Origin of the sequence: Leptospira kirschneri serovar Cynopteri str. 3522 CT, assembly GCF_000243695.2 — a bacterium.
Taxonomy (GTDB): Bacteria; Spirochaetota; Leptospiria; order Leptospirales; family Leptospiraceae; genus Leptospira; species Leptospira kirschneri.
On sequence record NZ_AHMN02000004.1, the window covers coordinates 749,729 to 807,399 of the forward strand.

Annotated in this window: 55 protein-coding genes, 2 tRNA genes and 1 pseudogene (2 of these 58 running past the window's edge); 21 read left to right on the plus strand and 37 right to left on the minus strand. The window is 36.5% G+C overall.

Features of this window, described 5'->3' with window-relative positions; translation table 11 throughout:
- The 4 genes in view from clpA to LEP1GSC049_RS220930 are tightly spaced (at most 33 nt apart) and all read right to left on the minus strand, a layout consistent with a single transcriptional unit that may run on beyond the window.
- Positions 1–1,699, minus strand: the 5' portion of a protein-coding gene (gene clpA, locus LEP1GSC049_RS220945) for an ATP-dependent Clp protease ATP-binding subunit ClpA (RefSeq protein WP_004751716.1). It extends 542 nt beyond the left edge of the window; only the first 1,699 of its 2,241 coding nucleotides appear in the window; the start codon lies at positions 1,697–1,699; its stop codon lies off the left edge, out of view.
- Complete coding sequence (gene clpS / locus LEP1GSC049_RS220940) at positions 1,696–2,028, minus strand: ATP-dependent Clp protease adapter ClpS (RefSeq protein ID WP_004751993.1); 333 nt, start codon at positions 2,026–2,028, stop codon at positions 1,696–1,698. Before clpS ends, clpA begins: the two co-directional genes overlap by 4 nt.
- Entirely contained in the window at positions 2,025–3,245 is a 1,221-nt protein-coding gene (locus LEP1GSC049_RS220935; RefSeq protein ID WP_004763198.1) for a GNAT family N-acetyltransferase, read from the minus strand. Before LEP1GSC049_RS220935 ends, clpS begins: the two co-directional genes overlap by 4 nt.
- Before the next feature lie 33 nt (positions 3,246–3,278).
- Positions 3,279–3,833 (minus strand): RNA polymerase sigma factor, encoded by a 555-nt coding sequence (locus LEP1GSC049_RS220930; RefSeq protein WP_004752292.1) that lies wholly within the window; start codon positions 3,831–3,833, stop codon positions 3,279–3,281.
- Between the two features lie 154 nt (positions 3,834–3,987).
- Here LEP1GSC049_RS220930 and LEP1GSC049_RS220925 point away from each other — a divergent pair, with 154 nt between their 5' ends.
- Positions 3,988–4,620 carry an NrsF family protein gene (locus LEP1GSC049_RS220925; protein WP_004752150.1) on the plus strand — a complete coding sequence of 211 codons (633 nt, stop codon included), beginning with the start codon at positions 3,988–3,990 and terminating at the stop codon, positions 4,618–4,620.
- 324 nt (positions 4,621–4,944) lie between these two features.
- On the opposite strand, the gene LEP1GSC049_RS220920 is transcribed toward LEP1GSC049_RS220925, so the two are convergent.
- The 10 genes and pseudogenes from LEP1GSC049_RS220920 to LEP1GSC049_RS220880 all read right to left on the minus strand — a co-directional run bounded on the left by LEP1GSC049_RS220920 (position 4,945) and on the right by LEP1GSC049_RS220880 (position 14,501).
- Positions 4,945–6,840 (minus strand): AAA domain-containing protein, encoded by a 1,896-nt coding sequence (locus LEP1GSC049_RS220920; protein WP_016560408.1) that lies wholly within the window; start codon positions 6,838–6,840, stop codon positions 4,945–4,947.
- Positions 6,837–7,838 (minus strand): PLP-dependent cysteine synthase family protein, encoded by a 1,002-nt coding sequence (locus LEP1GSC049_RS220915; protein ID WP_004751910.1) that lies wholly within the window; start codon positions 7,836–7,838, stop codon positions 6,837–6,839. Before LEP1GSC049_RS220915 ends, LEP1GSC049_RS220920 begins: the two co-directional genes overlap by 4 nt.
- 16 nt (positions 7,839–7,854) lie before the next feature.
- Positions 7,855–8,475 (minus strand): 3-isopropylmalate dehydratase small subunit, encoded by a 621-nt coding sequence (gene leuD / locus LEP1GSC049_RS220910; protein WP_016560454.1) that lies wholly within the window; start codon positions 8,473–8,475, stop codon positions 7,855–7,857.
- Positions 8,476–8,494: 19 nt separating this feature from the next.
- Positions 8,495–9,892: a 3-isopropylmalate dehydratase large subunit gene (gene leuC / locus LEP1GSC049_RS220905; protein ID WP_004763151.1), complete on the minus strand. Its 1,398-nt coding sequence runs from the start codon at positions 9,890–9,892 to the stop codon at positions 8,495–8,497.
- Positions 9,889–10,083 (minus strand): hypothetical protein, encoded by a 195-nt coding sequence (locus LEP1GSC049_RS220900; RefSeq protein ID WP_004752597.1) that lies wholly within the window; start codon positions 10,081–10,083, stop codon positions 9,889–9,891. The genes leuC and LEP1GSC049_RS220900 overlap by 4 nt, the downstream gene beginning before the upstream one ends.
- Positions 10,049–11,484: pseudogene (locus LEP1GSC049_RS02000000224490) on the minus strand (FHA domain-containing protein). The gene LEP1GSC049_RS220900 and the pseudogene LEP1GSC049_RS02000000224490 overlap by 35 nt, the downstream one beginning before the upstream one ends.
- Positions 11,485–11,507: 23 nt before the next feature.
- Positions 11,508–12,269: an ATP-binding cassette domain-containing protein gene (locus tag LEP1GSC049_RS220895; protein WP_004752322.1), complete on the minus strand. Its 762-nt coding sequence runs from the start codon at positions 12,267–12,269 to the stop codon at positions 11,508–11,510.
- 7 nt (positions 12,270–12,276) lie between these two features.
- The gene (gene gmhA / locus LEP1GSC049_RS220890; RefSeq protein ID WP_004752075.1) at positions 12,277–12,864 is read right to left on the minus strand and encodes a D-sedoheptulose 7-phosphate isomerase; all 588 of its coding nucleotides are present in this window, start codon (positions 12,862–12,864) and stop codon (positions 12,277–12,279) included.
- 1 nt (position 12,865) lies between these two features.
- Positions 12,866–13,642 carry an LBBP_01157 family protein gene (locus LEP1GSC049_RS220885; protein ID WP_004758819.1) on the minus strand — a complete coding sequence of 259 codons (777 nt, stop codon included), beginning with the start codon at positions 13,640–13,642 and terminating at the stop codon, positions 12,866–12,868.
- Positions 13,629–14,501, minus strand: a complete 873-nt coding sequence (locus LEP1GSC049_RS220880) for a glycosyltransferase family 2 protein (RefSeq protein ID WP_004752339.1) — start codon at positions 14,499–14,501, stop codon at positions 13,629–13,631. The genes LEP1GSC049_RS220885 and LEP1GSC049_RS220880 overlap by 14 nt, the downstream gene beginning before the upstream one ends.
- Positions 14,502–14,598: 97 nt before the next feature.
- Between LEP1GSC049_RS220880 and LEP1GSC049_RS220875 the strand changes: the two genes are divergently transcribed.
- Positions 14,599–16,986 (plus strand): O-antigen ligase family protein, encoded by a 2,388-nt coding sequence (locus tag LEP1GSC049_RS220875; RefSeq protein WP_016560432.1) that lies wholly within the window; start codon positions 14,599–14,601, stop codon positions 16,984–16,986.
- Between the two features lie 929 nt (positions 16,987–17,915).
- On the opposite strand, the gene LEP1GSC049_RS220870 is transcribed toward LEP1GSC049_RS220875, so the two are convergent.
- Positions 17,916–18,001, minus strand: a tRNA-Leu gene (locus LEP1GSC049_RS220870).
- 19 nt (positions 18,002–18,020) lie between these two features.
- Positions 18,021–18,091 (minus strand) — tRNA-Cys (locus LEP1GSC049_RS220865).
- 51 nt (positions 18,092–18,142) lie between these two features.
- On the opposite strand from LEP1GSC049_RS220865, the gene LEP1GSC049_RS220860 reads away from it, so the two are divergent.
- The gene (locus LEP1GSC049_RS220860) at positions 18,143–18,586 is read left to right on the plus strand and encodes a DUF4505 family protein (protein ID WP_004751775.1); all 444 of its coding nucleotides are present in this window, start codon (positions 18,143–18,145) and stop codon (positions 18,584–18,586) included.
- Positions 18,587–18,873: 287 nt separating this feature from the next.
- Here the strand turns inward: LEP1GSC049_RS220860 and LEP1GSC049_RS2000000228180 are convergent, their stop codons facing one another.
- Entirely contained in the window at positions 18,874–19,302 is a 429-nt protein-coding gene (locus LEP1GSC049_RS2000000228180; protein ID WP_029780981.1) for a hypothetical protein, read from the minus strand.
- 605 nt (positions 19,303–19,907) lie between these two features.
- Entirely contained in the window at positions 19,908–21,719 is a 1,812-nt protein-coding gene (guaA, locus tag LEP1GSC049_RS220855) for a glutamine-hydrolyzing GMP synthase (RefSeq protein ID WP_004751929.1), read from the minus strand.
- Here guaA and queF point away from each other — a divergent pair.
- Together queF and LEP1GSC049_RS0205005 are read left to right on the plus strand one after the other, a co-directional pair.
- On the plus strand, positions 21,708–22,211 hold the full coding sequence (queF, locus tag LEP1GSC049_RS220850; RefSeq protein WP_004762097.1) for a preQ(1) synthase: 504 nt from the start codon (positions 21,708–21,710) through the stop codon (positions 22,209–22,211). The genes guaA and queF overlap by 12 nt on opposite strands.
- 17 nt (positions 22,212–22,228) lie before the next feature.
- Positions 22,229–22,519, plus strand: coding sequence for a SemiSWEET transporter (locus tag LEP1GSC049_RS0205005; protein ID WP_016750385.1), 291 nt, complete (start codon positions 22,229–22,231; stop codon positions 22,517–22,519).
- A 960-nt stretch (positions 22,520–23,479) separates the two neighbouring features.
- On the opposite strand, the gene lsa33 is transcribed toward LEP1GSC049_RS0205005, so the two are convergent.
- Entirely contained in the window at positions 23,480–24,409 is a 930-nt protein-coding gene (gene lsa33 / locus LEP1GSC049_RS220845; RefSeq protein WP_004758688.1) for a surface adhesin Lsa33, read from the minus strand.
- A 222-nt stretch (positions 24,410–24,631) separates the two neighbouring features.
- On the opposite strand from lsa33, the gene LEP1GSC049_RS220840 reads away from it, so the two are divergent.
- Positions 24,632–24,853 carry a ferredoxin gene (locus LEP1GSC049_RS220840; protein WP_004460119.1) on the plus strand — a complete coding sequence of 74 codons (222 nt, stop codon included), beginning with the start codon at positions 24,632–24,634 and terminating at the stop codon, positions 24,851–24,853.
- 274 nt (positions 24,854–25,127) lie between these two features.
- On the opposite strand, the gene fliM is transcribed toward LEP1GSC049_RS220840, so the two are convergent.
- The 6 genes from fliM to LEP1GSC049_RS220810 all read right to left on the minus strand — a co-directional run bounded on the left by fliM (position 25,128) and on the right by LEP1GSC049_RS220810 (position 31,068).
- The gene (fliM, locus tag LEP1GSC049_RS220835; RefSeq protein ID WP_000136083.1) at positions 25,128–26,153 is read right to left on the minus strand and encodes a flagellar motor switch protein FliM; all 1,026 of its coding nucleotides are present in this window, start codon (positions 26,151–26,153) and stop codon (positions 25,128–25,130) included.
- Positions 26,150–27,127, minus strand: a complete 978-nt coding sequence (locus LEP1GSC049_RS220830) for a hypothetical protein (protein ID WP_004752354.1) — start codon at positions 27,125–27,127, stop codon at positions 26,150–26,152. The genes fliM and LEP1GSC049_RS220830 overlap by 4 nt, the downstream gene beginning before the upstream one ends.
- A gap of 563 nt (positions 27,128–27,690) precedes the next feature.
- Entirely contained in the window at positions 27,691–28,314 is a 624-nt protein-coding gene (locus tag LEP1GSC049_RS220825) for a hypothetical protein (RefSeq protein WP_004752391.1), read from the minus strand.
- Entirely contained in the window at positions 28,311–29,189 is an 879-nt protein-coding gene (locus LEP1GSC049_RS220820; RefSeq protein WP_004751912.1) for a peptidylprolyl isomerase, read from the minus strand. Before LEP1GSC049_RS220820 ends, LEP1GSC049_RS220825 begins: the two co-directional genes overlap by 4 nt.
- Entirely contained in the window at positions 29,186–30,598 is a 1,413-nt protein-coding gene (gene argH / locus LEP1GSC049_RS220815) for an argininosuccinate lyase (protein ID WP_004767728.1), read from the minus strand. The genes LEP1GSC049_RS220820 and argH overlap by 4 nt, the downstream gene beginning before the upstream one ends.
- A 26-nt stretch (positions 30,599–30,624) precedes the next feature.
- A complete protein-coding gene (locus LEP1GSC049_RS220810) occupies positions 30,625–31,068 on the minus strand; it encodes a heme-binding domain-containing protein (RefSeq protein WP_004752132.1) in 444 nt (147 codons plus the stop codon).
- A gap of 109 nt (positions 31,069–31,177) precedes the next feature.
- Between LEP1GSC049_RS220810 and LEP1GSC049_RS220805 the strand changes: the two genes are divergently transcribed.
- From LEP1GSC049_RS220805 to LEP1GSC049_RS220795, 3 genes are read left to right on the plus strand one after another with little or no spacing between them, the layout of a single operon-like run.
- Positions 31,178–31,642, plus strand: coding sequence for an NfeD family protein (locus tag LEP1GSC049_RS220805; RefSeq protein ID WP_004752501.1), 465 nt, complete (start codon positions 31,178–31,180; stop codon positions 31,640–31,642).
- 32 nt (positions 31,643–31,674) lie between these two features.
- Positions 31,675–32,622: an SPFH domain-containing protein gene (locus tag LEP1GSC049_RS220800; RefSeq protein WP_004758692.1), complete on the plus strand. Its 948-nt coding sequence runs from the start codon at positions 31,675–31,677 to the stop codon at positions 32,620–32,622.
- Position 32,623: 1 nt separating this feature from the next.
- Positions 32,624–33,556: an SPFH domain-containing protein gene (locus LEP1GSC049_RS220795; RefSeq protein WP_004752746.1), complete on the plus strand. Its 933-nt coding sequence runs from the start codon at positions 32,624–32,626 to the stop codon at positions 33,554–33,556.
- 329 nt (positions 33,557–33,885) lie between these two features.
- On the opposite strand, the gene fliN is transcribed toward LEP1GSC049_RS220795, so the two are convergent.
- A complete protein-coding gene (gene fliN, locus LEP1GSC049_RS220790) occupies positions 33,886–34,410 on the minus strand; it encodes a flagellar motor switch protein FliN (protein ID WP_004758876.1) in 525 nt (174 codons plus the stop codon).
- Positions 34,411–34,506: 96 nt separating this feature from the next.
- Here fliN and LEP1GSC049_RS220785 point away from each other — a divergent pair, with 96 nt between their 5' ends.
- The 4 genes from LEP1GSC049_RS220785 (at position 34,507) to LEP1GSC049_RS220770 (ending at position 37,987) form a co-directional block, all read left to right on the plus strand.
- A complete protein-coding gene (locus LEP1GSC049_RS220785) occupies positions 34,507–35,793 on the plus strand; it encodes an AAA family ATPase (RefSeq protein ID WP_004760659.1) in 1,287 nt (428 codons plus the stop codon).
- Positions 35,794–35,923: 130 nt separating this feature from the next.
- Positions 35,924–36,754 (plus strand): flagellar-coiling protein FcpB, encoded by an 831-nt coding sequence (gene fcpB / locus LEP1GSC049_RS220780; RefSeq protein WP_004752387.1) that lies wholly within the window; start codon positions 35,924–35,926, stop codon positions 36,752–36,754.
- A 60-nt stretch (positions 36,755–36,814) separates the two neighbouring features.
- The gene (locus LEP1GSC049_RS220775; protein WP_004752027.1) at positions 36,815–37,201 is read left to right on the plus strand and encodes a hypothetical protein; all 387 of its coding nucleotides are present in this window, start codon (positions 36,815–36,817) and stop codon (positions 37,199–37,201) included.
- Positions 37,202–37,213: 12 nt separating this feature from the next.
- Positions 37,214–37,987, plus strand: a complete 774-nt coding sequence (locus tag LEP1GSC049_RS220770) for a 16S rRNA (uracil(1498)-N(3))-methyltransferase (protein WP_004751927.1) — start codon at positions 37,214–37,216, stop codon at positions 37,985–37,987.
- On the opposite strand, the gene impL63 is transcribed toward LEP1GSC049_RS220770, so the two are convergent.
- Complete coding sequence (gene impL63 / locus LEP1GSC049_RS220765) at positions 37,984–39,627, minus strand: cytoplasmic membrane protein ImpL63 (protein WP_016560503.1); 1,644 nt, start codon at positions 39,625–39,627, stop codon at positions 37,984–37,986. The genes LEP1GSC049_RS220770 and impL63 overlap by 4 nt on opposite strands.
- A 298-nt stretch (positions 39,628–39,925) precedes the next feature.
- On the opposite strand from impL63, the gene LEP1GSC049_RS220760 reads away from it, so the two are divergent.
- The 3 genes from LEP1GSC049_RS220760 to metW all read left to right on the plus strand — a co-directional run bounded on the left by LEP1GSC049_RS220760 (position 39,926) and on the right by metW (position 43,201).
- Positions 39,926–41,230: an O-acetylhomoserine aminocarboxypropyltransferase/cysteine synthase family protein gene (locus LEP1GSC049_RS220760; RefSeq protein WP_016560458.1), complete on the plus strand. Its 1,305-nt coding sequence runs from the start codon at positions 39,926–39,928 to the stop codon at positions 41,228–41,230.
- A 249-nt stretch (positions 41,231–41,479) separates the two neighbouring features.
- Positions 41,480–42,580: a homoserine O-acetyltransferase MetX gene (gene metX / locus LEP1GSC049_RS220755; RefSeq protein WP_004752079.1), complete on the plus strand. Its 1,101-nt coding sequence runs from the start codon at positions 41,480–41,482 to the stop codon at positions 42,578–42,580.
- A 3-nt stretch (positions 42,581–42,583) separates the two neighbouring features.
- Positions 42,584–43,201, plus strand: coding sequence for a methionine biosynthesis protein MetW (gene metW / locus LEP1GSC049_RS220750; RefSeq protein ID WP_004752437.1), 618 nt, complete (start codon positions 42,584–42,586; stop codon positions 43,199–43,201).
- Between the two features lie 4 nt (positions 43,202–43,205).
- Here metW and LEP1GSC049_RS220745 read toward each other — a convergent pair whose 3' ends face one another.
- Positions 43,206–44,261, minus strand: coding sequence for a D-alanine--D-alanine ligase (locus tag LEP1GSC049_RS220745; protein ID WP_004751983.1), 1,056 nt, complete (start codon positions 44,259–44,261; stop codon positions 43,206–43,208).
- On the opposite strand from LEP1GSC049_RS220745, the gene LEP1GSC049_RS220740 reads away from it, so the two are divergent.
- From LEP1GSC049_RS220740 to LEP1GSC049_RS220720, 5 genes are all read left to right on the plus strand, one after another.
- The gene (locus LEP1GSC049_RS220740; RefSeq protein WP_016750273.1) at positions 44,217–45,683 is read left to right on the plus strand and encodes a hypothetical protein; all 1,467 of its coding nucleotides are present in this window, start codon (positions 44,217–44,219) and stop codon (positions 45,681–45,683) included. The genes LEP1GSC049_RS220745 and LEP1GSC049_RS220740 overlap by 45 nt on opposite strands.
- Positions 45,680–46,459, plus strand: a complete 780-nt coding sequence (locus LEP1GSC049_RS220735) for an MlaE family ABC transporter permease (protein WP_004770739.1) — start codon at positions 45,680–45,682, stop codon at positions 46,457–46,459. Before LEP1GSC049_RS220740 ends, LEP1GSC049_RS220735 begins: the two co-directional genes overlap by 4 nt.
- A 1-nt stretch (position 46,460) precedes the next feature.
- Positions 46,461–47,228, plus strand: coding sequence for an ABC transporter ATP-binding protein (locus LEP1GSC049_RS220730; RefSeq protein ID WP_004752581.1), 768 nt, complete (start codon positions 46,461–46,463; stop codon positions 47,226–47,228).
- A gap of 29 nt (positions 47,229–47,257) precedes the next feature.
- Positions 47,258–47,998: a mammalian cell entry protein Mce gene (gene mce, locus LEP1GSC049_RS220725; protein ID WP_004752299.1), complete on the plus strand. Its 741-nt coding sequence runs from the start codon at positions 47,258–47,260 to the stop codon at positions 47,996–47,998.
- 103 nt (positions 47,999–48,101) lie between these two features.
- On the plus strand, positions 48,102–48,992 hold the full coding sequence (locus LEP1GSC049_RS220720) for an NAD(P)-dependent oxidoreductase (protein ID WP_080591230.1): 891 nt from the start codon (positions 48,102–48,104) through the stop codon (positions 48,990–48,992).
- Here the strand turns inward: LEP1GSC049_RS220720 and LEP1GSC049_RS220715 are convergent.
- The 9 genes from LEP1GSC049_RS220715 to rsmH all read right to left on the minus strand — a co-directional run.
- A complete protein-coding gene (locus LEP1GSC049_RS220715; protein ID WP_004752435.1) occupies positions 48,952–49,500 on the minus strand; it encodes a GDYXXLXY domain-containing protein in 549 nt (182 codons plus the stop codon). The two genes, LEP1GSC049_RS220720 and LEP1GSC049_RS220715, sit on opposite strands and share 41 nt — an antisense overlap.
- A complete protein-coding gene (locus LEP1GSC049_RS220710) occupies positions 49,497–50,681 on the minus strand; it encodes a DUF2157 domain-containing protein (RefSeq protein ID WP_004767787.1) in 1,185 nt (394 codons plus the stop codon). Before LEP1GSC049_RS220710 ends, LEP1GSC049_RS220715 begins: the two co-directional genes overlap by 4 nt.
- Before the next feature lie 99 nt (positions 50,682–50,780).
- Complete coding sequence (gene murC / locus LEP1GSC049_RS220705; RefSeq protein WP_004758708.1) at positions 50,781–52,247, minus strand: UDP-N-acetylmuramate--L-alanine ligase; 1,467 nt, start codon at positions 52,245–52,247, stop codon at positions 50,781–50,783.
- A 2-nt stretch (positions 52,248–52,249) separates the two neighbouring features.
- Positions 52,250–53,326, minus strand: coding sequence for a UDP-N-acetylglucosamine--N-acetylmuramyl-(pentapeptide) pyrophosphoryl-undecaprenol N-acetylglucosamine transferase (locus LEP1GSC049_RS220700; protein WP_004751765.1), 1,077 nt, complete (start codon positions 53,324–53,326; stop codon positions 52,250–52,252).
- A complete protein-coding gene (locus LEP1GSC049_RS220695) occupies positions 53,323–54,477 on the minus strand; it encodes an FtsW/RodA/SpoVE family cell cycle protein (protein WP_016560508.1) in 1,155 nt (384 codons plus the stop codon). Before LEP1GSC049_RS220695 ends, LEP1GSC049_RS220700 begins: the two co-directional genes overlap by 4 nt.
- Positions 54,474–55,580, minus strand: coding sequence for a phospho-N-acetylmuramoyl-pentapeptide-transferase (gene mraY / locus LEP1GSC049_RS220690; protein WP_004752710.1), 1,107 nt, complete (start codon positions 55,578–55,580; stop codon positions 54,474–54,476). The genes LEP1GSC049_RS220695 and mraY overlap by 4 nt, the downstream gene beginning before the upstream one ends.
- Before the next feature lie 55 nt (positions 55,581–55,635).
- Positions 55,636–57,156 carry a UDP-N-acetylmuramoyl-L-alanyl-D-glutamate--2,6-diaminopimelate ligase gene (locus tag LEP1GSC049_RS220685; RefSeq protein ID WP_025178552.1) on the minus strand — a complete coding sequence of 507 codons (1,521 nt, stop codon included), beginning with the start codon at positions 57,154–57,156 and terminating at the stop codon, positions 55,636–55,638.
- Positions 57,125–57,478 (minus strand): hypothetical protein, encoded by a 354-nt coding sequence (locus tag LEP1GSC049_RS220680; protein WP_004766268.1) that lies wholly within the window; start codon positions 57,476–57,478, stop codon positions 57,125–57,127. The genes LEP1GSC049_RS220685 and LEP1GSC049_RS220680 overlap by 32 nt, the downstream gene beginning before the upstream one ends.
- 6 nt (positions 57,479–57,484) lie before the next feature.
- Positions 57,485–57,671: the final stretch of a 16S rRNA (cytosine(1402)-N(4))-methyltransferase RsmH gene (rsmH, locus tag LEP1GSC049_RS220675; RefSeq protein ID WP_004751949.1), read on the minus strand. 770 nt of this gene lie beyond the right edge of the window; only the last 187 of its 957 coding nucleotides appear in the window; its start codon lies off the right edge, out of view — the gene reads right to left on this strand; its stop codon occupies positions 57,485–57,487.

Genomic DNA, 57,671 nt, shown 5'->3' on the forward strand with positions numbered 1-57,671 from the left:
CATGAGCTTTTTCGATTTCGTCTAGAAGCAAAACACAATGAGGATTTCTATAAACTGCGTCTGTAAGTTGTCCTCCTTGTTCAAAACCGACATAACCGGGAGGAGAACCGATCAAACGGGAAACCGTATGTTTCTCCATATACTCGCTCATATCAAAACGAATTAGTTCCACTCCTAAGATTTCGGCGAGTTTACGAGTCAGTTCCGTTTTACCTACACCAGTCGGACCAGCAAATAAAAAAGAACCAACCGGTTTTCCAGGTTCGGAAAGTCCGCTTCTAGAAAGTCGAATTGACTGAACGAGTTGGTCAATCGCCGAGTCTTGTCCGTAAATCTTGGCTTTTAATTCTTCATCTAAATTTTTAAGTTTTTCCCGATCATCCGCTTTAACAGTGACCGAAGGAACCTTTGCAATTTTAGAAACTAAATCTTCAATTTCTCGAACCGTAACCGTTTTTTTACCACTTTCTCTAAGACGAACCCTGGCGCCAGCCTCGTCCAAAAGATCGATCGCCTTATCTGGAAGTTTACGATCTAAAATATACCTCGCCGATAACTCAGCGGCTTGTTCCACTGCAGAAGACGAATATTTAACCTTATGAAAACTTTCGTATTTTTCTAAAAGGCCTTTTAAAATTTCTATCGTTTCCGAAATAGAAGGTTCTCCTACTTCTACTTTTTGAAACCTTCTGGAAAGTGCATGATCTTTTTCGAATATAGTTTTGAACTCTTTATAGGTGGTGGTTCCGATACAACGAAGTTCTCCACTGGAAAGAGCTGGTTTTAAAAGATTAGAAGCGTCTAAAGAACCACCGGAAACCGCTCCGGCTCCTATGATCGTATGAATCTCGTCTATAAAAAGAACGTGATCATCTTGTGCGGTGATTTGAACGACAACGTTTTTCAGTCTTTCTTCAAATTCTCCTCTAAACTTAGTTCCGGCGAGTAAAAGCCCCATATCCAAAGAATATACTTTCAAATTCTTTAATGGTTCCGGAACCTTTCCGTCCACCACTCTTTGCGCAAGTCCTTCCACGATGGAAGTTTTACCGACTCCCGCTTCTCCCACAAAGATAGGGTTGTTTTTTCTTCTTCTACATAGAATATGAATGGTCCGATCAAGTTCATCTTCTCTTCCCACCATAGGATCTAGTTTTCCTTCTTTTGCTTTTGCGGTTAAATCCACACAAAACGCTTGTAAAGGATTGGAGATTTTTTCTCCTTCTTCGCCCGCAATTTCTTTGCCTGGGATTTTTTTAGAATCTTTACGAATCCCGTGAGAAATATAACGAATGATGTCTAACCTGGAAATATCCTGAGAACCTAAAAAATAAACCGCGTTAGATTGATCCTCTCGAAACAAAGCGGCAAGAACGTCTCCTCCATCCATCTTTTTATTTCGAGTAGATTGAACGTGAAACTCAGCAAGTTGAAGAACGTGTTGTACACCAATCGTATAAATAGGATCGACCTCTCCGGAAGATTCCGGAAAAGATTCCAGTTCACTTTCCAAATAACCGATTAAATCCTTTCTTAATCTTTCTAGATCCGCTCCGCAGGCTTCTAGAACCTCTTTGGCAACAGAATCATAGGTCAAAGCCAGAAGTATATGTTCCAACGTGATAAATTCGTTTCTTCTTTTTTTGGCTTCTTCCCAAGCCTTTCTTAAAGTACGTTCCATTTCTTCCGTAAGAATCATAACTCCTCTCCTTCCTCCACTTCCATCGTACAGTGAAGCGGGTATCCATGTTGTTCCGCCAATTGTTGCACTTGCGCCACTTTAGTTCTAGCCACGTCGTGGGAATAAACTCCGCATAACGCCTTACCCGTAATATGAGCTTTCAACATGATCTGTTGACTTTCCGCTCGGCTTCTATGAAATACCATTTGTAGGATCCAAACAACAAACTCCATAGGAGTAAAATCGTCGTTCAGTATAATGACTCTATATTTAGAAGGTTTCTTTAATTTTATCTTCTCTTTGGTAAGAGTTTGTTCTTCCGTATCAAATCGAAAGATATCGCTCATGATTCACAGTTCTCCTGATCCGCAAGTCCAAGATTCAGAACTTCATTTACAAACAAGTTATCCGTATGAACTTTTTTTAAGGGGGAATGTTCATTTGTCTCTTGGATCATTTCCTGCATATGAAATCTTTCTTCTTTTAAGAAACGTTCAATCGCATTTCTAGCGCCACTATGAAAAATCAAATGAGAACTATAAGTAGGAATCGCCGGAAAACCTCGAACAAATTTATGTTCGCCTTGTGCACCTGCTTCAAAAACTTTGATCTTCTCGCGAATTGCATATTCAATCAATCGATAAAAACAACATTCAAAATGAAGATGAGGATGATACTCCAGACAACCCCAATATCTTCCGTAGAGAAATTCTCCTTTTCGTAGATTGAAAGTTCCAGCAATCGCTTTACCATCTCTATAAGCAAGAACGAGTACAATTCTATCTAAAAATGTTTCAAAAGAAGAATCAAAAAATTTACGGTTTAAATACGCAGAGCCCCACTTGCGAGAATGTGTGTCCGAATAAAAACTCCAGATTGCGTTCATGTCGGATTTTGAAATTTCATTTCCTTCTAAAACTTTAATTTCAAAGCCGTAACTTTTAACGATTTCTCTTTCTCTTTTGATCTGCATCCTTTTTTTAGATTTCATCGCTTGTAGATAATCTTCAAAATTAGAATATCCAGGATTGATCCAGTGATACTGATGAGAAAGTCTGGTTGCAAATCCATATTCAGAAAGTATTTCAGACTCTTCCCGATCCAAAAATAAAAAATGAACTCCGGATAATTTTTGTTTCTCACAAAAACGAATTAGTTCGGGAATCAGATAAGAACAAACTTCTTTCAACGTTAGACTCTCATCGTGTAAAATCCTTTTTCCGTTTGCAGGAGTAAAAGGAACTGCGACCAGGCCCTTTGGATAATAAGAAAGTCCCGCTTGTGCAAAAAAATGAGCCCACTGAAAATCGAAAATGTATTCACCATAAGAATCGAATTTTAAAAACAAAGGAATCATCGCCGAAAAACGATTTTCTTTCCAAAGAACGCAGTATTTTTGAATCCAAGAAGTGGATGGCCCAATACAACCAGAAACTTCTAAAGAACGTAAAAAATCATATTCTAAAAAAGGACTTTTAGGATCAGAAATGCGGTTCCACTCTTCCTTAGAAATCGAAGAAATAGAATCTAAAAATTCTACACCGTTCAAAGAATCAGAATCCATAGTAATCTTTGGACGATGATCGCAGCTCTTTTGTTAGAGATCGAGTGAAAAATGCTTTCGAATCTTTTGAACTGCTCTATGAGTAATTACCTTGACGTTGGATTCGGAAAGTCCGGTTTTTTCAGAAACTTCTCGAACACTCATTCCGTCTAGTTTGAGATGAGTGAGAATTTGTTTTTGCCGTCCGTCTAAAACGTTCAGCCATTTTTTTAAAATTTCTCTGGCCTTTTCCGGTTCTTCTTCAACCGGTTCAGGAGAAGCAAAAAATTCCAAATTATCCGTAGCAAACACACGATCTCCACTTTTCTTTTTTCGTAGATAATCGATCGTCTTGTATCTAGCAATTGCAAAAACCCAAGGCGCGGGATGACGATCTTCTCGATAAGAATCCCAGGCCTTATAAAGTCCGATTAGAATTTCTTGAATTAAATCTTCTCGATCTTCTTCGTTGCTGATACGTGGACCGAGATACGATCTGAGAATTCCGGTTACGAGCCTAAGAAACTTTTCAAAGGAAACTTGATCTCCTTCACGTGTTTTACGGATCAAAGTGGAACATTCTTCCCAGATTTCTTTTTTAGCTGACATGTAACTAATTACTTAGAACCTTCGAAAAGATAAGAAACTGTACTTGGACAAAGTTTAGAAAAAGCTAAAACCGATCTCTTCCAGTTTGGACCAGGAAGAAATTATTGTCCAACCATTCTTGAAAATTGAAAAATTTCCGAAGTTACTCACACCGATGTCTCGTAAAGAACAAACAACTGAATCCTTAATTCGAAAAATGGCGGAAGAACCTCCCATTCTAAAACACGAATGGAATCGATTTCTAATTTTAGCTCCTATTTTTGTAATCGTAATATTCCTTTATTTAATTACTTTTCATCCTTTTACAAATCGTTGGATTCATATTCCGAGTTTGCTTCCGGATTTCTTATGGATTTCTTGTGTCTCATTCTATTCTTTTTGGGTATTGTCTAAATTGCGTTTTCCGGAAGAATCCTTTTCTAAATCGGTTCGTTTTCCACTAATATTTGCTTCTTTTTGGATTTTATATTCCGTATGTATATTTGGATGGGACTCAATCCTAGAGGAAAAAATTCAAACCCATATCGGAAAATGTTGGATCGTTCTATCGATTCTAAACCCACTTTTTGCAGGATACGGAATTTTGATTTTAAGAACGGGTAAACCAGGAAACCCTATTTTGGCTGCGGCAATTCTTTCTATTTTTAGTCTGGCATTTGCAAATTTCTTTCTTAAATTCTTTTGTATCGACCAGTCTTCGTTTCACATTTTGTTTTCTCACGTTTGTGCAAGTTTAACTTTATTTCTTTTTAGTTTTTTTACATTTAAGAATATTTTAAAATGGTAAAGTATTTATAAATTTTAAGTAAGTTCGTGAAGAAATTTTCTAAAAATATCTCTTTCAGAATTTGTTTATCAAATTACAGTCCGTAAGAATTTTTACAAATTACGTTTTTTTGTTAAATTGACTGAATTTCTCGTTAAACTAACGTGAGTTCGGCGTAAAAATTGAATTTTTCTGTAAGATAAACTGCCACAATTCTCAATTTTAGGGATGCATTCTGAAAGTATGAGTTCCTACATTTTTGTTTTTACAAAAAAATCAAATTTATAAAACAAATTTTCTATATAAAATTTATATTAAAATAAATTTAATTTTCAGAATACATGTTTAAAATTCCCAAGCAGTCCTAAATACTTCCTTTTCTTCCGCAAATCGAATGAGTTTACATAAAAAAGGATCTTGTGAAAGTGTAGAACTATCTCCGATACAAAGTAAAAGATCCCTGGCCCTGGTCATACCTACATTGATCCTTCTTGATTCTTTTAAAAAACCAGAACGACCTTCCGGATTAGAACGTACGAAACCAAGTAAAATACAACGATTCTCCCTTCCCTGAAAAGAATCGATTGTAGAAACGTTGATCTTTGTAAGCCCGACATCTTTTAGTTTTTCGGAAATTAATCGCACTTGGGCGCGATAAGGAGAAAGAATCGTAATCTCTTCCTCTGGCCAGTCGTTTTCTTTTAAAAGAAAACAAAGACGTACCTGCAAATCCGCTTCAAACGGATTGGAAATACTATCGTTTATAATAACTTCTTCACTATCGGTTCCAGCGGTATCGATCCATTGAAACGCATTCAAAAAAGGGAATGTTTCTGGAATTTTTTCTTTTTCTGGACGCCCCGATTTTAAAATATCCGAATAAAATTCCTTCGAAGGAAAAGAAACGATCTCTTCTTTCATTCTGTATTGTGTATCGAGTAAAAAAACGCGTCCGTGAGATTCTAATCTCTGGGCGGCCTTTTCAAAAAGTGTAGTTTCAAGAGAATTTTTTTCGGAAAATAAAGTAGGAGGTAATTGTTTGTGATCTCCTGCGAGAATCACACGATCCGATTTCAAAATCGGGATCCAAAAAGCTGGTTCCAAAGCCTGTGAAGATTCGTCTAATACACAAAAGTCAAACGTTCTATTTTCTAAAATATCTCGGGCAGATGCAACCGGAGTAGAAACAATTACAGGATGGGAAGAAACCAAACTATCTATCAGTCCTATTTCCATAGAACGAATTGTTTTTTTAAGTTCCTTCACTTCCATAAAAAGGTTCTTTCGTTCTTCTCTTTCTTTTTCACCAAAGTTTCGTTTAAATTTTTTGGCCTGTTTTGAAATTTCGATTACGTCTTTTCTATATTCGTTTAATAATTTTCCGTCCGGATGGTGAAATAGTTTATAATCCAAGGTAGAATGGATTGCGATTTCGTTGACACGGGCAGGATGACCAAGTCTTAAAACTGAAATTCCTCTTGCCGAAATTGATTCAACAAGAAGATCACAAGCAGAATTTGTAGGAGCAGATACTAATATCTTTTTTTCTTCCGCAACGAGTTGACTTACAATTTCGGTTAACGTAGTTGTTTTACCGGTCCCCGGCGGCCCGTGAATAATCATTACGTCCTCAGATAAAACTGAATGTACAACTGCATTTTTTTGAGATTCGTTCAGAAACATACTAATTCTTCCCAAGATACGAGAACGATCAGAATCTCGAATTGAAATCAAATCCGGTTTTACATAACCCAAAAGAAGTTCCCGATTTACATACAATCTTGTTCCTTTGGTCGCCGACCCAAGTACGTCTAACGCGTGAAACATCTCTTTGTAAGAAGTTTCATCTGGTAAAAGATCCAAAAAACATTTTCCTTCTTCTGCCCATTCCGGAACTTCTTCGATCGAAATTTTAATTTTTTCTTTATGAAGAGAAACTAATATAGCTCTGATCCGATCCTCGTTTTTACCAAGTTGAACCGGAGCGCCGGTTTGAAATTTGATAGGGTATTCTTCTTGATTAGAAAATCGAAAGGTTAAAGTCCAACTTCCTTCTCTTCCCAAAGTTTGTTCTTCGTAAACAATAGGATATAAAGTGATTCCTTGTCGAATTCTATCGGGAATCGGACGTGACAACCAGTCTTTTGAAAAGATAGAATCTTCTTCTTTCTTTTCCCTTTCGAGTTCGGTTCTAACAAACTCTAACTCAGAAATAGAATCAGGAAAATTTCTATCCTTCAAAACCGATCAGGGGATAGGACTACAATTCTGTAGACCTGTGATTTTGAATCTTCTTTGATAGAAAGACCTTCTGCAAATCGAATCGCACTAGCAAGAGTTGTGCCTGTAGTTTGACCTGCAAAAATTCCCTCTTTTTGATAGAGATCGGATTGATATAAAAGAGCTTGTTCCCGATCCACGCCTACGTATTCATCTACAATTTTAGGATCAAAGGACTCCGGAAGATAAATCGAATTTTCATTTTGAACCATCTTACGTATGAATCTAGATTTTTGACTGACTCCCATAATCACCCGAACGGAAGATTTTTTAGACTTTAAAAATCTTCCTACACCAGAAAGAGTTCCTCCAGACCCACCGCCCGCGACAAACGCATCTACGTTTCCGGAAAGATCTCTCCAAATTTCAGGACCTGTAAAAAGATAATGAGCATTTGTATTCGCCATATCTTTGTACTCATTTAAGATGATAGTATTCTTTTCTTTTTCTTTGATGTCCTTGGCTCTTTTTAAAAGTGCATCGTCCCAATTTCCTTTTGCTTCGGGAACTATTTCTACATGCGCTCCAAAAGTTTGTAAGTCCTTGATCTTTTGAGGATCCGTATCACCCGCAACAAGACAACGAAACTTATATTGTCGAATTGTACAGATCCAAGCCAAACTGATCGCGGTTGTATTATAACCGGGCTGAATGACCTGTCCTGCCGGTTTTAATTCCCCTCTTCTTTCGGAAGAAAGAAGCATAGACAGGGCCGTCCTATCTTTTACCGAACCGGTAGGATTGCAGAATTCTGCTTTTAGATAAAATTCTACATTGGGAATATGAGAACCAATTTGATTCAGACGGATGAGAGGAGTATTTCCGATCATCTGCAAAATCGTTTCTTTAACCGGTTTTGCTACGCTCAACTCCCGTCCAAAAGATTTCTGAATGTTATTCAGCGCGCCAAGAAAACTATTTCCAAATTCATCTATCGAACGGGATATTTCATCAAACATATATTTTTTGGTAGAATTATATGGCGTACAACCAAGGTTCAACTTCTTTCTGCTTTTTTTCAAACTCTCCGATTTTACTTTCTTGTTTTAGAGTTAGACCTATGTCGTCTAATCCGTTATAAAGACAGTATTTACGGAAAGAATCCACCTCGAAATGATACAGTTTGCCCGTTGGACCAGTTACGGTTTGTTTGTCCAAATCTACTACCATCTTCGCTCCTACGTTAGTCGCAATTGATTGAAATAACTCTTCTACTTCTTCCGATTTTAAAACGACTGGAAGCATTCCGTTTTTAAAGCAGTTGTTGAAAAAAATATCCGCGTAAGAAGGAGCAACAATCGCCCTAAAACCGTAGTCTTCTAAAGCCCAAGGAGCGTGTTCTCTGGAAGAACCACAACCAAAGTTATCTCTGGTGATAAGAATAGAAGCTCCCTTATATCTTTCCTGATTGAGGGAAAAATCAGGATTGAGTTTAGTAACCGCGTCGTCTAAGTATCTCCAATCGTGAAACAGATGAACTCCGAAACCGGTTCTTTCTATCTTTCGTAGAAATTGTTTTGGAATAATCTGATCCGTGTCCACGTTTGGTCTGTCCAACAAAGCGACGATTCCGTTTAATACAGTAAATGGTTTCATAATATTCTAATTTACCTTTTTATTTCCAGTTTCGAATATCCACAAAATGACCTTCGATAGCCGCTGCTGCTGCCATTTCTGGTCCTACTAGATGGGTCCTTCCACCTTTCCCTTGACGGCCTTCAAAGTTTCGGTTAGAAGTAGAAGCACAACGATCTCCCGGTTCTAAAACGTCGTCGTTCATCGCAAGACACATAGAACAACCTGGATTTCTCCATTCAAAACCGGCCGCAGTAAAAATTTTATCCAGACCTTCTTGTTCCGCCTGACGTTTGACTCTGCCAGAACCAGGAACCACAATCGCCTGAACCTTAGAGGAAACTTTCTTTCCTTTTACGGTCGCAGCAGCCGCTCTTAAATCTTCGATTCTAGAATTAGTACAAGAACCGATAAACACTTTATTAATTGAAATGTCTTCTATCTTCTGGCCCGATTTGAGATCCATATATTTAAGTGCAGACTCAATTCCAATTTTTTCCACCGGATCATTTGCATCTTTTGGATCTGGAACCACTCCTTTGATAGAAATAACCTGACTGGGAGAAGTTCCCCAAGTTACCATAGGAGCGATTTCATCTGCATGAAGAATTACAGTTCTATCGAACTTGGCTCCTTCGTCCGTTACATAGTGTTTCCATTTTTTGACCGCAAGATCCCATTCGGCTCCTTTCGGAGAAAAATCTTTTCCTTGGATATAGCTAAACGTAATTTCATCCGGTGCGATTAAACCTGCCCTAGCTCCGGCTTCGATGGACATATTACAAATAGTCATTCTAGCTTCCATACTGAGAGCTTGAATTGCAGAACCTCTATATTCGATTACATAACCGGTTGCACCCGCGGTTCCAATTTTTCCGATAATCGCCAGAATGATGTCTTTTGCCGTGACCTTATCGGAGAGTTTTCCATCAACTCTAATCTCCATCGTCTTGGCTTTTTTCTGAACTAAGGTTTGGGTCGCAAGAACGTGTTCTACTTCGCTGGTTCCGATTCCGAAAGCGAGAGCACCAAACGCACCGTGTGTAGAAGTATGAGAATCTCCACATACGATCGTCATTCCAGGATGAGTCAGTCCCATTTCAGGAGCGATTACGTGAATGATTCCTTGGTCCGGGTTTTGAAAATCATAAACGCGGATTCCGTTTTCGTCGCAGTTCTTTTTTAAAGTTTGCATTTGAATTGCGGAAATAGGATCGGCCAGACTTAAATCACGTGTTCGAGTAGACACGTTATGATCCATTGTGGCAAAAGTGGCTTCCGGACGACGAACCTTTCTGCCTGCAAGTTTGAGCCCTTCGAAAGCCTGAGGACTTGTAACTTCATGAATGAGATGGCGATCTATATAAATTAAATAGGATCCAGCATCTAGTTCTCCGACCAGATGATCTTCCCAAATTTTTTCGAACATTGTCTTCATCGAATTTTAATACTCCCCGAAAGAATTTCTTTCGGAATTTTTATGATTGGTTTCTCGAAATAGAATCCATCTAAATTCCATCGTTGGGAAATCGGGTCTTTTCGTCTACCCTGATCTATTGTAAGTGAAAAGTACGAATTTGGAAGATTGAAAATTCTAACGGGCTCTAAAAACGTAGACAGTTTTTCCAAGACTGATCTCGTCAAAATCGTAAAGAATTCTAGGCCTTAAAATTTTTTTTCCGTTGAGATAGGTTCCACCATCGGAAATCAAATCGTATAATACGAAACGGTTTTTGATCTTACGAATTCTTGCGTGTTGTTTATTAACACTAGGATCGGAAACGACTACATCGGAAAGTTCTCCATTTCCCAAAGTTGTCTCTGCCTTACGAATCGGAACTTGTTTTCCAGGAGACCTGCCTTCTTTTTGAATCAGAGTAGCAAGATCATAGGCTTCCGCAGCTTCAAATTCAAGTTCATTCACGGGCAAAGAACGAGAAACGTGTACACCTTCCGGATTTGCATACGGAGAGGAATGGAACTGATCCCCGTACATTCTCTGATACACTTCTCTTTCTTCGCCTCTTGCTTGAAATTTTCTTTGCTCTTCTCCAGGTTCGTCAAAATCCACATTTTCTTTTCGAAATAAAAGAAGAAGTCCAATCAAAGTGAGAACGAGTAAAAAACTGATTGTAGGAAGAAACACTTCCGGACTGAGTAAAACAAAACGAAGTTGTTTTATAATTCCGGGTTTGTATGTGTAAGTAAACTTTCCACCTCTGGAAGATTCCCAATCTACTCGGATAAAATCTACATCCCTTTCCAAAAATCGTTTTGAAAGGGGGAATCGTATCGAATTTCCGCAGCATATTTATGAAAGTATTCAAAATCCGTTAAGAACTTAGAAATCAAATCGGTAGAATCAATGTCGTAAAATTCTCCTCCATAAATCCGAACGAGTTCTAAGTTGGAGAAATTACGTTTGCCGATCACTTGGATCGGAAGACCGGAAGTAGATAATCCCTGCCTAAGCCCCGAAGGTAATTTGTATTCCGAATCAGCTACCAACAAACTCAAATAAGATTCTCTGGTTAAAATCGAATTCAATTTTTGGAATACTAGATCCAGATTCGCTCCTGTATTGTAGTTACCGAGAGAACCGGGAACTCTAGCTTTGGAAAGAGCATTTTGTCTATCTAAATCCTTTTCTACAACAAGAAGATCGTCCGAAAAAAAGATAAAACTGAAATGATCTTCTTCTCCGGAAGATTGAATCACTTTTTGTAAAAATCGAGTATTGAAATTATTTTCTTCCAGAGAAGTTCCGGATTGAATTAAAAAAACGGAATGTACTGGACGGTTTCCTTCTTTACGAAGAACCTTGGGCCTGAGAACGGTTCTGGTTTCTGATCCTCTGGATTCCCGAATTAGAAAATTTTCCCTTTCCAAAGGAAATTGTTTTTTATCTCTAATAAAAAGTTGAACACAAGGATAAGAAGAAGAATCCTTATCTTCCACGATAAAAGGAGACTTCTGCGCCCAAAGCGGAGAAAAAAATAAAATCAACGTTAGTAAAACTGCATACCTCATCGTTCGCACTCTACTATCTGAGATCAACTTTCAAAAAGTTTTTTTCCATACTCAGATTTAACAATCCATTCTCCCCGAATTGGTCTTTTGAGAATTTCAGCCCAATCTCCCTGATAAAGGATACTTATAGTATCGGCCAAAGATTTGGCGATAGAGATTTCATGAGTAATAAAAATGAGAGAAAGTTTTTTTTCTTTTCTGAATTTCATCAAAAGTTTGAGAACTTCTGCTTCACTGATCGAATCCAAGGCTGCAGTTGGTTCGTCCGCAACCACAATCTCCGCCCCAGAATAAACCGCTAAAAGAATCAAAATCCTCTGCCTTTCCCCTCCGGAAAGATGACTCGGAAGAGAATCGAAAACTTTTTCGGGTTCTAAAATAAAAATGGATTCCAACAAAGATAGAATTTTCTTTTTGTATGCGAGTTCTCTGTTGTAAAGTGAAAACGCTTCTAAAATCTGAGATCCAGTTTTTCGATACGGATGAAAACCCCAAATGGGATTTTGCGGAACCAAGGCGATTTTTTTCCCGCGAACATTCTGCCATTCTTTTTCGGTAAAATACCGAACGTCTTGACCTAACAGAAAAAAACGATCGGATCTTAGAAAGAGTTCTTTTTCAATCGTTCCCAAAAGACAAGACGCAAACGTGGATTTACCGCTTCCAGATTCTCCTAAGATACAATGTACATCTCCTATATCGAGTGTAAAATCGATTCCTTTAAGAATGTGACGACCGGGTGTAGAAACTTTAAGATTCGAGATTTCTATAGCGGTAGAATTCACAAAAAAGTCATTCCATTTTGAAAAGGTTATATTCCACGATACTACAAATGATATGCCCGATTAAAATATGAGATTCCTGAATTCTGGCGGTCACGTTACTCGGAACGATAACGTCCAAGTCAGAAAGATTCTTCATTTTTCCGCCGTCACCACCTAACAACGATATGGTTTTTACACCTCTCGTTTTTGCTTTTTCCAGCGCTAGCAAAACATTTTTAGAATTTCCACTTGTAGAAAGCCCAATCAATAAATCTCCCTTTCTACCAAAAGCTTCTATCTGTCTTGAAAAAATTTCTTCGTAGCCGTAGTCGTTAGAACAAGCAGTCAAAACGGCGGAATCAGCAGAAAGAGAAAGTGCGGGTAGCGCCTTTCTTTCGTTTCCGGACTTATATCGAACGACCAATTCCGCAGCGATATGAGAAGCGTCACAAGAAGACCCTCCGTTTCCACAGAGAAAAACCGTGTTTCCGGCTTGTAGAATCTTGGAAACGATTTCACCAGCTTTTATAATGTCTTCTAAAATTGAATCAATACATTTTTGTTTGGTGGCAATGGAATCCCGAATCTGACCGAGAGCGATTTCTTTAATATCCATCTTAGTTGTTTCCTCTTTTTTTTCGAATCTGTTCGAGCACTTGAAAAAATTCCTTCTTTGCTTTTTCAAAATCCTGAAGAGAAAGATTTTCCGTATACGGAGAATTTTCTTTTTGATTACCACTCACGTTTAAAAAATACAATTCGTTCGAAACGATACTTTTAAGTCTTTTTGTAGAATTAGATTGAAAGAATTGTTCGAACTCAGCTCCCATATACACAAGTAGAATACAAAGAATACTTGGTTTCAAACGAATAAAAATCTGTTGTTTCCAAAAAGGTTCCCAGTTATAAAAGTCTTTCCAAGTTTCTTGAGAAGAATCGGATTTTTCATATAAAATCTTGATGTCTTCTTCGATTCCTTCTGGTTGAAATCTAGAAAACATACTTTTCAAATCGGAATGTTCGTAAGAAAGAATCCGATTGAGTTCCGCTTCCGGAATAAAAACCACTCCACTGATTTTATCTGCTTGAACACTTAAAAAATTTCCGGTGCTGATCACGATAGAATATTCTCTTCCCGATTTTTCCTTTCCCTCGAGTCTAAAAAGTTTAGGAGCATTCTTTAGAATTTTATAATATTTTGTTTCGTGAATCAATCCGCCATTTTTCTTTCGAGTAACAAAAAAACGATCTGCTTTTTCCCTCAGTTCGGCCAATTCCCTTTTGTAACCAAAACTTTCACGTACTGGAGGAGTTTTTTCTTCGGGACGTCTTTTTTTATTTCTTCTTCGAAAAATGGAGAAGAACTTGCTAAAGAACGACTTAACGACGCCCATAGTCCTCTTTCACGTTAGACGGACGTTCTAAAATTTCTTTTTGCAGTTCGTATTGTTTGGCGTCTTTTAAAAAAGTAGAATATGCAGAAGAAACCGCAATCACCCAACCCGGAAAACCATCTAAAAATCCGAACTTAAAAAAATACGTTTCTATAAATTTAGAAAACGGCTTGTAGATCGTTCTCAAAATAGAAAATTTTTTTCCTTTTTTTTGTCTCGTAAACGCGACGATCGAAGAAAACTGATTGATCGTATTTACTTGATGAGAAAGATCCCGAAAACTATAATGAATAATATCTCCGTAAATTTTACCTCCTTTTCCTTGAATGCTAATATAATCGTGTGGATTTTCACCTACCCAAATCGCTTTTCCTTTTTTAAAAATACGGTAACGATATTGAGGATACCAACCGGAATGACGGATAAACTTTCCCATATGATAAGTCAGACGGGAAACTTGAAGGCCGTTTAAAGTTTCGTCGTCTTGTTTTTGTTTAAAAGTAAGAATTGAGTTTTTCAATTCCGTAGAAACTCTTTCGTCTGCGTCTAAGGAAAAAATCCAGTCGTACTTACAAAGTGCGATCGCATCGTTTTTTTGTTCGATATGACCTTTGAATCTCTGTTTATAAAATCTCACGGAAGAAAAAGACTTAGAGATCCTTTCGGTTTTGTCCGTACTGATCGAATCTAAGACCACAATTTCATCCGCAATTTCTAAACAGGATTCGATACACTCTTTTATGTTTTTTTCTTCGTTGTAGGTAATGATAGCGACCGAAAGTTTTTTTCCGATCGATTTTTGTAGAATTTCTTTTTTTTGAGTTTGTATTTTTTTCTTGGCTGGAATTGATTTTGCCATCGGTTTGATTGATTCCTGGAATCGGTTCTTTTTTCTAATGGTAGAATGAATTCCTTCTCTGTCATTGGTTTTTTAAGAGAATTTTTAGGGACTTAAGGTGAAATATAAAATCGCAAACAAACTACAAAAAGTTTCTTTAATTTCTTTCGGATTGTTTTTATTCAGCTTTCCAGTTTCGGTAAGTGTATCTCAGATATTTGGAGCGATTACGATCCTCTGTACTTATCCTTTATTTTTTTTAGAAAAAGAATCCAAACACGTTTGGAATAAAGTTCAAATTCCATTTTGGATCTTTTTAGGAATTTATATTCTACTTTTCTTATCTTCTATTTTTCAGGCAGAAGATTACTCCCCTTTTTTTAAAAAATTCTTAAAACAATCCGAGTTCGGTGATTTTTGGATGTTACTTATTTTTCCAGCTTCTTATCAAATCGCATCCGTAGAAAAAAATCAAAAAAACTTAAGAGAATTTTTATTCATATCGGCGACGATCGCGATCCTATTGGGTTGTATCAGTTTATTTTCAGAAGTTCGTATTGGAAAGTTTGTAGCAAACGGATTTAAATACGCACCGGGTGATAGGCTACAACATTTTTCCGGAAGTATAGGACCAATCAAACTCTATCTTCCGATCGGGATGATGAATACACACCTAACGTTTGGAGGGCTTTTAGGACTTTTTTTACCCGGACTTTTTATAGATTGGATTCAATCGTTTCAACAAAAAAGAACTTTTGCTTTTGGATTCAAAACCGTTTTAGTATTTACAGGATTTATAATACTCTTTTTCAATCAAAGTAGATCCGTTTGGTTAGGAGTAGTATATGTTTTACTTTTACTTATATTCTCCTTGAGAAAACATTTACCTAAAATTTCTCTAAAAACAAAAATTTTTTCTGGTCTGGTTTTGATCTCCGTTTTTCTGTCCACGGTATATTTTTTTAGGAACAATTGGCTAATTCAAAGATCAGTTTCTCAAATATTCCAAATCCATAATACAGAGAACCAAAGATATTATATATATAAAAATACAATTCCTTTACTAAGTAAACACTGGCTTATAGGAATAGGAGGAGGAAACTACAAAGACTTCCATTGGAAAGAATCTTCGAATATGATCCAAAAGGAAGAACAACTCTGGTATGAACTTTATATCACCCCAAGAGGACACGCACATAACGACCTTTTACATTTTATGATCACAGGAGGAATTTTTGCCGGAATCTTATTTTTACTTTTTTGGGGGAGATTGTTCAGTTCGTTTTTTCAAAATGATTATAACATTCAGAATGGAATTTCGATACTTACAATCGGAGTTTTAAGTTTATTTCCAGCTGGTTTTTTTCAGTGTTATCTGTTAGACGACGAAGTGGTTTTACCATTTTTCGCGTTTTGCGGAATTTTTTTAGGAAGTAGTTTATCACTTCTAAAAGTTTCTTTTGACAAAACCACGGAAAATAATTTACAACCAACCACTAAAACTTTAAACAATTTACGATATAGTTATATATTCAGAAAATTGAATTTAATTTTAGACAAATTTATAATTTCTAAAATAGACATGCAGGATGAGGAAAAAGAAAATCAAAACATTTCGCATAATGATTCTCAATCTTTAAACTCAGGTAAAACAGATAGAATTTTTAATTTAGGACAGAGTCAAACCGATTCTTCAGTTTCAACTTTTAATTTTTCTATTTTTTTCTATAAGTTAAAGAAAAAGTTTTCGCAAAACAAAATAAATTTTTCAAAAAAATTTGCATTCGAAAAAGTAATTTTATATTTTATAAAAAATTGGAATCTTTTTTTAAAAACAATTTGTGCGATTTTCATCCCAATGATTTTTTATTGGATTTTTTGGATTCCACGTTTAAATTTAGAACCTCTAGAGGTATATAATAGAAGAGTAAGATCTTCTGATCTTACTCTGACTCATGAAGTACAAAAGAATATTCTAAAATACGAATTGGATTCGGAAAAAAAAATCTCGAATGTTTTTTCTTGGATCAACACTAAACAAAATTCAAAATCACCACTTTTCAAAACTCAATCTTCCCGTTTAAACGTATCTCAAGCATCCTTACCTTTTCAAGTAGAAGGTTGTCTAACTCATCGTTATCCAAATCCTCCCCAACCTAGAAAAACTCCATTTAGTTTTGCGATTTACATTCCCGAAAATTCGATCAACCCTCCAAAATCCGCAAAGATTACGGTCGTTACTAGAGATTCTTTTGACCAAGATCAACTTTATTGGGCACATGGAGAGGGAGATTTAGGAACCATTTCTGTGGATTTACAAAAAGGAAAAAATGAAATCCTAATTCCTAATTTTCTAATGGATACAACTCCGAAAGAATTTCCGGAGGGAGTTTTTTTTCGTGATTTTAGAATCAGTTATTCCGGTTTTGAAATGGAACTGAAACCGGATCTTCCAAAATTGTATTTTGGTAGAATCTGCGATATTCTAATTCCTATAGAAAAATGAAATAGAAGAATATAAGCTCGATCTAATATAACGTGAGTTCGCGGAAGAAAAAATAGGAAAATTTTTCTAAAAATAAAAATTCCTACATTCATTTATGGAAATGATAGATCTTAGTCCTTAAAGGCTAAAAACAGTGGAGTTCCCACATTTCAAAGTTTTGTCGTAAAATTCAGATTTGTGAGAGTTCCTACATTTTATTTTTTATGGAAAAATCCGGTTTTTATAAAACAATCCCTACGCCGACTCACGTCATTTATTTCTTATTTTGTATCAGAGAATTCTGATTTTTGTAATAGTTCCACAATTAGAAGATAAAAACAAATCGCCGATTCCTTAAATCGAATCCGCGCTATATCTTTCGTATGAGTCGATCCATTTACAGATAAACGGAAATATGTAGGAACTCTTACAGGTAGTTTTTCACCAAACACAAATTAAAATCCCTAATATTTTGCACTGAAACAGTGTTTTGTGATAAAAATTAACGGTAATTAATTTTATAGAGATTAGTAGGACGTATGAAAACAATACGATTCTGAATCTGTTTCAAAACTTAAAATGTAGGAACTCTTACAAATTTTTAAAGATAGAAAAAGATCATAAAATCTGCCAAACGAATCATTTTCTGGGAATTTACTTTTAGAAAAATTTTTAGATCTAAATCAATAGAGTTGTTGAAAAATTAATTCTTGATCTGTTTGTATTGGATTGAATGGACAATTGAAGCAATTTTACGAATCTTCACTATGGAATTTTTCAACAACTCTAATCTTAAAAAATTTCTTGCATCCGATATTTACAAAAATCACTAACTTTAGGCATTCTTCTTTTGATAATTCTTCTTAAAATAAAAAACGTATCATTTATCAGAAAATGAATATTTTAGCCGTAATTTTTGTAGAAATAAAAATCTAAATGAATTTTAAAATTGGTACCTGGAGCGAGACTCGAACTCGCACGAGATTGCTCTCACAGGATTTTAAGTCCTGGGTGTCTACCATTCCACCATCCAGGCAGGATACGACGTGTGTGTCAGGCGTCGCCCGGATTCGAACCGGGGATCAAGCTTTTGCAGAGCCATGCCTTACCACTTGGCCACGACGCCGTTATAAGGTATGATTTTAAGAGAAAGATCAGTGTCAATAGAAAAGTCTTTATGAAACAAAGAAGAATCTATTTTTATCGATTAGATGGAAGAGGAAAACTTTATCACGATTCTTCCGAGCTGAAAGATCCGGAGTTCTTGGATTTTTTTATTTCTAGAATTCGCAAGAACGACACTGGGGAATATTTAGAATTTCCCTATCTTTCTATTTGTAATGGAGAATGGAATTTTATTCAACCGACAACTACGATTTTTGTTTTTCGAAAATTGGAAAACGGAAGATTGTTTTACTCTCCCGGTCTATCCGTTTCCTTTCAACCGGAGAATTTAAAAGTTTTTCAAGAATCGATAGCACATCCCGCCCCGCTTTTAGGAGAATGGGGCTCTTTTTCCAGCGAACTATTGTTAGACTTTTCAAAGCAAATTATTCAAAGGGAAGATATTCTCGTATTTGAATATTTAGGAAAAGAATTTTCGATTTCGAAAGAAAAGTAAAAATTTCACAAAAGGAAGTATTGTGAATTTTATAGTAAAACGGTCAATATGTGAAAAACGCTTGGTAATATGCTCGTATAGTTTTTGAGTAAAGTTTTTATTTTGAAATAGAAATAACGTAAACTTAGAACTAAATTCATTTCTAAATTAAATCATTGAACGATTATGTTTGCCGACGTTACGTTTCCAAACGTCTGTGTACGAAGGGATTTTAAATCAAGCCGTAATTAGGCGACGGTTGTTGTACAAATATATTTAAAAATAATAAATCGAATCTACTTTCTAATCTATTCAGAAGACCATCGAATTACTCGGAATTGACAATCCTTAAGTAAGGTTTTGATTTCCGATAATTCTTCTTCTGAACAAACAGGATTTTCTAAAATAAATATTCGTAAATTTTTCAAGATTCCTGAAGAGAAAAGCTTTTTATAATGATCGAAGGGAGTAGTAAGATCTAAATAATTATTCATATAAGTTTCATTGTATTCTCCAAATTGTAAATTTGTTAACATTGGAAAACAATTATATATAGATAAATTTTCAATGAAATTCTCATGAGCATATCCTGCTGATACATTTAATAATTCTAATGTATTGTGTTGATTTCTAAAGAAATCGGAATTCGGGGCTGATGGAGAAATTAATACTCGCAGTTTTGGGCATTTTATTACTAATTTTGCAAGGACTCCATCTTCTTGGTAAGATTCTCCAATAATAGTACGATTATGATGATCGGATTTTGTTTTTTCTATTGCAAAATATTCTAAATTTTTAAAGAATGCAGAGCCGTTGACAAGTGCATTAAGATCCCAATTTCGAGTTCCATTGGCTCCTTTATCAAGTCCTTTGAAATCTATAGATTTTAATTTTTCAGATATTTCTTTGTCACAAATTATCTCTAAGAGTTTGTAGTAGTTATCTTCGGCTGGATTTCCATAAAATTCTAAATGATATAATTCTTTGCTTTTTAACAAAACAACTCTGTCAGAATTTTCAATTTCTAAATTTCCGTTATTTTCTAATAGTTCTTTAAATTTAATTAATTTTTCCATATTTAACTTCTCGTGGTAAACATAATTATATTTGGTTTTTGATCGATAAAAAACTGGCGTTTAACGAAAGAGTCTCTTCGAGATTGCAGCCCTGAAGCACAAGGGCGCGAAGTTTGAGCGAACCTTAGTGAGCCGCCCTCGAACCGAAGTGGCAAAACAATGTGTAAAGCAGAAATGAATCCGAGCGCCTGTGCACGAAGGGATTTTAAATCAAGCCGTAGTTAGGCGACGGTTGTTTTCCTAATCCTGCATTTTTCGAAATTCTGTCATTCCCATTCAATCGTTCCGGGAGGTTTGTTCGTAAGATCAAAAAACAGATAACGAATTTCAGGAATTTTTAGAACTTCTATTTTAATTTCCTGTAAAATAGAACGTTCCATCCGAAAGAAGTTAGCAGTCATCGCTTCTTGAGATTCGACAGGACGAAGCACAATACTTTTCTCATTCTCCTTTTCTCCAATCGGAAGTAAAACTACTGGCATCTGCCAGATTTTATTATAAAGCCCCGATTTACGAATCACGGATTCAACTGTAAAATCAGCTTCACGAAGTAAGTCGGAACATTTTTTATCCAACTGCATTCCAGTAAATTGAAAATTCAGTTTTTTAAGATCCGATTCAAAAGGTAAAAAAACCACTCGATTGATAAAGTAAAATCGGTTTGAAAGATAAGTTGCTACACGATCTAAAGTGTTCCAATCCGTTTCGATGTCGTTTAACACAACACAGTTGGCGTAAGACCTTCTGTCTCCTTTGACACCCACGCTTGCAACCGGAAGAATTTTTCCGGACAAGCCACCTTGAGTTGCAAGATAAGAATCAATTTCCAATTGATCTTTTTCGGTTCCTTTTTTTTCCACTGCAAGCATACGAACCACAAGTCCCGGTCCTGGAAATGGATGACGCCCTACCCATTCCGAATTCAAACCCAGAAGCACACCCAAATCCCTTACCTCGTCTTTATAAAGATCTCGAATCGGTTCTATTACTTTTCCTTGTTCAATCAGTTTTTGAATCGCTTCTACCCGATTGTGATGCGTTTTAATGGTATGGGAATGTTTGGTTCCACCAGATTCGATCGTATCCGGATAAATCGTACCTTGACCCAAAAGCCAATCTCCTTGTTCCAGATCTAAATCCTTTACAGCACGATCTCTCGCTTCTAAAAATAGATTACCTACAATTTTTCTTTTTTCTTCCGGATCGGATTTATCTTTTAAACTTTTATAAAAAAGAGAGGATTCGTCTCTCACTGTTAGGTGAATATTTTGACTAGTTAGTTTTTTTTGAAGAGAAACAACTTCTTCCTTTCTCATAAAACCAGTATCGATCAAAAAACCTAAAACTCTTTCAGCACCAAGAGCTTTACACAAAAGAAGATACGAGACCGTGGAATCCACACCTCCGGAAACGAGCATAAAAATTTTCTGTTCCTGTTGAACTGCTTCTTGAATCTCTTTGATTTTTTCCTTTAAAAACTGATCGATTCCCCAAGTTTTAGAAACCCCACAAATCTGAATGAAGTTATCTAAAAGAACTGAACCTTTTTCGCTATGACTAACTTCTGCATGAAACTGAATTCCAAAAATTTTCTTAGATGAATTTTCAACGACCGCATAACCACAATCTTTAGAAGAAGCAATTTTAGAAAAACCTTCTGGAAGTTTTACAACTTCATCCGCGTGATTCATCCAAACCTGCTCTCCGCCTACGAAATTTTTTAAAATAGAATTTCCATTGGTTCCATGAAGTTGTAGAGAAGCAGGACCGTATTCTCCCGTTCCAGAACGTTCTACAACTCCGCCTAATAATTTCATAATGAGTTGATGACCGTAACAAATCCCAAGTATAGGAATTCCTAAATCAAAAATCCTAGATGTAATAACGGGAGAATTTGGCTCATAAACGCTTTCTGGACCGCCAGAAAGAATGATACCTGAATATTTTTGATAATTAGAAATAGGTTCTTCGTTAGAAAGAATTTCCGTATATGCCCCAAGTCTTCTAATTCTAGACGCGATTAAATGAGCGTATTGTCCGCCAAAATCAACCACGGCAATTTTTTTATGGATAACCATTCTAAGCCTCTTCTGGACTTTGCTATCGATTCGGGAAAAAGAATTTTCGCAATTACAAGATCGAAAAATCTGGTTATCAAGGAATTATCCATGAAAACGAATCATCCAGAAATCTACGACGGAAGACAGGATCATATCCCTTCTTTACAAACGCCCGAGATCGAATCTTTCACCAATGTTTACGAGGGAAAAGATTACACAATCGATTTTACGGTTCCTGAATTTACTGCAGTTTGCCCCAAAACAGGTCTTCCTGACTTTGGTGTGATTTTAGTTTCCTACATTCCCAACAAACGTTGTATCGAACTTAAATCCTTTAAAGAATATATCTTAAGCTACAGAAACGTAGGTATCTTTCACGAATTTTTAGTGAACAAGATATTGGAAGACTTAATCAAATCGGTTGATCCCAAATATTTAAAAGTGATCGGAGATTACAACGCACGCGGAGGAATCAAAACGATCGTAACCAGAGAATACATAAGACCCTAATCGGAATTTAAAGCGACATGGACTCCATTACATTTTTAGGATATATTGCGTCCTTACTAACAACAATCTCATTTTTACCCCAATTAATCCGGATCTTAATGGGAGGTAGCACAAAAGACATTTCTAGAAACATGTATATCGTACTTGTCACCGGCGTTTTACTTTGGTTTATCTACGGATGTTTAAAACAGGATTTTCCGATCATTCTGGCAAACGCATTTACATTTCTTTTTGCTGCGACTATACTTTATTTCAAGCTAAAGAGTGATTTTAAAGTAAAATTAAAAAATAAATCGAATGAAAAGTGAGTTTTTGCAAATATTAAAACGATTACATTAAAAAAGAATTTTAGAATCTTCGAATTTATTTTTAAAATCCTAATTCTTACTCAGATGTATAGAACAGAATCCTAATTTTGTATTACTCAGAACTATAAAATAACGTGAGTTCAGCATAACAAATGCGAAAGCGTTGGAAAGTCAACACAACGCTCTCTACGGATCGCGTTGTGGGCTCAAAAACGCACATTTTTCAAGTGTTCCGACAAGAATGAGTCTTTTTACTTGCAAAAAACATGTTTTTCTGATAGAGAAAAGTTTTCCGAATTTCTCCACCTGAATTGCGACCCATGGGAAGCAATTCATTGAGTTACCCCCACCCAAAAATAGGGAAAACTAAAGCACAACGCTCTCTATGGATCGCGTTGTGGGGTGGGAACTCAGTTTTACAGAGGATTTGTCGTAATTCCCACAAGATTTAATATTGAAATCTAAATACTTGTGGGGTTGGTTATGGTAGAGAGCAGCACCTGAGTTTATTATTGGCCCCAATTTTTTTACGTCGAACTCACGTTAAAATAAAGTCCCCAACATTTACACGAAAACAAGCCTTGCAGTAAAAATTAATGGGATTCAATTTTCTAGAGATCAGTAGCGAAAAAAATAGAGATGATGGGCAAACTTTGCCTTCTAATCTCAAACGGTGTTAAAAACCAAGGACCAGTAATTTAAACGAATATTTTTTATAATCTTTAAAAAAAACGAAAGGAAATTTGATTTCGATCAAATAAATTAATTTGAATATGATCCCACAAAATGGCGGTTTTGTGCAAGAGTATCATAATAGAATTGTTGAAAAATTAATTCTTCATCTGTTTCTATTTGATGGAAACGGTCGAAGCAGTTTTGCTAATTGAGCTCTAATTTAATTTTATAAAATTGAAATGGAAAAGTTCTAGTTTTTTTCGCAAAAAAACTAGAACTCTAAACTTACTGAGGTTTAACTTGATCTTTCAGAGATTTTCTAGAATTTTCCAGAGCTTCTTTTTCTTTATCAATACCTGATTTGATATTTTTTCTTTCTTCATCAGCGGCGTTTTTAATGGCTTCTTTTTCAGCCTTACCAGATTCTTTGACCTCGTCTATCATTCTACGATTTTCTTCTTTAGTAGCGTTGATGAGTTCTTGGTTTCTTTGTTTTTGTTCTTCCAAACCTTGAAGAATTCTTTCTTTATTTTCTTTAAAGTCTTTTAAAATTTCTTCTATTTTTTGTCTTTGTTCTTCTGTTACAGACTGAACTGTAGCGGAATCTTCTTGTAATTCTTTTAGTTCGTCTTCAGAAAGTTTTTCTTCTTTCTGACTTTTACCGTCTGAAATTATTTTTTCACCCGCATCTGCAACGTTACTTTGATCAGGACTATCGTTATCCGTCACCTCCACAGATCCTTCAGAAACAAGGGTTTCTGTTTGTGCTCCGTCCACTTCCACTTGAAAATCAGTACCACGAACTGCCGCAGTAGAAGTAGGAGTTGTAATTCTAAATCCAGAGGATTTACTTAACTTAGTACCAACTTTAGAAAATATCTTTCCTTTATTGAGGCTAATATCAGAATAAATTTCAGAATTTTTAGAATCCACATAAATCTTGTTCAAAGTAAGTATTGTATTTTCTTTTACGCGAATGATAACACCGTCCATCAACTGAATGTCCGTATAAGAATCCTTAGTGGTTTCAATTTTATCTTCCGGTAAAATAAATTCAGAAAGTCCTGTTTTTTTTATTTTTCCAACTTTATCATAAAGTTTAACGTTACCTTTTATAAAAGTAAAAACCCCACCTTGCAGATCTTCCTTTTTAGATTTTGTACAACTGGCTAAAAACAATACGATCAATACAAAACAAAAACTTTTCTGAATCATTTCAATTCTCCTATCTATAAATTCTTTCCGGGCAAGGTAACATAAAATTCATCGCAAGTCCACAGTTTTACCTGTTTTTACCATTCACAAAGTAAATTCAAATTTTATAAGATCTAATTAACTCCAGAAAAGGACTTGCCGTCTAAAGGATGATTGGAAAATTGAACTTGAAACCTGTTTTTTAAGCGACCGGGACTAATTGACCCAGGAGAATCGAAGCCTATGGCGACTAAAATTGCGTATGTAGACAAGGATAACTGCACTTCCTGCAATCAATGTGCAGACAATCTTCCGAAATATTTTCAAATGGACGATAATGATACTTCGGAAACCCATATCGGAGGAGAAATGGTCAACCAAGCTCCGATTCCTGAAGAAGATTGGAAAATTGTTCAAAAAGAAATGGATGAATGCCCAGGCGAATGTATTCAGTGGAAAAAATAATTTTCCAAATAGAACTTTAGCAAAACAATTCTCTAAATTCAAATTCTTAAATCGGATTGAAAGTTCATAAAATTCGAAGGCGGTTCAAGACCGCCTTTTTTATTAAGAGCTTGTCAAAATCCTAAACACTAATCTTGAGATACAACATTTGTGAAGAAAAATTCCGTCCACTGAATACAAACTTTTAAGATGAATCATTCAAATTTTACATAAACTAAGGTTTTTTGAAAATTTCAAAATAAAATTAAGACGTATAATCACACTTTAAAAAATTCTAATATTCTTGCTCGGAACGTGTAGAACCCAAAAGTTCATCTGGAATATCTTCTACTCTTTCGCCGATTTGAATCGCAAGTCTGCTCCCCACTCTTCCAGGAAGACATTTGAACTTTTTTCTTTCTCCTACTTTTACGATCATCTCTGATCTTGTAGAAGTGTTTTCAAGCTTCACTACATCTCCAATAGAAAGATTCATAAAGTCGTTAATCGAAACATCCACAGATCCAACTTCCGCAATCAAAGGAATGGCTACCTGATCTAATCTTTCTTGAATCACGGCGCGGTTCTCATCCAATTCTCCCTTACGAATGGAAGAATACCAATATTGTGCAGACAGTTTATTGATGATCGGTTCGATCGTGATATAAGGGATACAAAGGTTCGTCATCCCTTCTACTTCTCCGATTTTAGTTTCCAGAGTGATCAAAACCACCATATCGTTTGGAGGAACCACCTGTGCAAATTGAGGGTTCGTTTCAATGTTTCCAAGCCTAGGTCTTAAGTCTATCACCGTGGACCATGATTCTCTCATGTTTCCTAAAATTCTTACGATAATCCCTTCCATTACGCTCATTTCTATTTCAGAAAGTTCTCTGGAAATTTTTGCCTGTTCTCCTTTACCACCAAACAGACGATCGATGATCGTAAAAGAAATCGACGGATCAATTTCTAAGATCGCAGAACCTCTAAGAGGATCCATGTTGATTACTGCAAGCGTGGTAGGATTCGGAATGGAACGAATGAATTCTTCGTAGGTCAACTGATCCACAGAAGCAACGTGAACCGAAACAAGCGCTCTTAGCTGAGCCGAGAGTCCCGTGGTTGCAAGACGCGCAAAGGTTTCATGCATCATTTGTAAAGTACGGATTTGGTCTTTTGAAAATTTATCCGGACGTTTAAAATCGTAGATCTTTACCTTTTTTTGTTCAGAAACGGAAGCGTAATCCGATTCGCTGACTTCACCGGAACTGATAGCGCTTAGTAACGCGTCAATTTCATCTTGGGATAAAATTTCTGTCATTTTTTCACCTTTGCTACTAAGTTAGACACTTTCCAAAAACCTCCCTGTTCATCGGGAACTCTTCTAAGAGTATAAGTATATTCATATTTGGCACGAAGACGATTCAGTCTTCTTTCTACAAAAACGGTCACCTTTGCCAAACCAGGTGAAACGGATTCTGTATTTAAAATTCTATAGGAATTTAAAATTCCGGCTCTAGATTCGGTAAGATAACGTTTGAAATTCTCCAAAAGAAAATCTCTTTCGGATTCTTCGGCACGGTTGTATTCTTCCGCATACTGATCGTAACTTTGTATATATTCTGGAAAATAAATCCATTTAAAATGATGAACCCAATTTTTTTTCTTTTCAGAACCTAAGAACAAATGAATCACTTCTTCCGGCTCTAAACCGTCCACGGAAGGATCTTTTTCCGGAATAGAAGAAAGAACCGGTTCGTTATGTTTTTCTTCATAAAAAAAATAGGGCTGATTGCGAGAACGAATAAAAAGCGCCGGCATTTCGTGAACGTTTGGATGAAAATAAGCAGTCACAAAGTATTTTTTTCCAGGATCCAAATCGAATTTAGAATTCAAATCGATTTCTTTAGAAAACACCTCGTCCTTATGAAGTATAATTTCTTTGACTTCTTTTCCTTCCAGAGACTGGATCGTATTTCTTCGTTTTGATTCTGTTCTTTTTTCTTCATCCTTTTCCGGAATTTGATTTCCATCCTCGTCCCGAACCACAATTCGATAAGATTCTAAATCTCTTCCAGATGGGAAAATTCGAACCACCTCTTCCCCTGTATTTGTAATAGACATTTTTACCGGAATTCTATCGTTTTCCCGATAGTGGATTTTTTTCAAATCCAGGGTAATGATTCCCTGTTGTTTGAGATAATTTTCGGATACAGAACCTCTTGCATCCCGTTTTGGAAATGAAAATAGAATCGAAGAAATTAAATATAAGATTACAAATAGAACACGGATCATTCTGCTTTATTTTCGGCAAATTCTCCTAAAACCCGCGAAAAAATACTCAAAGTAATAAGACTTTCAAAAGCTCGAAGTAAAAGTGTGGTAGCTCCCACAGATGAGTATGTTTTTTCGGCATAAAACAGATTACGTCTCGTCAAAGTTCGCAAATATACGATGTGACGGTTTTTGTGGGAACTACAGCATTTGATTAAAGTATTGGCTCAGTTCCAGTGATTCATTTTTTTGAAAAAGTTGGGATTTAAATTTTGCAGATCGATTCTTAAAATGTAAGAGTTCCCACATTTTACGATAATGATTTTATAGATTCATTTTCTGATTTTTTAAAGACTACAAAAGCTCTCAAAAATTCAAAGAATTTCCGCGTAAAAAAAGTGTTTAACGATACCACTTTAAAACTCATTTTATAGTAGCTCGATCATCATTTCGGTTCCGATATTCGTTTTTATTTTTTGAGATCAAAAAACTTTTATAAAACGAACCTAATCACGTTATTAATATCGGTCTAAAAGAGCCTAGACTCAACTATCCTTTTACAATCCTATAACTAACTCTTAGAATTATCCCTTTGCGTCTTCTATAATCATCTCTGCGATTCGAATCAATCTTTTGAGAATTGCCTCCACCTTATCGTAGTCTTCGTAACAAGAAACGAGTTTTTCCATAGGGGGTTGAATGAGAGAAATCGCTTTCGAAGAAAGCATCAAGGCGGGTAAATTGTCTTCGTTTAACAAATTCAAAGATTCTAATTCGTTTAGAAAACGATTAATTTCTTTAATGAGTGCCTCGTCTCCTATATCGTTTTTTTCGAAAAAGGATTCAATTTTTAGAATATAATCCGTAAGAACCTGTTTGATTCTAGCCTCGTCGTCGGTAGGTTTTCTTTTTGCCGTTAAAGAATTAATTGTTGCGTATTTCGACATTGCGGTTTCGTAAAAAGAATTTACTTCCTGTCGTTTAGAATGAATGATTCGAAAAATCTTGATGATTCCGACCAAACGGTTCGGGAAATTTTTTCCTTCGTTCGTCTCTAAAATCGAAGTTCTAGATTCCTCATCGTGAGCAGGAAGTACAGACAGGCATTCTAAAATACGACCAGTACTAGAACCGGGCGAATAACTCGCCAGTTCATGAATCACTGCTAAGTAATTTTTTGCCTGGGTTTTATCCTTTGTAAAAGTCATTGTGGGGTTGTTGTAGTTACGTTTCTTTTATCTACGATAAGCACTTTTTTAATCGTAGTTTTGGAGTTACCAGTTTTTACAATTTTATCCACTACATCTTCTCCGGTTATAAGTTGTCCAAAAACGGTATGAAGTCCATTTAAATGAGGTGTATCCACTTGGTTGATAAAAAATTGAGAACCGTTTGTATTAGGTCCGGCATTTGCCATTGCCAGAGATCCTTTGACTGCTTTATGAGACTTTAAAATTTCATTATATTTGTATCCAGTTCTAAAAAGAATTTCTAAAACGGATAATTTTTTAGCGTCTTCAAATGCCTTTTCGATCAATTCTCTTTTGGCTTCCGCCTCTTCCCTATTTTTAATTTGAAGTTCGTTTGCTACTACTCTCTGCAATTGATATTGATAGTAAGGAGACTCACCCGCTTTCATTTGATCAAGTCCAAGCGATTTCCCGTTGATTTCATCTTCAAAACGATAACCAGGGCCTCCTGTTCCGTCTCCGTTCGGACAACCTCCTTGAATCATAAAATTTTCAATCACTCTATGAAAAGTCAAACCGTCATAAAAAGGTTTTTTTACTTTTTGTCCGTTTCTAGATAAAAATTCTTTTTCACCCTGAGCGAGATCAATGAAATTCTGAACCGTTTTAGGAGCGTCCTTATCGAATAACTCAAGCACCATCGTTCCTTGAGTAGTCAAAAATATCGCGTAAATCGCAGGTTTGTCCGGTAGAGGAACAATTGCAGTGTCCGGTTTTGGAACCACTACGGAAGAAGTGGTATAAACTTCCGGTTGGTATTTGGTTTGAGTAAACTGATTTCGATTACACGTTAAACAACAAACAAGCGTTAATATTCCAAAAATAATTCTCATAAAAACAATCTTTCTGCTTCCTTCAAAGAATCCAGCGCAATTTTTAACTGCTCTTCCTGTCTTTTTTTAGAAGTACCTCCATAAGAAATTTTTTTATCCGCAGAAAGAGAGAGAGAAACCGCATCCTCATACTCCTTTCCTACAAAATGTTTCGAAATTGAAACTCGATCCGATTCTGGTAAATCGAACAATGTCTTTTTTTGTTTTACACAAACTCCAACAAGAGTTCCTACAAGTTCATGAGCCGTTCGAAAAGGAATTTTCTTCTCGTTTACTAGAAAGTCGGCGAGATCCGTCGCGGTCGCAAATCCATTTTTTAAGGAAACTTCCGCCCTTTCAGGAACCCAGATCCAACCTTCAATCATTTCTCGAATTCCCTCTAAACTAATTTGAACTGTTTCGATAGAATCAAACAGAGCTAATTTATCTTCTTGCAAATCCCGGTTGTATGTGGAAGGTAAACCTTTGAGCATTACTAAAAGATGATTTAGATTTCCGATCACCCTTCCCGACTTTCCACGAATGAGTTCTGCAATATCTGGATTTTTTTTCTGAGGCATGATGGAAGAGCCGGTCGTAAGGGAATCTGGTAGTTTTAAAATTCCAAATTCTTGGGAAGAATAAAGAATAATATCCTCACAAATCCTAGAAACATGGATCATCAACTGAGTACACGCAAATAAGAATTCTAGAATATGATCCCTACTGGAAACTCCGTCCATTGAATTCGGAGATACTTTAGAAAGTCCTAATTCTTTTTTCAAAAATTCTCTGTCCGTAGGATAGTTCACACCCGCCATTGCTCCGGAACCTAGAGCCAATTCCTCCGAAGCCCTAAACGCAAAACGAAAAAACTCCTGATCTCTTTCTAAAGACCAAAACCAAGAAAGAAAATATTGGGACGCGCGAATGGGCTGAGCAACTTGTAAATGGGTATAACCGGGTATAATTATGTCCAAACTCTGTTTTGCCTTTTGATAAAGAGAGGATCTAAGATTTATGATGGACTTTAGAATTTCTTTTCCTTGATTTAAAATATAAAGTCTTACGTCTTGAGTAACTTGATCATTTCTGGATCGCGCAGTATGTAATTTTTTTCCGGTTTCACCGATTAGTTCCGTTAGACGAAACTCTATGTGCATATGAATGTCTTCTAGCTCCGATTTAAATTCGAATCTTCCTTCTTCCAATTCAATTTTAATCTGAGCAAGAGCGGTTTCTATTTTAGACAATTCTTCTGAATTTAAGATTCCGATCTGTTTTAACATTCTAGCATGTGCGATACTTCCTTGAATATCTTCTTTATAAAGTTTATGATCGAAGGATATAGATTGTCCGATCCTTTCTAAAATCGAAGAGGCGTTCTCTTGAAATCTTCCACCCCAAAGTTTTTTTTCTTTTTCAGTCATGATGATCTTTACCAGATTATTTTTGATTACTCTTTCTGATACTCTTCTTCCAAACCTTGAATCCAGTTTTTCAAAACTTCCAATTCTTCTTCGGTGATTTTTGCGGAAGGATGTAGAAGAATATAGTCAGAGGGAGGCATTTCTCCTTCTTCAAGAACTTCTAAAATAGAATCCCCTTTTGTAGATTTTTCTTTTTTACTCAAAAGTTCCCATTCTGAAAAATTGAGTTCCGCTTTACCTTCTTCTACGTGATGATATAAGTAAAGGTTGATCGGAAAAACTTTAGAATACCAAGGCCAGCGGGTCAGATCAGAATGACAATCATAACAAGATTGATCCAATATCTTTTTGACTTCATCCGAAATTTGGATTTCATTTTGATTCTTTCCTTGAGGAGGATCTAAAGGTAAAAATTGTAGAAGTAAGATCGTTATCACAATCGTAATGGAGAAAAGAAATTTCTTTTTCATATCTTTTTTCTGGATAGTACCTTTCTTTTCTATTTTTTTTAAATAGAAAAAACAGATTGAACTTTGAAAAAAATTTACGGATCTTTCTTACTCTGGAAAATGATCTTTCATGTTTGATTTTACTTCCAACCTACCTACAACGCTTTGGATCGGAGGAGGCGTTTTACTGATTCTAACCGAATTTTTTATTCCGGGAACCTTCGTAGCATTTTTAGGAACCTCTGGTATTATTACTGGAATTGTTGTTTATTTTTTTGATATTTCTATCGGCTGGCAATTTGGACTTTGGATCTTTCTTTCCGCACTATTGATCTATGTAGGAAGTACTGCAATTCGAAAGATTTTTCCGGCTCAAATTGAACATTCCATTCCGAAAAATGATGAGGTAGGAAAATTGGTTCCTGTAGTTAAAGATGTTCTTGTGGAAAGAAAAGGTGGAAGAGTCCTTTTTCAAGGAGTGGAATGGGATGCTATTTCTAAAAAGTCCAGAATTCCCAAAGGAAACAAAGCAAGAATTTTGAGCCGAGACAATCTTACATTTCTCGTGGAACCTTTAGAACTTCCGGAAGAATAACACAAAAATTTAAAACAAAAAAAGGAGATTTTATGTCTGCAGGATTTATGTTCACGTTATTTTTTATAGCGTTGATTTATTTGATTCGTAAGACTTTTATCGTGGTTCCAGAGCGGTATTGTTACGTAGTAGAACGTCTAGGAGTTTTCAAAGGCGCTTTAAAAGCAGGATTTCATTTTCTCTGGCCAGTCATAGAAGTTGTGAAATACAGACAAAACCTAAAAGAAATAGCGATCGATATTCCACCTCAGATGTGTATTACAAAAGACAACGTTTCTATCTCTGTGGATGGAATTCTCTATTTGAAAGTAGTAGACGCGTATAAGGCCTCTTATGCGATCGAAAACTTTATGTTAGCAACTCAACAACTCGCCCAAACGACTCTTCGTTCCGAAATTGGTAAACTCATTTTAGATCAGACCTTTTCAGAAAGAGATGATATTAATTCACACGTTGTGCGTGCTTTGGACGAGGCTACGGATCCTTGGGGAATTAAGGTCACAAGATATGAAATCAAAAACATATCCCCGCCAAAGGAAATTCTTCATGAAATGGAAGAACAGGTAAAAGCGGAACGAGTAAAACGAGCGGAGATTACCATCTCGGAAGGAGAAAAACTTTCTAGGATCAATCGTTCTGTGGGAGAAAGAGAAGAAGCGATCAACATCTCCGAAGGGGAAAAGATGAAAAAGATCAACGAAGCAGAAGGTAAGGCTTTAGAAATCGAATTGATCGCCGCGGCGAAAGCAAAAGGGATCCGTATGATCGCAGAATCAATTTCCAAAGAAGGTGGGGAAGAAGCGGTCAATCTACAAATTACGGAAGACTATTTAACTGGGCTCGGAGAAATTCTAAGTACGTCTAAAACTACAATTCTACCCGCGGAACTTGCTAATATAGCAAGTGTATTTGAAGGACTTTCCAAAGTCACCGGAAAATTACCTGAAATCAAAACACAAAAAGAGAAGGAAGGTCAATAAAATGGAAACGTTTCAAACCACATTTGTAATCATATTCTGGACTTTATTCGGAATTTATTTTACATACAAACTCTATCGTTCCATTCGAATCGTCTCCGCTCAAGATTGTATCGTAGTTGAAAAATTTGGAAGATACAGTAGAACCTTACACGCTGGACTTCATCTTCTTTGGCCATTTATCGAAAAAGATTCGTATCATCATACTTTGAAAGAACAAGCAACGGATGTTCCTCCTCAAACCTGTATTACAAAGGACAACGTAAAAGTAGAGATGGACGGAATTCTTTATTTAAAAGTATTAGATCCTTATAAAGCGAGTTACGGAATCAACGATTATCAGTTTGCAGCTTCTCAACTTGCACAAACTACGATGCGCGCCATTATCGGAACGATGGATTTAGATGTGACCTTCGAAACAAGAGACGCGATCAATAATAAAATTTTAGAAGTATTAGACCAAGCTGCAGAACCTTGGGGAATCAAGGTCAACCGTTATGAAATCGTAAACATCACTCCTCCTAAGTCCATCTTAGAAGCGATGGAAAAGGAGAAAAAAGCGCAGATTTCTAAGAAAGCGCAAATTTCACTTTCGGAAGGGGATAGAGATGCAAAGATCAATCGATCTCTGGGCTTTAAGGAAGAAGCGATCAATAAATCCGAAGGAGAAAAACAAAAAAGAATCAATGAAGCAGAAGGGGTTGCCAAAGAAGTAGAATCAATCGCGATCGCGACCGCAAAAGGTATTGAACTCATCGCTCAATCCATTCACTCTCAAGGAGGAAAAGATGCGGTCAAATTACGGATCGGTCAAAAGTTTATCAAAGAATTTGAAAAAATCTCCGGTAAAAAAACGGAAGTAGTACTTCCTTTAAATCTAGCGAACTTCCGCTCGATTTTAAAATCCGTTTTAGGAAATACAGATCAGAAAAATTAAATCTGTAGTAGTATTTACTGAAGGTGAGTTCGGCTAAAAAGTAATTTTCTAAAAGTATGAGTTCCTACAATTTTAAAATTGATTCGTAAAATCGTGATTTTGTGAGTCCCCACATTTTTATGGAAAAATTGGAATTTTGTGGGAACTACCACATAAAAACACAAGTTATTTTTATGGACGCTCTCTTCATTTTTCTGCAAAAATGTAGGAACTCATACAAAAATTATAATAACAGAGAATGCTAAAAAACTATAAATCATAGATTTCTGTGGAAATTACCACATCTATATGGAAACGATTAAAAGAGTATAATGAAGTTTGGATGGATTCTAAAGCCTTCTACTTTGATCTACAATCTCCGTAATTTGAATCCCGTAAAAGTCATCCATTGCAACTAGTTTCCCTCTTCCTACCAAACGACCATTCGCAAGAATATCTAAATCTTCTCCCACATTTTTATCTAATTCTACGACAATACCTTCATTCAAACCGTTGACGTCTTTGATAAACATATTTGTCCTACCCAACTCTACAGTAAGAGCCAGATTTACATCCATGAGTAAGTTTAGATTTGTGGACTGAGACGGAGAAGACTGACGAGAAGTCGGCCTAGGCGCTGCGGGCGCAGGAGTTGGAGAAGGCCCCAAAGCCGCGGAAATATCTGCAAAAGAAGGAGAGTCGGTTCCAGAACTATCAGTCGCAGCTCCTCCTTCACTTCCCAGGAGTGAATCTAACTCCCCACTCAGATTGAAATCGGACCCGCCGCCGCCTCCTGAAGAAGGAGCCGCAGCTTCCCCACCGCCGCCAGTTAAAAGTGCGTCTATATCCTCTTGTGAGAGTGACCCTTCTCCCATTTTTTTCTCTCCTTCACAAAACCGATGGTAAATAAATCGACAGAATCATAGATTTCTACAAGAGTATTTTCAGATTGAAACGAGGTAATTTCCATTTTGAGTTCCCCTTCCACTTCTAAAGAAACAACCCTTTCCGAAGTAGATTTTACAAAAACAAAAAGTTTTCTTCATGGAGAATTGAGCTCGCTTGGTTTTTCCAATGTAGACCTTCCAGTAATTACTTCTGAAAAAAAAGATCTTAAGATCGAATTTACTGTCACTTCCATCTCCAAAGCGGCCCTACTAGACTGTTTTCAGATTCTCAAAAACCATATTGAAAATCTAAGAATCCATACCTTCGAACCAGGTTATTATTGTATTCAAGCATTGAATGAAAATCTGTTCGAAACAAAAAACCTTTTGGACACAATTCGATTTCGATTCTATTCCGGAAGAACTAAAAATCGAGTCGAAATCACTAAAAAAGGAGATTTTACAAGAGAAGAATTATTTGCCATACTAGGACTTTTCCAATTCTTAAAATCGGAAAAAAACATCGAAACCGCAAAACCGGAAGAACTATTGGCTTCTTTAGGAGTAGAAGTCTTTCATCCGGCAAACGCGGAAAAAAACGGAAAATCCATTTCCTTTGACCAAATAGCAGGATACGAAGGGGTCAAACAACAAATCTTAGAATCCATCATTCTTCCTTTAAAAAACCCGGAAATTCTCACCGAACTTTCTAAACTGACTCGAAAATTTCCAAGCGATACAAGACCCAGAGCCGTTCTTTTTGAAGGAGATCCAGGTGTCGGAAAAACTACAATGGCTCGGGTAGTTTCTTATATGACCGGGCTTCCTCTCATTTACGTCCCAGTAGAATCGATTATGAGTAAATACTACGGAGAAAGTGCCCAAAACATGGCCTATGTATTTGATGCAGCCGCTCTTTTTCCGGGCTGTCTTATTTTTTTAGATGAAATTGATTCCCTGGCCGGGAACAGAGAAGAAGGTATGTTCGAGGCTACTAGAAAAATTCTTTCGGTTCTTCTACGAAAAATAGACGGTTTTACTAGTCAGAGAAACTCGGTCACAATCGGAGCTACAAATCGAAAACAGGATCTAGACCACGCACTTCTTTCCCGATTTGATCGAACCATTTATTTCCCTTTACCCGATTTAGAGGAAAGATCTAAAATTTTAGAGACTTACGCAATCCATCTTTCTAAAACCGAAAGGATGCGGATCTCTGAGAGTCTAATCGGACATTCCGGAAGAACGATTCGAGATTTTTGTGATTTAATAGAAAGAAAATGGGCTTCTTATCTAATCGAAAAAGGATTGAAACCCGTCCCGCCACCCTATGAGCTGTATCTGGAAAATACCTCCAAATCTGAGAAATAATCTTGGATTTTTGAATAAAAAATGATGTGCTCATTCAATCTGGAGTCTATTATTCCGATAATACACATAGGATTTTATAACCTCCGTGTTATAGGATTCAAATATCCGCTTACTAAGAAGGACAAGGGGAATGAAACTTCAAAAGCTATTTTTAGCAGTTTTAATTGCAATTTCGACCGCGGTATTTTCTCAGCAAAATTCCGGATCCGATCAAAAATCACAACCATCCAGTGCTCAGTTAGGCCAATCCATTCTGGAAACTGAGAAAAAACTAGATGAAAAAATTTTCGAACTGAATCAAAGACTAACGCGTCATACGGTTCTTATGAAAATGAAAGTCAGAGTTCTTCCTTTCAGAACGGTTCTGTTTAAAGGAAAAGCAAATAATGACGAGTGTACACCCGCAATCAACCAAGAAGACCCAGCAAATAATTGCATTCGTGTCGAGGTCTACGACTTTATTCGAGACGAAGAAAGAGGTTTGAACAAAAATGTTCAAGGGGCTCTTGCGAAATATATGGAGATCTACTTTGAAGGTCAAAATAGCAATGATCCAGAACCTAGAACAGAACCTCCTAGAAACATCAACAAACTGAAATCTAAGATCTATAAGAATAATATGGTATTGGAAGATAAGATCATATCCGAAGTGATGGACAGAGGACCAAACACTCAACCGTCTCACAACGATAAGGTGGAAGTATTCTTTCAAAAAGACAATTACCCAGAATACGGTCGTCCTGAAACTCCATCCGAAAAAGGTGTTGGTAAATACATTCTTGCAGGTGTAGAAAATACAAAAACCCATCCGATTCGGAACTCTTTCAAAAAAGAATTCTATATCAAACACCTAGATCAGTTTGACAGACTCTTTACTAAAATTTTCGACTACAACGACCAGTTAGGAAACGAAAACTACAAAGAGAACGTGGACGCCTTAAAGGATTCCCTCCGCTATTAAAAAGTGCGAACCATTCTCCCTTGTCCCCGATGCCGGACGGAACTCAGAATCCCAAATGATTTGGGAAAACTGACCGTTCGGTGTCCGCGGTGTTATGAATCGTTTTTATTCGATCCAGAAATAGCCCGTTTACAGGGTTTTGAAAAAGATTCTAAAGAAGACAATCCTTATCTCAAAAGTTCGATTCGTTTATTTTGGGAAAATCTAAATCAAACACTTTTGAATTTTAAATCTAAATTCAAAAATTCGCATCTACTTTATCAAACTCCGGGTAAAAGACTTGCTAGAAATTTTTTATTATTACTTTTAGCAATTGGAATCGTTCGCACCTGTTTTTTTTCTCCGTTTGAGAATTTACAAAACTCAAACCCGTTTCCAGATCCCCCGGAAACTCAGCCTCAAGAAATTCAACCAGAAGAACAACCTACTCCCAAGTTTGAAATTTAATACGACTTCCTTTTGAATCTGCTCATTTGTAAAGAAGAATGGAGAATTGAAAAATCAAATCGATTTTCCATCCAAGATCCTAAAAAGATCAATCATATATGCAGTATTTTGAATAAACGAGAGGGAAATCGTTTAAAAGCGGGACTGATAGATACAAATTTGGGGCAATTCCTTCTTGAAGAAATAAATAAGAATCAAATCGTAGGGACCTATAAACCAATCTTAGTTCCATGCTCCCGTTTTCCGGAAGTACATATTCTAATGGCGATCAATCGACCTCCTACGGTTCGAAAAATTCTTCAGTTAGCAGGAACTTGGGGAATTACATCGATCCATTTTTTTATCAGTAAAAATTCTAGAAAAGATTATCTAACCTCCCCCATTTGGAACCAAGACGAAATCGAATCCGAACTTTTAGAAGGTATGGAACAAGGAAAAAATATATTTCTTCCTAAGGTGTGTTTCGACTTTCAAAATCAAATCGAAAATATTCTTACAAAAAAATTGAAAGAATTAGACTTTACGTTTCGTTTTGTTTTAGATCGAAAAGGTTTTACTTTTACCCAGATGTTTAAAGAAAAAAAATTAGATTCAAATTTTGGAATGTATTCTAAAATACCTCGTATTTTAGCCGCGATCGGTCCGGAAAGTGGATTTGTTCCAAACGAAATCGATTTTTGGAAACGTTTCGGTTTCAAAAAATTAAATCTTTCCGATCGAGTTCTTCGTACAGAAACAGCTTTTGCATTTTTACTCGCAAGACTTGAAGAAAAAATACTTTTTTAAAAAGATAAACCACCGGAAAATAATATCTTCTGTTCGTCTTGGGCTTCGTATTGACTAGAAGCCGTATCATAAACCCATTTACGTATATTCTGAAGCCTAACTGTTACAAGCCCCAAATTGATCGCCAATTCTAAGGCCCCTTGAGATCGATCGTCTAATTTAAAAGCTTCTTTATTTTGATCAAAAGCTTTTTTCATATAATATCCATTAATTAGGAACATACTTCCAAGCGGAATATAAACTCCTAAAAATACTCTAGAGTTATTCGGCCCGGAATAATTCTCGTAATTCGATTCAATCGCAAATCTATAAAAGTTGAATAATACAGTTGTAAAATGTCCTTTTATCTTAGATCCATCCGGATCGGCTAATTTTGCGGCTTCTAATTTAGTCTGCGGAATATGACTTTGTAAATTACTCTGAAACCTTTCCAATTCGTAAAAACTATCAAAATACATAGGAATATACGTTGCAGTCATATTTCTATATTCAGGTTTTATTTGTACATAAATGTCCTTTCCACCCAATCGAAGAATCGCTCCGTAATGTGTACCTTTTGCGTTTTCTATCTGTTTGATTTTATTTACGTCGTAATAGGGAGTCAGTTCTATATATTTCGCACTGAGTAATTTATATTCGAAATCGAAACCAGTGATCGAAAGTCTTTCCGTAGACTTGACGAGTGGATTGTCGTTTTCATCCACTCTCAATTTTCCAGTCGTATCAAACTTAAGTTCCGAAGGGGCTTTGGTATCAAACGCAGTCGTATAACCAATTGCAAACCGGTTAACCCAATTATCTTGATTAAATATTTCTTTTAAATTTTGAGGTTTTTCCGGTTTTTTATCCACAGGAATCATCTCTTCTTTTTTTTGCTGCGTCTTCTGATCCTCGATCAAAGCGCGATAAGATTCCTTTTCTTCCGCCCCTACTTCTTCATAAACTTTTCTTCTTCCAGCCTCGTCCGCTACGTTTCCTTGTGCGATTGTCATCATCGTCAAAAATTTGGACCGGCCGGTAACAATATCAAAAAGTTTATATCCAACGGCAAAGGGCCGGATATAAATCCTTGCTGAACTGACTTCTCTCGTATAGATCGAATTAGAAAATACCTGCACTCCTCCAAAGTCACTGTTTATATCTGCTTGAAGACCTACGTTATACACATCCAAACGTTGATTGTTTACGTACCGGTTTACGATCGTTCCGTGACCTATATAACCATCGAATAGTTTTCCTAAATATGCAGAATATGTAATTTCTCCGGGAGTGTATTTTCCATACTGACCAAACCAAATATTATTGATCAATCTAAGATAATCGCTTTTTTCATTGTAATCGAAAGACCTAAGTTTTCCGATCCTAGAATTTTCTTGTTTCGGCTCCGTATCGTAGATCAAAAAATTTAAAGGTAAAGTCAGAGAGGCTCCGAAATCGCCTCCGAAGTTCAAATTGACGGTAGGCGCCACATAGAGATAATAATCTTTCTGATATTTATTGATCCCAAGGTCATAAGTAAACGGCTCTGTGGGATGCATATACTGTCTACCCGGTGGAATCCAAAGTTGTGCTTGAATTCCAGTTTGGATTCCAAAGAAAAGAAATAAAAATAGGAAAAGGTATTTAGAACGTTTGGTCATGTCAGATTGATTTAAACCGAAAATTCCTTAGAAAATCCCGCTACACTCTCCTTACAAATAAAGTCTTACTTAATTTTCGGAAAGAAATGAAGATCAATTTCTAAAAATTCAACCCATTTCAACCTCATTCAGCGACTTTACAGTCTTAGTGTTAAATAGAATCAAAAAGGATTAGAATTGCAAAGGAAATTTTTTTGAATCTCATTCGCACAAACAGAATTCAATTTCAATATAACGGATTTTAGTTTGACTTCTAGACAAAAATTCTCAGAATACGAAAAAGGAGAACTAAAATCAAATGCCTAGAAATTATAAGCCAGAGACAATTGCGCTTCACGGAGGTCAATCTCCAGACCCTTCTACTTTATCTAGGGCGGTTCCAATTTATCAAACTACATCCTATGTGCTCAAGAACACTGAACATGCAGCTAAACTTTTCGGCTTACAAGAATTCGGAAATATCTATACAAGAATCATGAACCCTACCACCGACGTTCTTGAACAAAGAATCGCCGCTTTAGAAGGTGGGGTCGCAGCGCTTGCTACCGCTTCCGGTCAAGCTGCGGAAACTCTCGCACTATTGAACATAGTAGAAGCTGGTCAAGAAATTGTTGCTTCCTCTTCCCTTTACGGCGGAACTTATAACCTTCTTCATTATACGTTTCCTAAATTAGGAATCAAAGTACACTTTGTAGATCCTTCCGATCCTGAAAATTTTCGCAAAGCGGTCAATGATAAAACCAGAGCATTTTACGCAGAAACATTAGGAAATCCTAAATTAGATACTTTAAATATAGAAACAATTGCAAAAGTTGCACACGATTCAGAGGTTCCTTTGGTAATAGATAATACTTTACCCTCTCCCTATTTAGTGAATCCGATCGAACACGGTGCAGATATTGTAGTTCATTCTCTAACTAAATTTTTAGGAGGACATGGGACTTCAATTGGAGGTATTATAGTCGATTCCGGTAAGTTCAATTGGGGAAACGGAAAGTTTAAAAATTTTACAGAACCAGATCCTAGTTATCACGGTTTAAAGTTCTGGGAAGTTTTTGGTAAGTTCGAACCCTTCGGAGGAGTAAATATCGCTTACATCCTCAAGGCAAAAGTACAAGGACTTCGTGATACGGGTGCCTCTATTTCCCCTTTTAACGCCTGGCAAATTTTACAAGGTGTGGAGACTCTTCCTCTTAGAATGCGCAAACATTCTGAAAACGCTCTTGCAGTCGCAGAATATCTCGCCAAACATCCTAAAGTTTCTTGGGTAAACTACCCAGGTTTAAAAACGGATAAGAACTATTCTATTGCAAAGAAATATCATAAAAAAGATCTTTACGGTGCTATTCTAGGTTTTGGGGTTAAGGGTGGAGCCGTAGAAGCGAAAAAATTCATAGATGGACTAGAATTATTTTCTCTTTTGGCAAACGTCGGAGATGCAAAATCTTTGGCGATCCATCCAGCATCTACAACTCATCAACAGTTGACTCCAGAAGAACAACTTTCAGCCGGAGTCACCCCTGACTTTGTTCGTCTTTCCGTCGGTTTAGAAAATATAGAAGACATTCTATTTGATATAGAGGAAGCTCTGAAGAAAGTTTGATAGAAAAAGATTCTAATTTTCTTATATTTCAAAGTAGTTTCTTTTATTTATCTATAGAAAGTAAGTTTTTAGCAATAGAGGAATAACTTAAATGAAGTTTAATCACGAACTGGATCGTCCAAAATTTTAATCGATTTAAATGAAATTTAATCTGTGGAAACTTATTCTTACTCTATGTTTGAAAACCAGTTTCTTTTGAAGTTTTAATTAAAAAAATTTTTTCAGAGAAAAAGGTTATCACTAAATTTTATGAATGAAACTGGATCCATCGGAATCATTGAAACGAAATACGCAGAGTTTAAAGAACTTACTTTGAACAACGGGTCCGTTTTATCTCCGGTTGTAATTGCCTATGAAACTTATGGTACCCTTTCTCCTTCTAAAAATAACGCGATCTTAATCTGCCACGCTCTGTCTGGAGATGCTCACGCAGCAGGTTATCACTCCGAGTCAGATAAAAAACCGGGTTGGTGGGACGACTATATCGGACCCGGAAAATCCTTCGATACCAATCAATATTTTATTATCTGCTCCAATGTAATCGGAGGTTGTAAAGGTTCTTCTGGTCCTCTTTCTATTCATCCAGAAACTGGTACTCCTTACGGTTCTCGTTTTCCTTTCGTTTCTATTCAAGATATGGTGAAGGCACAAAAACTTTTAGTTGAATTTTTAGGAATTGAAAAACTTTTCTGTGTCGCCGGCGGCTCTATGGGTGGAATGCAAGCCTTAGAATGGAGCATTGCTTATCCCAATTCACTTTTCAATTGTATCGTAATGGCTTCTACTGCAGAACATTCTGCAATGCAGATAGCTTTTAATGAAGTAGGAAGACAAGCAATCTTATCCGATCCAAATTGGAAAAACGGTCTCTATGATGAAAACTCACCTCGTAAAGGTTTGGCTCTTGCCAGAATGGTAGGACATATCACTTATCTTTCGGACGATAAAATGAGAGAAAAATTTGGCAGAAACCCTCCTAGAGGAAACATACTTTCCACTGACTTTGCAGTTGGAAGTTATCTCATCTATCAAGGAGAAAGTTTCGTGGATCGTTTCGATGCGAACTCTTATATCTACGTAACGAAAGCCTTGGATCATTACAGTCTTGGAAAAGGGAAGGAATTGACCGCTGCTCTTTCTAATGCAACTTGTAGATTTTTAGTTGTATCTTACAGTTCCGACTGGTTATATCCTCCGGCCCAGTCCAGAGAAATTGTAAAGTCTTTAGAAGCCGCCGATAAACGTGTGTTCTACGTAGAACTTCAATCCGGAGAAGGTCACGATTCTTTTCTTTTAAAAAACCCAAAACAAATCGAAATTCTAAAAGGATTTTTAGAAAATCCAAATTAATTCATGACTCCTCTTGAAAAAAAAACATCCATCGATCTGGCTTTGAAAGAAAGACCGGACTTCGCCTACATTCTCAACTTGATTCCTTCTGGCTCGAGAGTTTTAGATTTAGGATGTGGAAACGGAACGTTACTCTATCTTTTAAAAGAAAAAGGAATTCGAGGTCAGGGAATCGAAAAAGACGAAGACTGTATCGTAGAATGTATCCAACGAGGAGTCTACGTTCATCATGGAGATATTGACGAAGGTTTAGAACATCATCAAGATAAACGTTTTGATTACGTGGTTCTCAACCAAACGATTCAAGAAACTAGAAACCCAGGAGAAATTTTAAAAGAATCGTTGCGGATCGGTAAAAAAGTAATCGTAGCGTTTCCAAACTTCGGGCACTGGAACGTTCGCTGGAAAATTTTGACCACGGGTAAAACCCCTGTAACGGATTTGCTTCCCTATCGCTGGTTCAATACTCCTAACCTTCATTTTCTTTCGGTTCTGGATTTTATAGAATTTTGCGAAATCCAAAAATTTAAGATCGAAGACAGGGCCTACTTCAGAGACTTATCCCGAGTTCGTTTTCGCCCCAACTTCTTTTCTAAACTTGCTCTTTTTGTAATATCCTAATTTTCTAATAAAGAGAACGTTTTAATCCAATTTCTATCAGATCGGAAAAAACTTCTTCCATAGAAATCCCAGCCGCTTTGGCCTGTTGAGGAATTAAACTCGTTTCCGTCATTCCCGGTAACGTGTTGGTTTCTAAAATATGAGGTTCTTTGTTTACGATGATAAAATCGGTTCTAGAATATCCGTTACATCCTAAAGATTTATGCGCGGCTATAGCAAGTTCTTGAACACGTTTCATTTCTTGTTCCGAAATTCTTGCAGGTGTGATTTCATGAGAACCTCCTTGTTCGTATTTAGATTCGAAGTCAAAAAATTCTCCTCCAGGAACGATTTCAGTTGCGGGTAACGCGACCCTTTCGAATTTTCCGTCTCTGTATCTTTCTAAAACTCCGCAAGAAACTTCGATCCCTGCCAAAAATGACTGACTCATTACTTTAGAATCGGATTCAAACAAAAGTGTAAGTCTTTCTTTCAACTGTTCTTTATTTGTAATTTTATACGTAGAAACGCTAGAACCACCTTCCACCGGTTTTAAAAACTGTGGAAAACCTAGGGTTTCTAGTTTTGTAATCGCTGCCTCGGTAGAATTTAAATATTCTAATTTATCAATTTCAAAAAAAGGTGCTACCTTCTGACCAGATTGTAAAAATATCTGATTGGCCCTGGTCTTATCCATTGCGATCGCAGAAGCGAGAACTCCGGAACCGGTATAAGGAATTCCTAAAATTTCTAAAAACCCTTGGATCGTTCCGTCTTCTCCCTGACCTCCGTGAAGACCTAAAAAAACGATATTCGCATCCAAAGATAAAACCTGATCCGTTCTAGATACTCCGTATCTTTTTTGAAATTCTTCCTGAAACAAATCCGGAGAATTGGCCGCCTCAAACGGAATCGACATCCGATATTCGGAAGGAACGATCCAACCACCGTCCTTTGTTAAAAGAATGGGTTTGACCGAATGTCCCATTGTATTCAGTGTCTTACAAATAAAACATCCGGTTCGAATCGAAATACTGTGTTCCCTAGAACTTCCACCAAAAAAGACTGCAACCTTTGCCAAAAAAAATTCTCCTACGATTTCTATATAATCTTTAGAATCTTTTGCATCGTAATTATTCTTTTCTACTCTGAAAACATATTTTCAGAATATCCTTCTAAACCCGTGGGAGAATTCAAATCGGAGTATGATCAATTTTGGTTTTTGTATCAAAAGGAAATCAGAGCCGGAGAATCGGAAGTGATCTTTCGTCCGCTTTACTCCAGTTATAGAGAAGAAAAGTCAGCGTATCGTTTTCAAACGGTTCTTTATCCGATCTATTATAGCGAGGAAACAAAATACTGGAAGGTCTGGACTTTTCTATTTTTTTTTACAGGAACTTCTGCGTTACACGAAGACGTAGGAGAAGACTCAGACGTTTTAACTCCTCTTTTATTCTGGGGCTGGGGAGATACTGCGAGAGAAAAATACTTCGGCTTTTTTCCTTTAGCTGGAAAATTAAGAAACAAAATCGGTTATTCCGAACTGAGTTTTTTTCTTTTTCCTATTTATACAAATTGGAAATACAAAGACTATGAGGCTACCTCGATTCTATGGCCTTTCTTTTTATACGCTTCTTCCGAAACCAGAGAAGAACTTAGAATTTTTCCTTTGTATTCTAAAAAAGTTCATCGAGGTAAGTATGAACGTTATTCTATCTTGTGGCCCTTTTTTCAATGGGGAAGCACGTTTCAGGATAAAAAAGAACCGGTTCATTATAAACTTTTCTTTCCATTTTTTGGATTCAAAGATTCGGAAACCGGAAACATGAAGTCTAGAGGATTTTTGATCCTTCCACTTTTAGGTTCTCTATTCGGTTACGGATATGATAAACGAACGGGAGAGAAAGATTATAACGCGTTATTTTTTTTGTTTCAATACGGAACCAATCAGGACGAAGATTATCATAAATTTATACTATTCCCTTTTTTCGGACATTATAGATTCGCGTCTAAACAAACCACATTTATCACACCTCTTTACTTTCACTTACAGACGGACACATATCATATCCAATCGGACGATACATTTCTAATTCCATTTTACTTTTATTCTAAAAGAAAATACGTTCAATGGGATCGGGACGAAAGTTATCTAAAACTCTGGCCAATTTTTAAATATCAAAAAGACAGGGAAGGAAATCTAGTTTGGAATGTATTGTCCTTATTCCCGGTCAAATCCGAAGTAGTAGATAGAATCTGGGATCCTCTTTGGTCTTTAGTAGAATATCAAAAACTTTCCAACGGAGAAAAAAGGATTTCTATTTTGATGAGAGCTTATACACAAAGATGGACTGAAACGGAATTTCACGCGAGTATTCCTTTTATTCTAGAACTTTCAATCACTCCCGAAAAAACTTCCTGGAAATTCCTTTACGGTCTTATCGGTTATGAAAGAATCGAAACCAACCGGAATCTTCAACTACTTTGGTTTATCAAAATATGACAGAACCTATCAAAGAAAAACTCACTGAATTTTTCTATGCAAGTGGTTTTACGATTCTTTTAGTATATGAGAGTATTCTAAACCTTCCTTATAGCTTTTTCAAAAGAAAGGAAATTTTAGATCAGATGTATATCACAGGAGTCGGAAGTATCTCTGTGGTTTCGATAGTCGCCGTTTTTACCGGAATGATCATGTCGCTTAACACCGGACTGGGACTCAAAGACTTTGGTGCAGAAGGTCAGATCGGTCTTTTGATGACGATCACCCTTACCAGAGAAATGTCTCCTTTTATGACCGCGTTGATTCTCGCCGCTTCGATCGGTTCCGCCATGGCCGCGGAAATAGGAACGATGAAAGTTTCCGAAGAAGTGGATGCACTCGAAGTGATGTCTATCGATCCAGTGCGTTATTTGATCTTTCCTAGGATTTTAGGATTTTCGGTCATGGTACCGGTGTTATGCGTTTATTCTACCGCGCTTGGAATTTTAGGAGGAGCGATCGTAGGTTATTTTCAACTTGGAATCGACTACTTTACTTATTTTAGAGACGTGTTTGATCGAATCGCTTCAATTCCAGGTTTAAAAGATTTATATGTAGGAATTCTAAAAGGTTTTATATTTGGAATCATCGTATCTGCGATTTCTTGTTCGCACGGACTTAGAACATCCGGTGGAGCAATCGGAGTCGGTCGAGCCACAAGAGAATCCGTAGTCGCTTCATTTTTAATGGTGATCTTTACAGGTTATATGATCACCGCATTATTCTATAGAGATTGACATGGAACCTTTCGCAATCGAACTTAAAAACGTACATAAAACTTTCGGAAAAAGAAAGATCCTATCTGGAATGGACCTTCATGTAAAAAAAGGAGAAACCTTAGTAATTTTAGGTCCTTCCGGAACAGGTAAGTCGGTCACTCTCAAACATATCACTGGGCTTTTAGAACCAGACGCGGGGGATTGTTTTATCTTTGGGGAAAGTATTTCCAGAGTAAACTCCAAAGTAAAAAAGAAGCTACGTGCAAGAATGGGAGTTTTATTTCAGTCCGGAGCTTTAATCAACTGGCTGACAGTCTTTGATAACGTAGCCCTTCCTTTAAGAGAACACAAATTGGCTTCGGAAGAAAAAATCCAAGAAATCGTAATGGAAAAATTAAAATTAGTGGATATGGTAATCGCAAAAGATAATTTTCCGAACGATATATCCGGGGGTATGAAAAAAAGGGCGGGAATCGCAAGAGCGATTACTACCAATCCGGAAATTATTCTCTATGACGAACCTACTTCCGGTTTGGATCCTGTGATGTCTAACGTGATCAATGAACTTGTATTAAAAATCCAAAAAGAAACCGGGGCCGCACAAGTTGTAGTCACGCACGATATGTCCAGTGCTTACATGATCGCGGATCGAATCAGTTTTGTTTACAAAGGACAAATTGTATTTACTGGAACTCCCAAAGAAATTCAAAATTCAAACAATGAACTGATTCAACAATTTATTCACGGAAAAACCACAGGACCTATGATCTTAGAAACCAAATCGTAAAACTGCTTAATACATAAGGAGAATCTAATATGAATTCGTTACGTTATTTACTTGTAGGAATCATTTTTACAGCTGCAATTACCGTAGTCGGTTATTTTACAATTATCACGGAAGGTGGACCTATTAAAAAAAAGGGAGAGTTTATGAAAGTCACCTTTAGAAACGCGGAAGGAATCAAAGTGGGCAATAAGGTAACGGTTCAGGGGGTGCCTTTTGGTTACGTTTCCGCGATCAGATTGATTCAAATCGATGAAAATGGAACCGAGGTTCAGTCCGGCGAAATGGGAATTGGAACCAGAGTAGAAATTACTATGTTATTAAGAGAAAAAATCAGTCTCTATGACAACTACGATATCATCATTAAAAATGAAAGTCTTTTGACCGGACGTGTAATCGCAATTGATCCGGGCACCGCAGATCTGGAACCCAAACAACTTAAACCAAAAACAACTATGATAGACTATAAAACCACTGGTTCTCTGAAAGGTCGTGTATTACAAGATCCTTTGGTAAGTTTATCAGAACTGATTTCAGAAAACAGAGGTGATATTCGAAAAACATTTTCTAACATTGCAGATATTACCACTAAAATCAATACCGGAGACGGGAGTTTAGGAAGATTGATTAACAACGACGATGTTCATAAAAATGTGAACACGGTTCTGACAGATGCTCAAATCGTACTAAGAGAACTTAGAGAAGGGTTAGAAGATACAAGAGAACAGACTCCGGTTACAAGCTTCATCCGAGCCGCCTTAAGTGCTTTTTAATATGATAGGATTGTCTCAAGGCTGGAACAGATCTTCAGCTTGATTTCTCTTACAAATTTAATTAAGGTTTTGAACACGCTGTAAATTATTTTAATTCTATATTATGATTAACAAATATACAATATCTATTATAGGCACTGGAATTATGGGTCGAGGAATGGCGGCAAATCTCACAAAGGCCGGACATAATCTCAGGCTCTATGCAAGAAACGTTTCTAAAATCCAGGATTTAAAAAAAGATAACGTGCAAATTTTCGATTCTTCCGCGGAAGCCGCTAAAAACTCCGATTTAGTAGTTCTTTGTCTGACCGAAGATCAGATCGTAGAAAAGGAAACGATTGCCTCAGGACTTTTAGATACAAAACCTCCCATCTTAATCGACTGTGGAACCACCTCAATTTTTTTGACCTTGAAACTTTCTGAGTTATGTTCAGCAAAAAAAATTCGTTTTTACGATTCTCCTATGACGGGCTCTAAAAACGCAGCAAGGGACGGACAGATCCTTTTTATGATAGGTGCCAAACAAGAAGAAATAAAAGACATTCAATTCTTCTTTGAAGTTTGTGGTAAAAACGTAGTCTATTGCCAAAAAATAGGAGGAGGTCAAAAAGCAAAACTGGCACTTAACATGATTCAGGCAGGGATTTTTCAAGTTTATATGGAAGGTTTTGAACTTGTAAAAAATTCCGGATTGGATCCTTCGATACTGAAAGACATTCTTCTTCAATCCGCTGCTAAATCCGGAATTGCAGAATTCAAATTTCCTTATATATTTTCAGGAAACTACGAAACCCATTTTTCTTTAAAGAACATGAGAAAGGACGTTTATCATGCAATGGAACTCGCCAGAGAAAATCAAACGAACCTTTCCCTTTGTAAAAATCTTCCAGAAATCTACGATCTGGGAATGAACGCAGGTTATGCGGAAAATGATTTTTGCAGTTTAAACGAAGTCACAGCGAAGATCCGTCCTCCCAAATCAGAGAATCTGTAATTGCCTTTCCTTCCTGATCCACTTTTAAACGGATATGTACTTTTTCTTTTCTAAGTCGTTTTTCGTATTCTAGAGCTTTTTCTTCGTTCACATAAAAACGCTCGTTGTCTATTTTAAAACGCCCGTATTTGCAGGTTCCACGTAAATATACTTTACAAACACTTTTAACCTCTAAAGTTTCCTTGTTACAATCTTCTACAAAAAGCCCTTCGTTTTCATAAATCCTACCCAAGTGAGGATAACAAATACAATTCTTTCCGTCTGTATTCGATTGATTCAATATTTCATTTTTTTGTCTCTTACAAACACCACTAACTTCTTCAGTTTGAAACCCAATATTATATTGAAGATAGTGTCCCGAAAGTAGGTCTCTCGGATCATAACCAGTGATTGGTAAAATTAGTTCTTTTCCCCTAGTTTTAGTAAATTCTAAAGTTATAATCTCCGAAACAAAAAACAAGATCGGAAGCACCAAAGCAACAGGAAGAATTAATTTGAAAATTTTCATTCTCCTCCTCCTAATAAAATTCTTACTTTAGATCTATATTTTAAATATCCGATCGTAAGTAATATAATTAATAATCCAGAAATGATCAGTCCAAATCCAGTATAGGTAAGACTTCCAAATAAATCAAAATAAAAGAATAGAAATCGAATTCCTATAATTGCTAAAGAAAGATCGAAAATCTTTTTATGGTTTCGAAACGCGGATGCAATTGCCAACCAAAATAGAAGGAACAAAAAAGAAGGTAGCAACTGGATAGAATAATTCCAAATATATGCTCCTATTGCCTCTGCAGAATACACATAACGAAATGGATGTGGGAAACACAGTAAGAAAAATACAACCAAACCGATTGCCAAAGATCTTTTTTGATTAGAATCAATTTCAGAATTAGTAATTAGAAGATAGAAAACCGGAATTAGAATCAACAACCTACAAATTATATTCAGCCACGGAAACTGATAAACTATCCCGTTTTCTGTACCTGAGCCATCATAAAAACTAGAAAGATTTTGAAAAAACCCCATTGACCAAGTTCCAACAATCCAAAAAATTACGGTCCAAAAAAATAGAGTATTTTTTCTAGATTCCAAAACAAATTTTTCAGAAGCTAACCACAGTCCCGTAAAACCAATCAGAGAATAATAAAGATATTGAGTCCAGTAACTCTGATTTTGTCCCAAATGTTCCGGATCATCCTCCTGGATCCATCCAACCATAAAAATTTGAAACCCTAAAATCCAAAGATGTAAAAAAGTTTTAGAATCGGTCGCAATCAAAAACAAACAACTGAGTATACACCAAAGCATCGCCGCTTGATAATACTCTCCTTCTAAGTTGTACACCTGAGAAATCAGTCCAATCATTCCTAACATCAAAATCGAATATAGGACTATAAAAACTGTAAGTAGATTCAGATTTTCCCGTTTCCAAAAACATAGTCCTGCTACAAGAACAAGAACGGTAAGACCAAATCCTAATTTTACAAGATCATGAATTTCTTCCCAGTTAGCTGTAATAATCGCAATGACACCAATGCCGATAATTACCACTCCTAAAATGAGAAACGAATAGTATAAATACGGAGATTTTCGGTTTTCTTCGAAATTTAAAATCGCTTCCGATTGTTCAGAAGCGATCAGTCCCGCACCTACCCATCTTTTGAGTTTTTGTTCTAATCGCATAGATAGGAGACTTTAGAGAGAATTCAATCAAATACAAGAAGTTTTTTTAATCGGAAGAATCTGAACTCTTACTTTAATCAGTAATTTATTAAATACAATTTAATCTTTTAAAAAAGCCAAACCCCAGTCTCTTACGTTACCCGCTCCTAGGGTGACTAATTTATCCCCAGGTTTTAAAAAACTTTTCAATGCGAGAACTCCTTCCGAAATTTCTTTAGAAAGAATTTTTGCAGGAACCTTCATAAAATCTGCGATGAGTTCCGCTTTAACTCCATAGATAGGATCTTCTCCCGCGGAATAAATCGGCAAAAGAAACACGATCTCACCCGAATCTAAACTTTCCGCAAACTCTTTATAAAGATTTTGTGTCCTAGTATATCTATGTGGTTGAAATAATATGACCGCCCTTCCTTCTTTTTTTAATTCTTCCATAGACTGTATTACTGCTTTGATTTCAGTGGGATGATGGCCATAATCGTCATAAACTTCGATCCCGTTTTTACTTCCTAAATATTCAAGCCTTCTATTTACGCCTGAATATTCTGAAATTTTAGAAACCAAGTCAGAAAGAGGAATTCCAGTTTCCAAACAGGCAAGAATTGCGGCCAAAGCGTTTTTTAAGTAGTGTTCGCCCGGATATTTTAGAGAAAAAGAATATTCTTTTTTTTGAAAATAAAAATGCAAAAAACCCGATCGTATTGTGTAATATACAATTTTATCTGAATCGACGCTGTACAAAACTTCAGAATTTTTTTCAGTTTCAATAATATCCGATTTTTCTGAATCATCTTTTGGTTTTTCCAAATGTCGAGACAAACCGTCCATAAATTCGTCTGGGTTTTTAGATTTAGAAAATCCTAATATTTTAGAATGATCGTGTACAAGTTTGATGGAATCTCTAATTCCTATATCGTCTAAATTTAAAATCAATCTTCTGGACGCGCCTTGCATATAACTCGCAAACGCGTTTAACAAATTTTCTCTAGTTTGATAATAATCTAGATGATCTTCGTCCACATTGGTAAGAATTCTCATTTCCGCATAATGATTGTTAAATGTTCCATCCGATTCGTCCGATTCAAATACCCCCCATTCTCCCTTTCCCCATACGCCGCCTTTACCGCCTAAAAACGCAACTTCTCCTCCCACCATTACGGACGGTGACATTCCACACTTTTCTAATAAGAACGCTGTCATCGCAGTTGTAGTCGTTTTTCCATGTGAACCCGCAACTGAAATTTGTTTTTTCTCCGACATAATTTTATGAAGTAGCTCCGATCGATGAATCAAAGGAATTCCTTTTTCTCTGAACTTTTTCACCAAAGGATGACTATCTAATCGGATCGCGGAAGAATAGACAGCCATACTGTAATTTTCCACTTCTAGAATATCAGATTTATGGAATATTCTTGCTCCATTTGAAATCAATTTTTCTACAACTCCGGAATTTTTACCGTCGTACCCACTTACCTCAAAACCTTTGCTCAAAAGTAAAAAAGCAAGAGAAGACATTCCGGAGCCACCGATTCCCAAAAAGAACGGTTTTTGAAAAGATTTTGGATCCATCTTCAATCGAGAGAAAAAAAGTATTTAGCCGTGTCTTTAGAAGCGTCCACGTGAGAACATTCAAGAGAACTGATCGACATGTCGTTTAACAAATCGACATTATTCGCCATTTGATCTAGTACACGAAATAAATGAGACTCATCCTCGTCTTTTTGATCGATTACGATCGCCGCCCCATTGAGTTCAAAATATTTTGCGTTCGCCATTTGGTGATCGTCTTTTGCATAAGGATAAGGTATTAAAATCATTGGCAATGCAAACGCGGCACACTCAGAAAGAACTCCCGAGCCGGAACGAGCAATGACAAAGTTCGCCCATTCATAGTGTTCCTTCATATTATCCGAATAAGAGATAAGCTCCGCGTCCTTTTTTGACTTTTTAGAAACCTCTTCGTAAAGAGCCGAACCGGTCAGCACCCTAAATCGAAACTTCTTGTTGATTTCCTCATGACCCATCAAAGCGATTACAATATTATTAATCTGCCTCGCACCTTGACTTCCTCCCATCACAAGCACGTTAAATTGTTTCTTTTTTTTAGTATCATATTTTTCAAAAAATTTAAGAGACATTTTAGGAATCGTTTTTTTTCGGAGAGGATTTCCCAACACTTGATAATTGCATGGAATTTTAGAATTTTTAGGTGGTAAACTAAACGCCACTTTGCTCGCAAATCGGAAAAACAATCGATTTACGTTTCCCGGAATTGTATTCTGTTCACACAGATAAATTTTTTTTCTAAAAAATATTCCGTAGAGTATAGAAGATACCGTGGAATATCCTCCCATTCCTATAACCACATCTACATTTAGTTTTTTGAATATAATAAAAGTCTTTATAATCTGGATAGCATATCGGATGGGAAACAGAAAAAAATTACTGGAAAGAGGCGGAAGATTATGCCATAAAACCGGACAAGGAGACTGTTCTAAATCCGGGTTATTTTTATTACGAACCAAAGAATATAAATATAAATTTTCATATCCGATTTTTTCTTTCAGTTCGGTCAACACTTCCGCAAGTGCAACTCCAGGTGAAATATGTCCTCCGGTTCCACCGGCCGCGATTACAATCGATCTCATAGTCCCAGATTTTCCTTTCGAGTAATATTGACAAGAATTCCGAGAGAAATCAACACAATCAAAATCGAAGATCCTCCGTAACTCACAAACGGCAAACTGATTCCGGTAATCGGAAAAATTCCAGTTACCACAAACATATTGATGATAAACTGGGTTCCTAAAACGATCAAAATTCCCGCTCCTAAATAAAATCCGAACGGATCTTGAACTTTCTGGATTAGATAAAAACTTCGGAACAATAAAAGTAGAACCAAAAAAATAAAAGTTATAAATCCAATAAAACCAAAATCTTCGACAAACGTAGCGAGTACGAAGTCGGTATGACTATAAGTTAAATATCTGTGTGCATAACCGGACGCCAATTTATTTCCGAACCATCCTCCGTCTAAAAACGCTCGAAACGAAGTCACAAGCTGATGACCTTCGTCAAAACGATACCGATACGGATCTAACCAAACCTCCACCCTTTTCTTTCGATAACCTACACGATCGATCAAAATGTAAATTAACGGAAGCGAAACAATTCCTGCAATGAGCAGGTTTCGAAATGGAAATCCGAATAAAAAGATAAAACCTAAAATGACAAATAGAATTTCGAGTGTAGTTCCAAACGCCGGTTCTACAAGAATCAACACGATCACCGTTAGAAGAAGTAAAATAGGTATTAGAAGTTTTTTATAATTCGGAGTAATTTCTAATTTCAATTTTTGAAAGAGAGAAGCTAAGTAAACAAGAACCGCCACCTTAGCCACCTCGGAAGGTTGTAGTTGGTACGGCCCTATGGCAATCCATCTGTGAAAGTTTCTTCCATAATACGTAGAAACGGATTTTCCAATTCCAGGAATAAAAACCAGAACCAAAAGACCAATCGCCAAAATAATTCCGACTAACGCTAGTTTTTCGAGTTTTTGATAAGGAAATAGGGAAAAGAAAAAAAAGAAAACCAATCCCACACAGATCCAAATCGTTTGTTTTTTTAAAAAATATTCGGAATCCTTAAACTCTCTCCAAGCGGTGATACTCGAAGAAGAATACATAACGCAGAGTCCGATAAATAAAAGAATAAAAATCGTCACGATCAAAAGAACGTCTAAGGAATTCTTGCCGGGAAGCCAAAACTCTCTCCACTTTCTTATGATAAAGTCGATCATTGAATTTTCAAAGTGGACAGAGATATTATCGCCAAAATGACCGCAATGATCCAAAAACGAATCACTATCTTAGTTTCCTTCAATCCACCTAACTCAAAATGATGATGAAGCGGAGCCATCTTAAAAATCCTTTTTCCGGTCAGTTTAAACGAACCTACTTGAAGTATCACCGAAAGAGCCTCGCTCACAAAAATCGCTCCCAAGATTAAAAGTAAAATCTCCTTCTTCAAAAGAATCACTATCATCCCGAGTGTCGCTCCTAAAAACAAAGAACCGGTATCACCCATAAACACTTGAGCGGGATGCGCGTTGAACCATAAAAAACCGAAAAGTGCACCCGTGAGCGCGGAAAGAAACACGGAATATTCGTGTGCACCCGGAAGATAAGGAATGTTCAAATAGTTCGCTACGATAGGAGTTCCGGAAAAATAAGCAATGATTCCTAAAGTCATCACTGAAATCAAAACGGTTCCTGTCGCAAGACCATCAAGTCCGTCCGTCAAATTCACAGCGTGAGAAGAACCTATGATAACAAGAATCGAAAAAGGAATCGCAATTATACCTAACGCAATTACGGGCCCTTTGACAAAAGGAAAAAATAAATCTGTAAGTTGAAAAGAGATCTTACCGGTTTGACCAGTCGCTCCTGTATAATAAAAAAATAATATACAAAAAACAAAAGAAATCAAAATCGAAAGGATAAACTTAGTTCTAGCCCTCATTCCACCTTTGATCTTTTTTACGGATTTCATGTAATCGTCCGCAAAACCCAACGCGGAAAAAAAAAGGGAAAATACGGAAAGTAAAATCACATTCGGATTTTTTAAATTTCCCCAGAGTAAAACCGAAATCAAAAGAGAACCAATGATCAAAAGTCCTCCCATCGTAGGCGTTCCTTTTTTAACTTCGTGAGATTTTGGACCGTCGTCTCGAACGGACTCTCTAAATTTTAATCCGTATAAAAAGTCGATGATCTTATGTCCGAACCAAAACGTAACTAACATAGAAGTCAAACCGGCCATCAAGGCCCTAAAAGTAACATAACTGAAAATTCGAAGTGAGTCTAGATGATTGAAATAAAGATCATAAAGATAATAAAACATTTTACCTGTCCTGTTTTCAAAAAACGGAGTATTCTTTTTTTGTATCGGAAAATTTCTAAAAAAGCCCGAACGCTTTTTGAACTTCTTCCACGTCGCTGAAATGACGTTTTTCCTTTCCGATGATCTGGTATTCCTCGTGTCCTTTACCGGCCACAAGTAAACATCCTCCTTCGGGTAAACAAGAAATCCCTTCTGCAATTGCTTTTGCACGATCTACTTCCCGTAAAAGTGGAACAAAGTCAGAGGAAAACCCAGTTTGAATTTCATCTAAAATCGTCTCCGGTTTTTCCGTTCTAGGATTATCGGAAGTCAAGATCACCTGATCGGAAAGTTCTTCAGCGATTCGAGCCATTTTAGGACGTTTGGTTCTATCCCGATCTCCTCCACATCCAAATAAAGTAATCAAACGTTTAGGCTGAGAATCTCTTACACTTCGGATTATATTTTCGAGCGCGTCCGGAGTATGTGCGTAATCCACCACCGCCATCCTGGAACGATCTCTACTATAAACGATCTGAAATCTTCCAGGAATCTGAGGAATTTTTTTCAGAGAGTTAGACATCTTTTCTAAATCCAAACCTATACCAACTCCGGTCAAAAACGCGAGAGCCGTATTTCGAACGTTAAACGAACCAAGCAGATTGGTTGAGATCTTTTGTTTCCGGTTCTCGGGTAAATTTAAAGTGTAGTAAGTACCTTGTAAGTTTAAAGAAATGTCGTTTACTTTCCATTTCTTATCAATACCATCTAATACATTTATTGGTAGGTCTGGAAATCGATTTAGAATTTTATGATAAAGTTTACTACCATTTGGCGCAGAGTAATCCAAAACGGCAAAAGCAGATTTAGAAAAATCCAAAATTTCAAAAAGACGAAACTTACTTTCAAAATAATCTTCCATATCGGAATGAAAATCTAAGTGATCCTGGGTAAGATTCGTGAATACTCCCGCCCTTATAGAAATTCCGTTCATCCTACCTAGTTTGAGACCGTGGGAACTTGCTTCCATAAAAACGGTAGTGATCCCTTCTTCCTTCATCTGTTTGAGAATTAAGTTGAGAGAAGAAGCATCCGGTGTCGTATAACCTGTGTCTATCACTCTATCTCCGAACTTAACTCCAATTGTTCCGATCAATCCACAGTTGATTCCTTGGTCTTTTGCTAACGAAAATAGAATATTCGTTAAAGAAGTTTTACCGTTTGTTCCGGTTACGGCTACAATTTCTAGATCTTTAGAAGGATTTCCTAAAAGAAAAGAAGCGATTTCGCCTTGTAGCTGTTCGGGATCCGTTTCACATTCCAAAAAAACTTTGGAAGAATTCATAACTTCTAAAGAATCATTCACAACGTTTGAATCGGTTCGTAGTAAAATTAGGGAAGCTTTTGTGTTGGAAATAAATTCTTTCTTTTTGGAACCGATAGAATCGGCTACACAAAATATATCGTTTTCGTTCGTCTTTCTAGAATCAGACTGAATATATTCAATTTCAATTGAATTCGGATTTTTTTCGGAAGGATAAGACCTTAACTTGAGTTCTGGGAATTTAAGGAGAAGACTGGTTAACTTCATTTTCATCTTCGTTTTTTTCGGGAGGCAAATTTAAGGTGATAATTCTATCCCCCACTGTGATAGGAAGATAGTTGTATGTTTTTCTATAAAGAGTTTCGATTCTTCTTGCAGAAGTATAAGTGGCGACTCCAATTTTTAAATCGTCGTTTTTTTTGATCTGTTTGATTTTTTCATTCGTAGCAATTCCTATTTCTCTGTTGAGCCTGGCGACTTGAACGTTCTGCCAAACATAAAGAAAGAATAAACTTAAAAAAAGAATCACTTTTCCTAAATTCAAAAATAAAGTCCAGAGATCTTTCCAAACGGAATGTTTTAGAAACGACGACATTTATTTTTATTCTTCCTCTTCTTCGAAACTTTTATTTCTATATTTTTTATCGACCGATTTTGTTTTTCTAAGCACTCTCAATTTTGCAGAACGAGAAGCAGGATTCTCATTGATTTCCTCTTCGGAAGGAAGGATCGGTTTTTTAGTAAGAAGTTCAAATCCGTTTTGTTTTGCATAATCTCTAAAAGAATTT

Excerpts from the sequence above, each read along its gene's own strand:
- clpS (WP_004751993.1), bottom strand. The coding sequence starts at position 2,028 with ATGAGCGATATCTTTCGATTTGATACGGAAGAACAAACTCTTACCAAA.
- LEP1GSC049_RS220935 (WP_004763198.1), bottom strand. The coding sequence starts at position 3,245 with ATGGATTCTGATTCTTTGAACGGTGTAGAATTTTTAGATTCTATTTCT.
- LEP1GSC049_RS220930 (WP_004752292.1), bottom strand. The coding sequence starts at position 3,833 with ATGTCAGCTAAAAAAGAAATCTGGGAAGAATGTTCCACTTTGATCCGT.
- LEP1GSC049_RS220925 (WP_004752150.1), top strand. The coding sequence starts at position 3,988 with ATGTCTCGTAAAGAACAAACAACTGAATCCTTAATTCGAAAAATGGCG.
- LEP1GSC049_RS220915 (WP_004751910.1), bottom strand. The coding sequence starts at position 7,838 with ATGTTTGATGAAATATCCCGTTCGATAGATGAATTTGGAAATAGTTTT.
- leuD (WP_016560454.1), bottom strand. The coding sequence starts at position 8,475 with ATGAAACCATTTACTGTATTAAACGGAATCGTCGCTTTGTTGGACAGA.
- leuC (WP_004763151.1), bottom strand. The coding sequence starts at position 9,892 with ATGAAGACAATGTTCGAAAAAATTTGGGAAGATCATCTGGTCGGAGAA.
- gmhA (WP_004752075.1), bottom strand. The coding sequence starts at position 12,864 with ATGGATATTAAAGAAATCGCTCTCGGTCAGATTCGGGATTCCATTGCC.
- LEP1GSC049_RS220885 (WP_004758819.1), bottom strand. The coding sequence starts at position 13,642 with ATGGGCGTCGTTAAGTCGTTCTTTAGCAAGTTCTTCTCCATTTTTCGA.
- LEP1GSC049_RS220880 (WP_004752339.1), bottom strand. The coding sequence starts at position 14,501 with ATGGCAAAATCAATTCCAGCCAAGAAAAAAATACAAACTCAAAAAAAA.
- LEP1GSC049_RS220860 (WP_004751775.1), top strand. The coding sequence starts at position 18,143 with ATGAAACAAAGAAGAATCTATTTTTATCGATTAGATGGAAGAGGAAAA.
- queF (WP_004762097.1), top strand. The coding sequence starts at position 21,708 with ATGGATAACCATTCTAAGCCTCTTCTGGACTTTGCTATCGATTCGGGA.
- guaA (WP_004751929.1), bottom strand. The coding sequence starts at position 21,719 with ATGGTTATCCATAAAAAAATTGCCGTGGTTGATTTTGGCGGACAATAC.
- LEP1GSC049_RS0205005 (WP_016750385.1), top strand. The coding sequence starts at position 22,229 with ATGGACTCCATTACATTTTTAGGATATATTGCGTCCTTACTAACAACA.
- lsa33 (WP_004758688.1), bottom strand. The coding sequence starts at position 24,409 with ATGATTCAGAAAAGTTTTTGTTTTGTATTGATCGTATTGTTTTTAGCC.
- LEP1GSC049_RS220840 (WP_004460119.1), top strand. The coding sequence starts at position 24,632 with ATGGCGACTAAAATTGCGTATGTAGACAAGGATAACTGCACTTCCTGC.
- fliM (WP_000136083.1), bottom strand. The coding sequence starts at position 26,153 with ATGACAGAAATTTTATCCCAAGATGAAATTGACGCGTTACTAAGCGCT.
- LEP1GSC049_RS220830 (WP_004752354.1), bottom strand. The coding sequence starts at position 27,127 with ATGATCCGTGTTCTATTTGTAATCTTATATTTAATTTCTTCGATTCTA.
- LEP1GSC049_RS220825 (WP_004752391.1), bottom strand. The coding sequence starts at position 28,314 with ATGACTTTTACAAAGGATAAAACCCAGGCAAAAAATTACTTAGCAGTG.
- LEP1GSC049_RS220820 (WP_004751912.1), bottom strand. The coding sequence starts at position 29,189 with ATGAGAATTATTTTTGGAATATTAACGCTTGTTTGTTGTTTAACGTGT.
- argH (WP_004767728.1), bottom strand. The coding sequence starts at position 30,598 with ATGACTGAAAAAGAAAAAAAACTTTGGGGTGGAAGATTTCAAGAGAAC.
- LEP1GSC049_RS220810 (WP_004752132.1), bottom strand. The coding sequence starts at position 31,068 with ATGAAAAAGAAATTTCTTTTCTCCATTACGATTGTGATAACGATCTTA.
- LEP1GSC049_RS220805 (WP_004752501.1), top strand. The coding sequence starts at position 31,178 with ATGTTTGATTTTACTTCCAACCTACCTACAACGCTTTGGATCGGAGGA.
- LEP1GSC049_RS220800 (WP_004758692.1), top strand. The coding sequence starts at position 31,675 with ATGTCTGCAGGATTTATGTTCACGTTATTTTTTATAGCGTTGATTTAT.
- LEP1GSC049_RS220795 (WP_004752746.1), top strand. The coding sequence starts at position 32,624 with ATGGAAACGTTTCAAACCACATTTGTAATCATATTCTGGACTTTATTC.
- fliN (WP_004758876.1), bottom strand. The coding sequence starts at position 34,410 with ATGGGAGAAGGGTCACTCTCACAAGAGGATATAGACGCACTTTTAACT.
- fcpB (WP_004752387.1), top strand. The coding sequence starts at position 35,924 with ATGAAACTTCAAAAGCTATTTTTAGCAGTTTTAATTGCAATTTCGACC.
- impL63 (WP_016560503.1), bottom strand. The coding sequence starts at position 39,627 with ATGACCAAACGTTCTAAATACCTTTTCCTATTTTTATTTCTTTTCTTT.
- LEP1GSC049_RS220760 (WP_016560458.1), top strand. The coding sequence starts at position 39,926 with ATGCCTAGAAATTATAAGCCAGAGACAATTGCGCTTCACGGAGGTCAA.
- metX (WP_004752079.1), top strand. The coding sequence starts at position 41,480 with ATGAATGAAACTGGATCCATCGGAATCATTGAAACGAAATACGCAGAG.
- metW (WP_004752437.1), top strand. The coding sequence starts at position 42,584 with ATGACTCCTCTTGAAAAAAAAACATCCATCGATCTGGCTTTGAAAGAA.
- LEP1GSC049_RS220735 (WP_004770739.1), top strand. The coding sequence starts at position 45,680 with ATGACAGAACCTATCAAAGAAAAACTCACTGAATTTTTCTATGCAAGT.
- LEP1GSC049_RS220730 (WP_004752581.1), top strand. The coding sequence starts at position 46,461 with ATGGAACCTTTCGCAATCGAACTTAAAAACGTACATAAAACTTTCGGA.
- mce (WP_004752299.1), top strand. The coding sequence starts at position 47,258 with ATGAATTCGTTACGTTATTTACTTGTAGGAATCATTTTTACAGCTGCA.
- LEP1GSC049_RS220720 (WP_080591230.1), top strand. The coding sequence starts at position 48,102 with ATGATTAACAAATATACAATATCTATTATAGGCACTGGAATTATGGGT.
- LEP1GSC049_RS220715 (WP_004752435.1), bottom strand. The coding sequence starts at position 49,500 with ATGAAAATTTTCAAATTAATTCTTCCTGTTGCTTTGGTGCTTCCGATC.
- LEP1GSC049_RS220710 (WP_004767787.1), bottom strand. The coding sequence starts at position 50,681 with ATGCGATTAGAACAAAAACTCAAAAGATGGGTAGGTGCGGGACTGATC.
- murC (WP_004758708.1), bottom strand. The coding sequence starts at position 52,247 with ATGGATCCAAAATCTTTTCAAAAACCGTTCTTTTTGGGAATCGGTGGC.
- LEP1GSC049_RS220700 (WP_004751765.1), bottom strand. The coding sequence starts at position 53,326 with ATGAGATCGATTGTAATCGCGGCCGGTGGAACCGGAGGACATATTTCA.
- LEP1GSC049_RS220695 (WP_016560508.1), bottom strand. The coding sequence starts at position 54,477 with ATGATCGACTTTATCATAAGAAAGTGGAGAGAGTTTTGGCTTCCCGGC.
- mraY (WP_004752710.1), bottom strand. The coding sequence starts at position 55,580 with ATGTTTTATTATCTTTATGATCTTTATTTCAATCATCTAGACTCACTT.
- LEP1GSC049_RS220685 (WP_025178552.1), bottom strand. The coding sequence starts at position 57,156 with ATGAAAATGAAGTTAACCAGTCTTCTCCTTAAATTCCCAGAACTCAAG.
- LEP1GSC049_RS220680 (WP_004766268.1), bottom strand. The coding sequence starts at position 57,478 with ATGTCGTCGTTTCTAAAACATTCCGTTTGGAAAGATCTCTGGACTTTA.